The 56,305-nt window shown below is 61.8% G+C and carries 50 protein-coding genes and 1 riboswitch (2 of these 51 cut by a window edge); of the genes, 23 read left to right on the plus strand and 27 right to left on the minus strand.

Annotated features, from left to right (window positions below):
- Window positions 1-864, plus strand: the end of a protein-coding gene (locus ACSQ2W_RS14550; protein ID WP_436086885.1) for a bifunctional diguanylate cyclase/phosphodiesterase. It extends 903 nt beyond the left edge of the window; only the last 864 of its 1,767 coding nucleotides appear in the window; its start codon lies beyond the left edge, outside the window; it ends in the stop codon at window positions 862-864.
- Between the two features lie 183 nt (window positions 865-1,047).
- On the opposite strand, the gene ACSQ2W_RS14555 is transcribed toward ACSQ2W_RS14550, so the two are convergent.
- Window positions 1,048-1,572: a hypothetical protein gene (locus tag ACSQ2W_RS14555; RefSeq protein WP_436086886.1), complete on the minus strand. Its 525-nt coding sequence runs from the start codon at window positions 1,570-1,572 to the stop codon at window positions 1,048-1,050.
- 158 nt (window positions 1,573-1,730) lie between these two features.
- Here ACSQ2W_RS14555 and ACSQ2W_RS14560 point away from each other — a divergent pair, with 158 nt between their 5' ends.
- Window positions 1,731-2,231 carry a ferritin-like domain-containing protein gene (locus tag ACSQ2W_RS14560; protein ID WP_436086887.1) on the plus strand — a complete coding sequence of 167 codons (501 nt, stop codon included), beginning with the start codon at window positions 1,731-1,733 and terminating at the stop codon, window positions 2,229-2,231.
- 189 nt (window positions 2,232-2,420) lie between these two features.
- On the opposite strand, the gene ACSQ2W_RS14565 is transcribed toward ACSQ2W_RS14560, so the two are convergent.
- The 6 genes from ACSQ2W_RS14565 to ACSQ2W_RS14590 form a co-directional block, all read right to left on the minus strand.
- Window positions 2,421-3,848 (minus strand): gamma-aminobutyraldehyde dehydrogenase, encoded by a 1,428-nt coding sequence (locus ACSQ2W_RS14565; protein WP_436086888.1) that lies wholly within the window; start codon window positions 3,846-3,848, stop codon window positions 2,421-2,423.
- Window positions 3,849-3,923: 75 nt separating this feature from the next.
- Window positions 3,924-4,739 (minus strand): ABC transporter permease, encoded by an 816-nt coding sequence (locus tag ACSQ2W_RS14570; RefSeq protein ID WP_436086889.1) that lies wholly within the window; start codon window positions 4,737-4,739, stop codon window positions 3,924-3,926.
- Window positions 4,729-5,679 (minus strand): ABC transporter permease, encoded by a 951-nt coding sequence (locus ACSQ2W_RS14575; protein WP_436086890.1) that lies wholly within the window; start codon window positions 5,677-5,679, stop codon window positions 4,729-4,731. Before ACSQ2W_RS14575 ends, ACSQ2W_RS14570 begins: the two co-directional genes overlap by 11 nt.
- The gene (locus ACSQ2W_RS14580) at window positions 5,676-6,674 is read right to left on the minus strand and encodes an ABC transporter ATP-binding protein (RefSeq protein WP_436086891.1); all 999 of its coding nucleotides are present in this window, start codon (window positions 6,672-6,674) and stop codon (window positions 5,676-5,678) included. The genes ACSQ2W_RS14575 and ACSQ2W_RS14580 overlap by 4 nt, the downstream gene beginning before the upstream one ends.
- A 208-nt stretch (window positions 6,675-6,882) precedes the next feature.
- Window positions 6,883-8,043: an ABC transporter substrate-binding protein gene (locus ACSQ2W_RS14585; RefSeq protein WP_436086892.1), complete on the minus strand. Its 1,161-nt coding sequence runs from the start codon at window positions 8,041-8,043 to the stop codon at window positions 6,883-6,885.
- Window positions 8,044-8,170: 127 nt separating this feature from the next.
- A complete protein-coding gene (locus tag ACSQ2W_RS14590; protein WP_436086893.1) occupies window positions 8,171-9,082 on the minus strand; it encodes a LysR family transcriptional regulator in 912 nt (303 codons plus the stop codon).
- A gap of 170 nt (window positions 9,083-9,252) precedes the next feature.
- On the opposite strand from ACSQ2W_RS14590, the gene ACSQ2W_RS14595 reads away from it, so the two are divergent.
- A complete protein-coding gene (locus ACSQ2W_RS14595) occupies window positions 9,253-10,167 on the plus strand; it encodes an alpha/beta hydrolase (RefSeq protein ID WP_436087791.1) in 915 nt (304 codons plus the stop codon).
- Between the two features lie 59 nt (window positions 10,168-10,226).
- Here the strand turns inward: ACSQ2W_RS14595 and msrA are convergent, their stop codons facing one another.
- Window positions 10,227-10,871: a peptide-methionine (S)-S-oxide reductase MsrA gene (gene msrA, locus ACSQ2W_RS14600; protein WP_436087792.1), complete on the minus strand. Its 645-nt coding sequence runs from the start codon at window positions 10,869-10,871 to the stop codon at window positions 10,227-10,229.
- A 301-nt stretch (window positions 10,872-11,172) separates the two neighbouring features.
- Here msrA and ACSQ2W_RS14605 point away from each other — a divergent pair, with 301 nt between their 5' ends.
- Window positions 11,173-11,574, plus strand: a complete 402-nt coding sequence (locus tag ACSQ2W_RS14605; RefSeq protein WP_436086894.1) for an ACT domain-containing protein — start codon at window positions 11,173-11,175, stop codon at window positions 11,572-11,574.
- A gap of 4 nt (window positions 11,575-11,578) precedes the next feature.
- Here ACSQ2W_RS14605 and ACSQ2W_RS14610 read toward each other — a convergent pair whose 3' ends face one another.
- A complete protein-coding gene (locus tag ACSQ2W_RS14610; RefSeq protein ID WP_436086895.1) occupies window positions 11,579-13,579 on the minus strand; it encodes a CocE/NonD family hydrolase in 2,001 nt (666 codons plus the stop codon).
- A gap of 62 nt (window positions 13,580-13,641) precedes the next feature.
- Between ACSQ2W_RS14610 and ACSQ2W_RS14615 the strand changes: the two genes are divergently transcribed.
- The gene (locus tag ACSQ2W_RS14615) at window positions 13,642-13,977 is read left to right on the plus strand and encodes a hypothetical protein (RefSeq protein WP_436086896.1); all 336 of its coding nucleotides are present in this window, start codon (window positions 13,642-13,644) and stop codon (window positions 13,975-13,977) included.
- A gap of 47 nt (window positions 13,978-14,024) precedes the next feature.
- Here ACSQ2W_RS14615 and ACSQ2W_RS14620 read toward each other — a convergent pair whose 3' ends face one another.
- The 9 genes from ACSQ2W_RS14620 to ACSQ2W_RS14660 all read right to left on the minus strand — a co-directional run bounded on the left by ACSQ2W_RS14620 (window position 14,025) and on the right by ACSQ2W_RS14660 (window position 26,493).
- The gene (locus tag ACSQ2W_RS14620) at window positions 14,025-15,656 is read right to left on the minus strand and encodes an ABC transporter ATP-binding protein (protein WP_436086897.1); all 1,632 of its coding nucleotides are present in this window, start codon (window positions 15,654-15,656) and stop codon (window positions 14,025-14,027) included.
- The gene (locus ACSQ2W_RS14625; protein WP_113005335.1) at window positions 15,649-16,476 is read right to left on the minus strand and encodes an ABC transporter permease; all 828 of its coding nucleotides are present in this window, start codon (window positions 16,474-16,476) and stop codon (window positions 15,649-15,651) included. The genes ACSQ2W_RS14620 and ACSQ2W_RS14625 overlap by 8 nt, the downstream gene beginning before the upstream one ends.
- Window positions 16,473-17,582 carry an ABC transporter permease gene (locus ACSQ2W_RS14630; RefSeq protein WP_436086898.1) on the minus strand — a complete coding sequence of 370 codons (1,110 nt, stop codon included), beginning with the start codon at window positions 17,580-17,582 and terminating at the stop codon, window positions 16,473-16,475. Before ACSQ2W_RS14630 ends, ACSQ2W_RS14625 begins: the two co-directional genes overlap by 4 nt.
- Window positions 17,582-19,171, minus strand: a complete 1,590-nt coding sequence (locus ACSQ2W_RS14635; RefSeq protein ID WP_436086899.1) for an ABC transporter substrate-binding protein — start codon at window positions 19,169-19,171, stop codon at window positions 17,582-17,584. Before ACSQ2W_RS14635 ends, ACSQ2W_RS14630 begins: the two co-directional genes overlap by 1 nt.
- A gap of 309 nt (window positions 19,172-19,480) precedes the next feature.
- Window positions 19,481-20,263 carry a carnitinyl-CoA dehydratase gene (locus tag ACSQ2W_RS14640; RefSeq protein ID WP_436086900.1) on the minus strand — a complete coding sequence of 261 codons (783 nt, stop codon included), beginning with the start codon at window positions 20,261-20,263 and terminating at the stop codon, window positions 19,481-19,483.
- A 4-nt stretch (window positions 20,264-20,267) separates the two neighbouring features.
- On the minus strand, window positions 20,268-22,322 hold the full coding sequence (locus ACSQ2W_RS14645) for an acetate--CoA ligase family protein (RefSeq protein ID WP_436086901.1): 2,055 nt from the start codon (window positions 22,320-22,322) through the stop codon (window positions 20,268-20,270).
- A gap of 223 nt (window positions 22,323-22,545) precedes the next feature.
- On the minus strand, window positions 22,546-23,706 hold the full coding sequence (locus tag ACSQ2W_RS14650) for an acyl-CoA dehydrogenase family protein (RefSeq protein ID WP_436086902.1): 1,161 nt from the start codon (window positions 23,704-23,706) through the stop codon (window positions 22,546-22,548).
- 177 nt (window positions 23,707-23,883) lie between these two features.
- Window positions 23,884-25,374, minus strand: a complete 1,491-nt coding sequence (locus ACSQ2W_RS14655; protein ID WP_436086903.1) for a carnitine 3-dehydrogenase — start codon at window positions 25,372-25,374, stop codon at window positions 23,884-23,886.
- Window positions 25,375-25,590: 216 nt separating this feature from the next.
- Window positions 25,591-26,493 carry a 3-keto-5-aminohexanoate cleavage protein gene (locus tag ACSQ2W_RS14660; RefSeq protein ID WP_436086904.1) on the minus strand — a complete coding sequence of 301 codons (903 nt, stop codon included), beginning with the start codon at window positions 26,491-26,493 and terminating at the stop codon, window positions 25,591-25,593.
- A gap of 110 nt (window positions 26,494-26,603) precedes the next feature.
- On the opposite strand from ACSQ2W_RS14660, the gene ACSQ2W_RS14665 reads away from it, so the two are divergent.
- A complete protein-coding gene (locus ACSQ2W_RS14665) occupies window positions 26,604-27,575 on the plus strand; it encodes a GlxA family transcriptional regulator (protein ID WP_436086905.1) in 972 nt (323 codons plus the stop codon).
- 50 nt (window positions 27,576-27,625) lie between these two features.
- On the opposite strand, the gene ACSQ2W_RS14670 is transcribed toward ACSQ2W_RS14665, so the two are convergent.
- Complete coding sequence (locus ACSQ2W_RS14670) at window positions 27,626-28,834, minus strand: LysR family transcriptional regulator (protein ID WP_436086906.1); 1,209 nt, start codon at window positions 28,832-28,834, stop codon at window positions 27,626-27,628.
- Window positions 28,835-28,974: 140 nt separating this feature from the next.
- On the opposite strand from ACSQ2W_RS14670, the gene ACSQ2W_RS14675 reads away from it, so the two are divergent.
- From ACSQ2W_RS14675 to ACSQ2W_RS14705, 7 genes are all read left to right on the plus strand, one after another.
- Window positions 28,975-30,513 (plus strand): aromatic amino acid lyase, encoded by a 1,539-nt coding sequence (locus tag ACSQ2W_RS14675; protein ID WP_436086907.1) that lies wholly within the window; start codon window positions 28,975-28,977, stop codon window positions 30,511-30,513.
- Window positions 30,514-30,528: 15 nt separating this feature from the next.
- On the plus strand, window positions 30,529-31,908 hold the full coding sequence (locus ACSQ2W_RS14680) for a dihydroorotase (protein ID WP_436086908.1): 1,380 nt from the start codon (window positions 30,529-30,531) through the stop codon (window positions 31,906-31,908).
- An 8-nt stretch (window positions 31,909-31,916) separates the two neighbouring features.
- Window positions 31,917-33,176: a Zn-dependent hydrolase gene (locus ACSQ2W_RS14685; protein WP_436087793.1), complete on the plus strand. Its 1,260-nt coding sequence runs from the start codon at window positions 31,917-31,919 to the stop codon at window positions 33,174-33,176.
- Entirely contained in the window at window positions 33,176-34,273 is a 1,098-nt protein-coding gene (locus ACSQ2W_RS14690; protein WP_436086909.1) for a DUF917 domain-containing protein, read from the plus strand. The genes ACSQ2W_RS14685 and ACSQ2W_RS14690 overlap by 1 nt, the downstream gene beginning before the upstream one ends.
- 12 nt (window positions 34,274-34,285) lie before the next feature.
- Window positions 34,286-34,615: a TfoX/Sxy family protein gene (locus ACSQ2W_RS14695; RefSeq protein WP_436086910.1), complete on the plus strand. Its 330-nt coding sequence runs from the start codon at window positions 34,286-34,288 to the stop codon at window positions 34,613-34,615.
- Between the two features lie 100 nt (window positions 34,616-34,715).
- A complete protein-coding gene (locus ACSQ2W_RS14700; protein ID WP_436086911.1) occupies window positions 34,716-36,377 on the plus strand; it encodes a urocanate hydratase in 1,662 nt (553 codons plus the stop codon).
- A gap of 102 nt (window positions 36,378-36,479) precedes the next feature.
- Window positions 36,480-37,286 carry a class I SAM-dependent methyltransferase gene (locus ACSQ2W_RS14705; protein WP_436086912.1) on the plus strand — a complete coding sequence of 269 codons (807 nt, stop codon included), beginning with the start codon at window positions 36,480-36,482 and terminating at the stop codon, window positions 37,284-37,286.
- An 86-nt stretch (window positions 37,287-37,372) separates the two neighbouring features.
- Here ACSQ2W_RS14705 and ACSQ2W_RS14710 read toward each other — a convergent pair whose 3' ends face one another.
- The 6 genes from ACSQ2W_RS14710 to ACSQ2W_RS14735 form a co-directional block, all read right to left on the minus strand.
- Window positions 37,373-37,846: a 6,7-dimethyl-8-ribityllumazine synthase gene (locus ACSQ2W_RS14710; RefSeq protein ID WP_436086913.1), complete on the minus strand. Its 474-nt coding sequence runs from the start codon at window positions 37,844-37,846 to the stop codon at window positions 37,373-37,375.
- Window positions 37,847-37,941: 95 nt separating this feature from the next.
- A riboswitch (FMN riboswitch) is annotated at window positions 37,942-38,124 on the minus strand.
- A gap of 125 nt (window positions 38,125-38,249) precedes the next feature.
- Entirely contained in the window at window positions 38,250-39,311 is a 1,062-nt protein-coding gene (locus ACSQ2W_RS14715; RefSeq protein ID WP_436086914.1) for an ABC transporter ATP-binding protein, read from the minus strand.
- 14 nt (window positions 39,312-39,325) lie between these two features.
- Window positions 39,326-40,114, minus strand: coding sequence for an ABC transporter permease (locus tag ACSQ2W_RS14720; RefSeq protein WP_436086915.1), 789 nt, complete (start codon window positions 40,112-40,114; stop codon window positions 39,326-39,328).
- Window positions 40,111-40,983, minus strand: coding sequence for an ABC transporter permease (locus ACSQ2W_RS14725; protein WP_436080812.1), 873 nt, complete (start codon window positions 40,981-40,983; stop codon window positions 40,111-40,113). Before ACSQ2W_RS14725 ends, ACSQ2W_RS14720 begins: the two co-directional genes overlap by 4 nt.
- 71 nt (window positions 40,984-41,054) lie before the next feature.
- Entirely contained in the window at window positions 41,055-42,158 is a 1,104-nt protein-coding gene (locus ACSQ2W_RS14730) for an ABC transporter substrate-binding protein (RefSeq protein ID WP_436086916.1), read from the minus strand.
- 241 nt (window positions 42,159-42,399) lie between these two features.
- Window positions 42,400-43,257: a MurR/RpiR family transcriptional regulator gene (locus tag ACSQ2W_RS14735; protein ID WP_436087794.1), complete on the minus strand. Its 858-nt coding sequence runs from the start codon at window positions 43,255-43,257 to the stop codon at window positions 42,400-42,402.
- Window positions 43,258-43,488: 231 nt separating this feature from the next.
- Here ACSQ2W_RS14735 and ACSQ2W_RS14740 point away from each other — a divergent pair, with 231 nt between their 5' ends.
- The 9 genes from ACSQ2W_RS14740 to ACSQ2W_RS14780 all read left to right on the plus strand — a co-directional run bounded on the left by ACSQ2W_RS14740 (window position 43,489) and on the right by ACSQ2W_RS14780 (window position 52,726).
- On the plus strand, window positions 43,489-44,256 hold the full coding sequence (locus tag ACSQ2W_RS14740) for an N-formylglutamate amidohydrolase (protein ID WP_436087795.1): 768 nt from the start codon (window positions 43,489-43,491) through the stop codon (window positions 44,254-44,256).
- Between the two features lie 114 nt (window positions 44,257-44,370).
- A complete protein-coding gene (locus ACSQ2W_RS14745; RefSeq protein ID WP_436086917.1) occupies window positions 44,371-45,936 on the plus strand; it encodes an amino acid permease in 1,566 nt (521 codons plus the stop codon).
- A 90-nt stretch (window positions 45,937-46,026) separates the two neighbouring features.
- Entirely contained in the window at window positions 46,027-47,397 is a 1,371-nt protein-coding gene (locus ACSQ2W_RS14750) for a glutamine synthetase family protein (RefSeq protein ID WP_436086918.1), read from the plus strand.
- 90 nt (window positions 47,398-47,487) lie between these two features.
- A complete protein-coding gene (locus ACSQ2W_RS14755; RefSeq protein ID WP_436086919.1) occupies window positions 47,488-47,925 on the plus strand; it encodes a helix-turn-helix domain-containing protein in 438 nt (145 codons plus the stop codon).
- Window positions 47,918-48,334: a type II toxin-antitoxin system VapC family toxin gene (locus ACSQ2W_RS14760; protein WP_436086920.1), complete on the plus strand. Its 417-nt coding sequence runs from the start codon at window positions 47,918-47,920 to the stop codon at window positions 48,332-48,334. The genes ACSQ2W_RS14755 and ACSQ2W_RS14760 overlap by 8 nt, the downstream gene beginning before the upstream one ends.
- A gap of 17 nt (window positions 48,335-48,351) precedes the next feature.
- Window positions 48,352-49,731, plus strand: coding sequence for an aldehyde dehydrogenase family protein (locus tag ACSQ2W_RS14765; protein ID WP_436086921.1), 1,380 nt, complete (start codon window positions 48,352-48,354; stop codon window positions 49,729-49,731).
- A 3-nt stretch (window positions 49,732-49,734) separates the two neighbouring features.
- Window positions 49,735-50,880, plus strand: coding sequence for an iron-containing alcohol dehydrogenase (locus ACSQ2W_RS14770; protein WP_436086922.1), 1,146 nt, complete (start codon window positions 49,735-49,737; stop codon window positions 50,878-50,880).
- A 205-nt stretch (window positions 50,881-51,085) separates the two neighbouring features.
- A complete protein-coding gene (locus tag ACSQ2W_RS14775; RefSeq protein WP_436086923.1) occupies window positions 51,086-51,925 on the plus strand; it encodes an AAA family ATPase in 840 nt (279 codons plus the stop codon).
- A gap of 108 nt (window positions 51,926-52,033) precedes the next feature.
- Window positions 52,034-52,726, plus strand: a complete 693-nt coding sequence (locus ACSQ2W_RS14780) for an AAA family ATPase (RefSeq protein ID WP_436086924.1) — start codon at window positions 52,034-52,036, stop codon at window positions 52,724-52,726.
- 61 nt (window positions 52,727-52,787) lie between these two features.
- Here the strand turns inward: ACSQ2W_RS14780 and ACSQ2W_RS14785 are convergent, their stop codons facing one another.
- Both ACSQ2W_RS14785 and ACSQ2W_RS14790 read right to left on the minus strand, forming a co-directional pair.
- Window positions 52,788-54,077, minus strand: coding sequence for an NAD(P)/FAD-dependent oxidoreductase (locus tag ACSQ2W_RS14785; RefSeq protein WP_436086925.1), 1,290 nt, complete (start codon window positions 54,075-54,077; stop codon window positions 52,788-52,790).
- A 354-nt stretch (window positions 54,078-54,431) separates the two neighbouring features.
- On the minus strand, window positions 54,432-55,799 hold the full coding sequence (locus tag ACSQ2W_RS14790) for a L,D-transpeptidase family protein (protein ID WP_436086926.1): 1,368 nt from the start codon (window positions 55,797-55,799) through the stop codon (window positions 54,432-54,434).
- 217 nt (window positions 55,800-56,016) lie between these two features.
- Here ACSQ2W_RS14790 and ACSQ2W_RS14795 point away from each other — a divergent pair, with 217 nt between their 5' ends.
- Window positions 56,017-56,305, plus strand: the start of a protein-coding gene (locus ACSQ2W_RS14795) for a DUF4432 family protein (protein WP_436086927.1). 566 nt of this gene lie beyond the right edge of the window; only the first 289 of its 855 coding nucleotides appear in the window; its start codon is at window positions 56,017-56,019; its stop codon lies beyond the right edge, outside the window.

Consider the following 56,305-nt stretch of genomic DNA (forward strand, 5'->3'; position numbering starts at 1 on the left):
ATCGCCCTTCATCGCGCCAAGAAACTTGGCCGGGGCAGGGTGGAGGTGTTCTCGGCGCACCTCAAGGCGCAGCTCAACAACGAGCGCCGCGTTGCCAAGCAATTTGCGCGCGGCCTGGAGAAGGGAGAGTTTGTTCCCTTTTACCAAGCGCAGGTCGATGCGCGGACACGCCGCATCGTCGGCTTAGAGGCTTTGGCGCGGTGGCGCCATCCGAAACGCGGGGTTCTGTTGCCGGGCGAATTCATCGATGTCGCGGGAAATCTCGGCATGCTGGATGATCTGGATGCCGCAATCCTGCAGGCGGCGTTGAAGGATCGCCGTGCCTGGATGCGGCACGGCCTGCGCGTTCCACGGATCGCGGTGAATGTTTCGGCAGCACGGCTGTCCGATCCGCTTTTGATCGACGAGTTGCAGCAACTGGATGTCGAGCCGGATACGCTGTCATTCGAACTGCTCGAGACGATCTTTCTCGACGAAAGCGAGGAAGGCGTACTTTCCAATGTCGCCGCGCTGAAGAATATGGGCATTGACATCGAGATCGATGATTTCGGCTCGGGCCATGCCTCGATCATCGGGCTGATGAAGGTGAAGCCGCGGCGACTGAAGATCGACCGGCGGCTGGTGTTTCCGATCACCACCTCGCGCGAGCAGAAGCGTCTGTTGCGCTCGATCGTCGATATCGCCAAAGCGCTAGACATCGAAGTGGTGGCCGAAGGGGTCGAGACGCCGGAGCATGCCAGGCTTCTGACGCGCCTGGGCTGCGATGTCCTGCAGGGTTATGCGATCGCCTATCCCGTCTCGGGGGCTGAGATACTGGCGCGGCTCATGGAAACACAGAACGCCGCGCTTGCCGTCCAGCTTTGACGGGTTTTCTGCAACGGTATCCAAGAGGCGAGCAGATGCCCTGCGCGCGGCGTCCGTTCGCGCTATTGCGTTCCCGGGCCGATCGCGCCGATGGAGCAGAACGAGTTGCCTCATATCAGAGCTGGTATCTGGATGAGATCAGCGCCGGGCGAGTTGGCGGCAGGGTTCTCATGGCAGCGCGGTTCATGGCAGCCGTCCGCGAACCTCCGTGACCTGGTACGACCATTTGGGCGCGGTTGGTTCCACGCCGTAGCGGTTGGGGAAGGTGAAGAAGGTTTCGAAGCTCTGGCTCTGGCCCGCGGGAATGCGCGCCAGAATGAGGGCGGTGTCCTTACCGAGCGTCCTGCACTGGTTATCCGGGCAATCGTCAAGCGTCACAGACAGCCTGAAATAGTCGAGATTGAAGCTACTTTTGTTGACCGCCGTGCCGGTCGCACGATAGCTCGTGTCCGGCTGGTTGCGCGTGAACGCCAGTCCTTCAACGGAGATATCCTGCGGCGTCGGCGCCGGTTGCGTCTGCTGTCTGTTCGGATTGCTCTCCGTGTTGGGAGAGTTGCCGCCTTCATTGATCCAGATGATGAAGGCGATGATCAACCCGCCCGCAACCATCAAACTCAATACCGGCTCGGCAAATCGCCGGAAGCGCGACGAACGTGTCGCGAAATAGACAATCAAAATGCCTGCAAGCGCAGGAAATATCCAAATCATCAAAGTCCTCCCGCTCTTTATATAGGCGGGGCGTTGACGCGAGGGAAGCGGGGCGCGACGTCGGGCGGCGATTGCAATGCGAGGCGGAACAAAGTGCGCCCCAACCCGTTTTCCGTCTGTCGTTCCGACGCTTCAAATCACGGAAAAGGAGGAAACCAATGGCACAGAAAGCCCTGGAAGACCTGTTCTACGACCTGCTCAAGGACGTCTACTATGCCGAACGCAAGATTCTGAAGGCCTTGCCGAAAATGGCCAAGGGCGCCCAGAACCCCAAGCTGAAGGCAGCGTTTGAAAAACATCGCGACGAAACCGAAGGCCAGATCGAACGTTTGCAGCAGGTGTTCGAAATTTTCGGCAAGCGCGCAGTCAGCAAGAACTGCCCGGCGATCGACGGCTTGATCGAAGAAGGCGAGGAAGTTCTCGAAGACTTCAGGAATTCACCGGCGCTCGATGCCGGCCTGCTGGCGGCGGCACAGGCCGTCGAACATTATGAAATCGCCCGCTATGGGGCGCTGAGGACGTGGGCAACGATGCTCGGTCTCAAGGATGCGGTCAAGCTGCTCGATGAAACGCTGCAACAGGAAGGCAAGACTGATCACGACCTGACGGCATTGGCGGAAGCCTCGATCAATGCGATGGCTCTCAAGAAGGCCGCATAATAACATTCCATCAAAATGGCCGGATTTACACCCGGCCATTTTGCTATTTCAGGCTGATCCAATAGGATCCTCTGAAGGGCACCGCGGCAAACCGGATATAACGCTGGTCAGCGCGCAACTTAAAAGACCGCGTCTTGGAAAGGCGCGGTCTTTGGAAGTGGCGTCGGCCGACCAGTCGGCAGAGCCGTTTTATCCGTGATTGATCATCACGTGGCGGACGGCCGTGTAATCCTCCAGCGCATAGATCGACATGTCCTTGCCATAGCCGGACTGCTTGACGCCGCCATGCGGCATTTCATTGGTCAGCATGAAGTGGGTGTTGATCCAGGTGCAGCCATATTGCAGGCGAGATGCCGCCTTCATGGCCTTGGAGATATCCTTGGTCCAAACGGAGGAGGCGAGGCCATAGTCGCTGTCGTTTGCCCAGGCGACGGCCTGATCGTTGTCGGTGAAGCGGGTGACAGAGACGACAGGGCCGAAGACCTCCCGCCGGACGATCTCGTCTTCCTGGGTAGCACCGGCAACGACGGTCGGCTGGAAGAAGAAGCCGTCCTTGCTGCCGAGGTTGCCACCTGTGGTAATCTCGATGTGCTTCTGGTCGCTCGCGCGCTCGACGAAGCTTGCCACCCGGTCGCGCTGGCGCTTGGAAATCAGCGGGCCGATCTCGTTTTCGGTGTCGTCGGCGCGATTGTAGCGGATGGTCGAGACGGCGGCGGTGAGGTCGGCGACCAGCTTGTCGTAGATGCCGTCCTGGGCGTAGATGCGGCAGGCCGCGGTGCAGTCCTGGCCGGCATTGTAGTAGCCGAAGGTGCGGATGCCACCCACGACGGCCTCGAGGTCGGCGTCGTCATAGACGATGACCGGGGCCTTGCCGCCGAGTTCGAGATGGGTGCGCTTGACGGTCTTGGCAGCCGCCTGCAACACCTTTTTGCCCGTGGCGATATCGCCGGTGATCGACACCATGCCGATCTTCGGATGGTTGATCAGCGTGTTGCCCACCGTTTCGCCGCGCCCGAGGATGACGTTGACGACGCCTTCCGGCAGGATATCGGCGAGCAGCCGCGCCATCTTCAGCGCCGTCAGCGGTGTCTGTTCCGACGGCTTGAAAACCACCGTGTTGCCGCCCGCGATCGCGGGCGCAAGCTTCCAGGCCATCATCATCAACGGATAGTTCCACGGCGCGATGGAGCCGACGACGCCGATCGGATCGCGGCGGATCATCGAGGTGTGGCCGGGCAGGTATTCGCCGGCGACAGTGGCATGCAGCGAACGGATGGCGCCCGCAAAGAAGCGCCAGCAATCGATGATGGCCGGCAGTTCGTCATTGCGCACGGCATTGATCGGCTTGCCGCAGTTCAGCGCCTCGAGGGCGGCAAAGGCGTCGGCATCCTTTTCGATCGCATCGGCGATCTTCAGGAGGTAGGCGGAGCGTTCGGCGGGCGTCGTCATCGACCAGCTGGAAAAGGCCTTTTCGGCCGCGTCGACTGCCCTTTCGATCTGCGACTGCGAGGCTTCGGCGAGGTCGATGATCTTGGCGCCGGTGCGCGGATTGAGGATCAATTCCTCCGCTTCGGTTCCGGCCTCGAATGTCGATCCGATCAGCAATTGTGTATCCATGTCCGTTCTCCCTTGTTTGCTGACGTCTGTTTCTGTCGGAAAACCGGTGTCCGCTTTTCCGAAACGGACGCGTGATTATTTACCGGCGCCGGCGATCTGGTCGCCGTCGCGCGTGAGGTAGTAGGCCGCCAGGATCGGCAGGAACGTCACCAGCATCACCACCATGGCGACGACATTGGTGACAGGCCTCTGGCGCGGGCGGATGAGTTCTTCGAGCATCCAGATCGGCAGCGTCGATTGCTGGCCGCCGGTAAATGTGGTGACGATGACCTCGTCGAAGGACAGCGCGAAGGCGAGCATGCCGCCGGCCAGAAGCGCCGTGCCGATGTTCGGCAGGATGACGTGGCGGAAGGTCTGGAAGCCGTCGGCGCCGAGATCCATCGAGGCTTCGATCAGCGAACCGGAGACGCGGCGGAAGCGGGCGACCGCGTTGTTGTAGACGACCACGATGCAGAAGGTCGCATGGCCGAGCACGATGGTCCAGAAGGAGAACGGGATATCGGCAAACGAGAATGCCGAGCGCAGCGCGATGCCGGTGATGATGCCGGGAAGGGCGATCGGCAGGATGACGAGCAGCGATATGGCTTCCCGGCCGAAGAAGCGCGTCTGGCTGACAGCGGCCGCGCAGAGCGTGCCGAGGACGAGGGCGACCGCCGTCGCAATCGTTGCGACCTTGACCGACAGGGTGAGTGCTGCCCAGACGTCTGGCCGGTCCCAGGTCACGGCGAACCATTGCAGCGTCAGGCCCGGCGGCGGAAACTGATAGCTCTTTTCCTCCGTGGTGAAGGCATAGAGGAAGATCAGGAGGATCGGGATGTGCAGGAAGGCGAGCCCGCCGATAGCGGCAGCCTTCACACCGAGCGGCGCTGCGTTGGAGCGGTCAGAGCGCATCGAAGGCCCCCATGCGTTTGGCCATGAAGAGATAGAGGCCCATGATGACGATCGGCACGACGGTGAACGCGGCGGCGAGCGGTATGTTGCCGGCCGTACCCTGTTGCGCATAGACGGCCTGGCCGATGAACAGCCGCGACGAGCCGATGATCTGCGGAATGATGTAATCGCCGAGCGTCAGCGAAAAGGTGAAGATCGAGCCCGCGACGATGCCCGGCAGCGCAAGCGGGAAGAGCACGTAGCGGAAAGTCTGCTGTGGCGTGCCGCCGAGATCGGAGGAGGCCTCGATCAGGTTGGCAGGCACACGCTCAAGGGCTGCCTGGATCGGCAGGATCATGAAAGGCATCCAGACATAGACGAAGACGAGGAAGGTGCCTGTATAGCTGACCGAAAGCGAATTGCCGCCGATGACGGGAAGCGAAAGCCAGCCGTCGAGCAGCCAGAGCAGGTTGAGCTTGGTGAAGGCCCAGGTGAGGATGCCTTCCTTGGCAAGGATCAGCTTCCAGGCGTAGATCTTGACGAGGTAGCTCGACCACAGCGGCAGCATGACGCCGAGGTAGAAGACGGCCTTCCATTTGCCCCTGGCGTAACGGGCAGCGTAATAGGCGATCGGGAAAGCGATCAGTGCCGAAAACAGCGTCACCGTGGCAGCCATCAGCACCGTGCGGACGATGATGTCGAAGTTCGCATCCGAGAGCAGCTGCTTGTAGGTCGCAAGCGTGAACTCGTAGTTGATCAGCCCGGAGAAATCATCGATCGAGAAGAAGCTCTGCAGCAAGAGTGCAAACAGCGAGCCGAGATAGATGATGCCGAGCCAGAGCAGCGGCGGGCCGAGCAGGATCGTCAGGAGCACATGCGGATGTTTCCAGAGAAAATCCGAGAGGCTTCCCGTCAGGCCGGGCCTGTTCGGCAGGATCGTTTGCGTGGCGACGGCGCTCATGCAGCCTCCATCAGATGAAGGTCGTTGCGCGAGAAGGCGAGCTGAACCTCAGAGCCGATATCAGGCATGGGCATGGCGGCGGGGCTGGCAACGATGATCTTCTCGCCATTGCAATCGACGCTGATGCGATTGACGGCTCCGAGGAAACTGCGCGCCGTCACCCGGCCGGGCAGGGTGAGCTGTTCGGCCCAGGAGGTGCCGATGGCGATGGCTTCCGGCCGCAGGCTGGCCGCCGTTGCCGGCACCCCGAGCCTTGCGCAGGTTGCGCTGGAGAGAATATTCGATGAGCCGACGAAATCGGCGACGAAGCGGGTCTGCGGCCGCTTGTAGATATCTTCGGGCGTGCCGAGCTGCTGGATCCTGCCGTCGTTGAAAACGGCGATGCGGTCGGCCATGGACAGGGCCTCGCCCTGGTCATGGGTGACGAAGACGAAGGTGATGCCGAGCGATTTCTGCAGGCTTTTCAGTTCCTCCTGCATCTGCTCGCGCAGCTTGAGGTCAAGCGCGCCGAGGGGTTCGTCGAGCAACAGCACCTTCGGCTTGTTGACGAGGGCGCGGGCGAGCGCGACGCGCTGGCGCTGGCCGCCGGAGAGCTGGCCCGGCCGGCGCTCGCCGTAGCCCGGCAGCTTGACCATGGCGAGCGCGTCTTCGGCTGCCTTGCGGCGTTCCTGCCTGCCGATGCCCTTGACCATCAGGCCATAGGCGACATTGTCGAGGATGGAGAGGTGCGGAAAGAGCGCATAGTCCTGAAATACGGTATTGACGCTGCGGCGATAGGGCGGCACACCCTCGGCTGTCTCGCCGAAAATCTCTATATGGCCGCCGGTCGGCTGCTCGAAACCGGCCATCAGCCTGAGGCATGTGGTCTTGCCGGAACCGGACGGGCCGAGCATCGCGAAGAATTCGCCCGCCGCGATTTCAAGGTCGACCGCATCGACGGCCTTGACGGTGCCAAAATGGCGGGAGACGTTTTCGAACAGGACGGCGGCGGTCATGGGAGACTCCGAATGTTGTGCATACGACATCGCTTCCGCGCTCCTTGATCGGGTGCGGAGCTCGCGGTGATCTCCCCCCTTGAGGGGGAGATGTCGGCGTCGCCGACAGAGGGGGGTAAGCCCGCTCCGCATATGAGGAGAGTGTACCCCCTCTGTCACTTCGTGACATCTCCCCCTCAAGGGGGGAGATTAATTCCGTGGTTGCCGCTTACCGGCCGCCGATGACGCCGATGTAGTCCGATACCCAGCGATGATAGGGCACGCACTCGCTCTGGCTCTGGCATTTGGAAACCGGCGTCTTCCAGAACTTGATCTTCTCGAAGTCGTTGTAGCCATTGGCGGCGCACCCTTCGTCGGTCAGCAGTTCGTTGCCCTTGCAGGCAGCGGGAACCGAGGGAACGGTGCCGAACCAGGCCGAGACGTCGCCCTGAACCTTGGGTGACAGCGAGTGTTCCATCCACATATAGGCGCAGTTGGGATGTTCGCTATCGGCATGCAGCATGGTCGTATCAGCCCATCCGGTCGTGCCTTCTTCCGGGAAGACCGAAGCGATCGGCTGTTTTTCGGCCTTTAGGAGGTTGACCTGGAAAGGCCAGGAGCCTGAAGCCACGACACCTTCGTTCTTGAAGTCGTCGATCTGGATCATCGCATCGTGCCAGTAGCGGTTCGCCAGCGTGCGCTGGACGCGCAGGAGATCGAGGGCGGCCTTGTACTGGTCTTCATTCAGTTCGTAGGGGTCCTTGATGCCGAGTTCCTTCTTGTGGAACATCAGGTAGTTGGCAGCGTCCGCCACATGGATCGCGCCGTCGTAGGCCTGGACGCGGCCCTTGTTGGACTTGCCGTCCGGCAGGGTCATCTCTTCGAACACGACCTTCCAGCTCTTCGGCGCTTCGCCCTTGAAGGCCTCGGTGTTGTACATCAGCACGTTCGGGCCCCAGACATAGGGTGTGCCGTAGTGGGTGCCGTTGACCGTGTGCCAGGGGGCGTTCTGAAGGCGCTCGTCGATGGTCGACCAGCTCGGGATGAGGGCGGTGTTGATCGGCTGGACGCGCTTGCCGGCAACGAGGCGGAGCGATGCATCGCCCGAGGCGGTGACGAGGTCGAATCCGCCTTCATTCATCAGCGCGACCATTTCGTCCGAGGTCGCGGCCGTCTTGACGCTGACCTTGCAGCCGGTGTCCTTTTCGAAGCCGGTGACCCAATCATAGGCCTTGTCGGTCTCACCGCGCTCGATGTAGCCGGCCCAGGCGACGATCGACAGTTCGCCTTCGCCCTTGCCGAGTTCCTTCAGCGGTTCCTGAGCAACAGCATGGGTGGCGAAAGCGAGCGAAAGGGTGAGCGCGGTGCAGGATTTCAGAATCTGCTTCATCTTCAGTCTCCCGGTTTGGTCCGTGTTTCACGGTTCTGTTCCCAGAAGAAAAGGTGCCTCCATTTTGCCGCTTTCGCAAATTCATTAATCAGAATGTTGCTATCGGTTTTCCCGATATCGATCGACTTTACCGGGACCTGCCACTGCGCAAGGCCTCTGCAACCCCGATGAAGTCCTTTGCCGATTGCGGCAACCCTGAGCCCTTGCGCCAGACCATGCCGACCTGGACGACGGGGAGAGCGCCGGAGACGTCCCGGCTTTCGATCCGGTCGCCTTCCAGAGACCAGGGCCGGTAGACGAGATCGGGCAGGAGCGCGATGCCGGCGCCGGTGGCGACCAGGCTGCGCACGGCCTCGACGGAGCGGGTGCGAAAGGCGACATGCGGGCGAGCGCCAAGCGCGGTCAAAAGCTTGCCGGTGTTCTCCTCGATTTCGTCGACCGTCAGCATGATCAACGGCTCTTTGGCGATATCGGCAACGGAGATGATATCCGCCGAGACCAGCGGATGGCCGAGCGGCAGCCAGAGACGGTAAGCCGAGGTCTCGATGATTTCTGCCTGCAACGCCATGCGGTCGCGCAGGTTGGAGATGACCATGACCGCGACATCAAGCTCGCCGCCGACCAAGAGATGTTCGAGATAGGAGCCATTGTCTTCGATGGCACTCACCTCGACCTCCGGGCAGGCGCGGCGATAGCGGGCGAGAAGATCGGAAAGGACGTAACCGGCCACGAGCGAGGTGACGCCAAGATTGAGCTTGCCGCCGGTGCGCTCAACCCGCTCCTGTGAAAACGAGCGGCGGGCATCCGAGACGCCGGCCAGGATCTTGGTCGCATGGCGCAGGAACTGGTGGCCGTTATGGGTGATATGCAGACCGCGCGGGTGGCGCTCGAACAGTTCGACGCTCAGGTCCGTCTCCAACTCCTTGATGGCTTCGGTGATCGAGGATTGCGAAATCGAAAGGTTCTGCGCCGCCCGGGTGATGGAGCCCTGTTCGGCGACGGCGACGAAATACTGGAGCTGACGGAGTGTGAAGGCCATGGTCTAGCTAACACGGGCGGAGGGGGGAGTGGCAAGGTGGAATTAGGTGCGACAACGGTCTTTGGTGGCAACGTCACTGACACGAGAAGCGATCCAATATGCCGGTTTCCGGATAGCGCGACCAATGTGTTTTGATAGGTTACCGAGAGCAGGAGAAAATGGTGGATACGATGCAGCCAAAGCCTTTCCCCTCTGAACCCGGCATTCTCGCCTTCCACAAACGCTGCGAGGAGTTTTATCCGGCCGATGGCGTCGATGTGCTGATCGAGCAGCAGCGCAGATGGTACGACGCGCTCTGCGCCGAATTCGATGCGCCGTCGCCGGAAGGACTCACGCGGCAAGACGAACTGGTTGGCGGCCGGATTCCCGTGCGCCGCTACAGACCGGTGGAAATCGCCACGCAAACGCGGATTCTCTACATCCATGGCGGCGGTTGCGTGGTCGGGTCGCTCGAAAGCCACGATGCCATCTGCGCGGAGATTGCGCATGCGGCGAAGGCCGAACTGGTATCCGTCGACTACCGGCTTGCGCCGGAACATGTCTGGCCGGCCGCCTTCGACGACTGTTTCGAGGTGCTGACCTGGCTGCTTGCCGATGGCCGGCCGCTGGTCGTCGCGGGCGACAGCGCCGGTGGCAATCTGGCGGCGGGGATTGCACTGAAAGCCAAGGCGGAGGCTGTTGGCGGTATCGTCGGGCAGGTGCTGATCTATCCGGGGCTCGGTGGTGACCTGAAGTCGGGCTCCTATGCAGAAATGGCCGAGGCGCCGGGCCTGTCGACGGCGGATGTCCGCCACTATCGGGACGTGCTGAAGGCGCCACCGGAGAATGCCTTTGCTCATCCGCTAAAAGCCGACGACCTCTCCGGGTTGCCGTCGGCCTATATTACCTCGGCGCATTTTGATCCCTTGCGCGACGACGCCGCGGTCTATGCTGAGCGCCTGTTCGCCGCCGGTGTGAATGTGACCTATCGCGACGAGCCGCAGATGATCCATGCGTGGATGCGCGCCCGTTTTATGAGTGAGGGCGCGCAGGAAGGTTTCCGTCAGATTTGCCTCGGAGTCCGTGGTTTCGTCGGAACGCTTTAGTTCTTGGTTTCATGCCTGTCGTTGCCCCAAAACCGCTACACACTTTTGGGCGACATGCACTAGCCCTTGGCCTTCAGGACCAGAACCGGCTCGGGGCTGAATTTCGCCGGGAACAGCGCCTTCAGGTTCTCGATCTTCGGCATGTCGTTGTAGACGATGTACGGGTAGGTCGGATTGAGCGTCAGGAAATCCTGGTGGTATTCCTCGGCCGGATAGAAGGCGGTCATGTCCGAGACCTTGGTGACGACCGGTTCGCCGAAAACCGCAGCCTCGTCGAGCTGGGCGATATAGCTCAGGGCGATCTTCTTCTGCTCACCATTGGTGGTGAAGATTTCCGAGCGGTACTGCGTACCGTGGTCTGGGCCCTGATAGTTCAACTGTGTCGGATTGTGTGCCACCGAGAAGAATATCTGCAGCAGTTGACCGTAGGTGACCTCTTTCGGATTGTAGGTGATCTCGACTGACTCTGCGTGACCCGTCTTGCCGTTGCTGACTGTTTCATAGACGGCCGTCTCCTTCGTGCCGCCGGAATAACCGGAGACGGCGTTTTTCACGCCCTTCACATGCTGGAAGACACCCTGCACGCCCCAGAAGCAGCCACCGGCGAAGACGGCCTTTTCGGTCATCGCGCTCGCCGTTTCATCGACAGCGGGAGGAGGAATGACGACCGCTTCTTCGGCGGCGTTGCCGAAGGTCGAGGACATCGCGAAGAGTGCGGCAGCGACTGCCGCTGCGCCAAGGCCGAGCGCGAGGGAGCGTCCGGTGTTTCGCGCGGCAGATTGTGTTTTGATGGACGGCATGGCATTCCTCCTGTTCTGTCGCGGACGCAATGTGGCTCCCGGCCTGAACCCGGCGACATTACGCCTTTGCTTCATGAGCAAACTGTGGCCCGGCGCTTGATCATGGGTCAAATCGCAAATGCGTGCGTAACGCCAAAGTGAAAGGTCACCTTTAGTGGTACACGCTTGCGTGATGGGCGAGTGGCCCGGAGGCTAGGAAGCGAAAATGGCGGCTATTACCGATCTCGACGTGCTCCTGCGCGACATGCGCCCGGACTTGCGTCCCGCAGACTATGTGTATTGCACGGTAGCGGGCGAGGAGGCGGGTGACTGGCTGTCGCTGTCGCCGCTTGGTTTCTTCCGCGAGGACGAAGGCCTGACGCTGATCCTCGAGCGCGCAGTGGCGGACAAGGCCGGTCTGCCTTATGGCCCGGTGATGCGCTGCATCACGCTGACGGTGCATTCGGCGCTCGAGGCAGTCGGCCTGACAGCGGCGGTTGCGGCGGCGCTGACGCGGCATCGCATCAGCGCCAATGTCGTTGCAGCCTACTACCACGACCACATCTTCGTGCCGGCGCAGGATGCGGAGCGGGCGCTTGCGGCCTTGGCCGAGTTGGCGCCCGTCTGATCCGTTACATGAAGTCACGCGGCACGCGCTTCTCGAAGGTCTTTTCGAATATCTGCGTTTCGCCTTCGAAGGCCGTGACCGAGGCGGAGGTCAGCCAGTCGGTTGCCGTGCAGGAGATTCGCGAGGTCGAAACGGTTTTGACGGACCAGTTTTCGCGCTTGGCAATGCAGGTCCAGGTGGAGACGCCGGTCATCGACAGCGGATCGGCCGCGACAATCGTCCAAATCTCGTCGCGAATGTCCTGCGTGGCGAAGCCGGTGTCCGGATGCTCGAAAAGGCCGGTGTCCTCGTAAATATGGTAGCGCGTCGTGCCCGCCGTCATGTCGCGCTCGACCCGGCGGCTGGTCTTGCCCGGCGCAAGCTCGGTATATTTCGGCAGCGGATCGGGATTTGCCGGCTCCGGCATGGTGATGACCTGATGGTCACCCAGTTTCGGCAGGGCAAGGCCGAGGGAAGCGAGATCGAATGTCAGGCCCGGATCGGTCGGCGCAGGCAGGACCATCGGCCAGTAGGATGTCGAGAGCGACAGGCGGATGCGGTGGCCGGCGCCGAAGCGATAGCCGCAGGCATCGAGTACCAGTCGGATCTGCGTTCTCTTGCCCTTCTCCATAGGCTTCGGCTCGGCATGACCGTCGCGGTGGGCAAGGTTGAGCACGCCGAAGGTGACACGGGTCGCCGTGCCATCCGGGTGGATATCGACGAGGCGAGCGATGAGGTTTGCCCAATCTCCGTCGCAGCAGAGTTCGACGGTCAGCACCGGCTGGCCGAGATAGTCGACCGCATGGGACAGCGGCGCGGTCTGGAAGGTCAGCGAGCCGGCATCGTCGATCCGCTGGTCGCCCGCCATTTCGGCGTCCGGTTTCAGCGTGAACCATTCGCCGGCGGTGGTGCCCGTATCGAGCGGCGATCTCAGATAGGCGTTGTGGTCGTGGGCGCCGGCGATCGGCATGCCTTCCTGCAGGCTGCCGAACTGGTCGACATAGAAGCACTGCATTTCCGGCGGCTGCCATGTGTCCTTGGCGATCCAGAAACCGGGGTCCACATCGCGCCGCAGCGCCGGCTTCGGGCCATCGAGAATGAAGGCCCGCATCTGCGGCAGGTTTTCGACGCCAGTGTCCTCGTCGCGCAGCCAGCGGTTCCACCAGGCGATGGCCTCGCCATGGAAATCGGCGCGCGGTTTCGGCCATGCGAAATGCGGATATTTGTGTACCCAGGGGCCGATGAGGGTTTTCACCCGATCGCCCATGCCTTCGGCCGCCTTCATCGGCGTGTTGCGGTAGCCGTCGGCCCAGCCGGCGATGACCATGGCGGGTACCGGGAAGCCGTCGAAGTCCTCGCAGATCGAGCCGTGCTTCCAGAAGGCGTCACGGCGCTGGTGCTCCAGCCATTCCTCGATGAAGAAGGGTTCGAGCGCCAGGCGCTCCAGCCACATCTGCCTCCACATGTCGCCGACCAGAGCCGGATCCGGCGAACGGGACTGGTAGGCGAGCATCGTTGCCGCCCAGGAAAGTTGCGCGGAAAGATGCGTACCGTTCTTGTAGTGGATGTCGTCATTGTAACGATCGACGGTCGAGGCGATCGAGATCACGGCCTTCAGCGCCGGCGGTTTCAGCGCCGCCACCTGCAGGCAGTTGAAGCCGCCCCAGGAAATGCCCATCATGCCGACCTTGCCGTTCGACCAGGGCTGTGCGGCGATCCAGGCGATCAACTCGCAGCCGTCGGCCAGTTCGCGGGGCGTATATTCGCCGTCGATGACGCCGTCGGATTCGCCGGAGCCACGGATATCGACGCGAACACCGGCGATGCCGGCAGCGGCGAAAACCGGGTAGGTGGATTCGTCGCGCGGGCTGGTGCCGTCACGCTTGCGATAGGGCAGGTACTCGAAGACCGCGGGAACCGGATTGCTGTCGGCGCCGTCCGGCATCCAGATGCGCGCGGCCATCCGCGTCCCATCCATGAGGACGATCCATTGGTTCTCGATGACGGTGAAATTGCCTGTGGTCATGGGCTGGTCTTTTCTGCATGCTGTCGCAGCCGCATTGTCGGCGGCGTCGCGGGAGGACGAGAATGTTGAAGAGAAATGTTTTGGCGGGCGTTTTGATCCTTGCCTTTGCGGCTTCCGCCTTGGGTGACGACGCGCCACCGCTCCCGGCTTGCGCGCTGTCGGGCGCCACCAGCGTCATGATCGGCGGTCAGCCGGCGCTCAGGTTGTCCGACGTCGCCAACTGCCCTCCAGAACTCTACGAGACCGTGCCGAGCATCTTCATCGAAGGGCAGCCCGTCGTGCATTTCCGTGCCGGCGCCGTCGCGAAGGGGGACTGCTCGGCGAAGGCCGATCCTTCGGTCATGCTGGAAGGCGAGGCCGCGCAGCGCCAGGGCGATGTCGCCTGCACCGCCAAGTAAGATTGCAGCCCGAGATCGGCTTCGGGCTGCCTTTGGATCGCAGATGCTCAATTCCCCGCGCTTTCCATCCTTCGTGTCGTCAGCACCTTCTCCAGCCAGCCGAGTTCCATTTCCGGGACCGATTTCAGAAGCAGGTCGGTGTAGTCGTCGAAGGGCGGTGAGAGCACCTTGGACTTCGGGCCGAACCGGACGAGCTTGCCGCGGTGCATGACGGCGACGCTGTCGGCGATGGCGCGGACGATAGCGATGTCGTGGGTGATGAAGACATAGGAAACAGCGGTTTCCTCCTGAAGCTTCAGAAGCAGATTCAGGATGCCTTCGGCCACAAGCGGATCGAGCGCGGAGGTCGGTTCGTCGCAGAGGATCAGTTCCGGCTTTGCCGCCAGTGCTCGGGCAATGGCGACGCGCTGCTTCTGGCCGCCGGACAGTTCGGCCGGGTAGCGGTCGAGGAACCGGTCGCCCATCTCGATCTGGTCGAGCAGTTGCCTGACCCGCTCCGTTTTCTTCGCCCCGTGCAGGCCATAGTAGAAGGAGATCGGCCGGCCGATGATGTCGCGCACCGTCTGGCGCGGGTTCATCGCCGTATCGGCCATCTGATAGATCATCTGCACGCGGCGAAGCTCATCCTTCGTACGCGAACTCAGAGCCTTCGGAAGCTCCCTGCCGTCGAACGTTATCTTGCCTTCCGATGGTGGCAGGAGGCCGGTGATGACGCGGGCCAGCGTCGATTTGCCGGAGCCGCTCTCGCCGACGATCGCCAGCGTCTGGCCCTTGGGCAGATGCATGGAAACATCGTGGAGCACCTTGAAGCCGTTGGCATAGCCGGCGCTCACATGCTCGATTTTCAAAAGCGTATTGCTCTGGTCGACGGCTTCCTCGCGCTTGGTCTGGCGGACGCTGACCAGCGCCCGGGTATAGTCTTCGCGAGGGGCTTCGATGATCTGCTTGGTGGTTCCGTATTCGATCGTCTTGCCGTGACGCAGCACCATGATGTCGTCGGAGATCTGGGCGACGACGGCAAGGTCATGGGTGATGTAGAGCGCCGCGGTATGCGTCTCCTCGATCGCATGCTTGATGGCGGCCAGGACGTCGATCTGGGTGGTGACGTCGAGCGCCGTCGTCGGTTCGTCGAAGACGATCAACTCCGGGTTCGGGCAGAGCGCCATGGCGGTCATGGCGCGCTGCAGTTGGCCGCCGGAGACTTGATGCGGATAGCGGTCGCCGAAGGTTTCAGGGTTCGGCAGGCCAAGAACCCGGAAGAGGTAGAGCGCCCGTTTTTCCGCCTCAGTGCGGCTCATGATCTTGTGGCGCAATGACGCCTCGATCACCTGTTCGCCGAGCCTGTGAGCCGGGTTGAAGGCGGCCGCCGCCGACTGGGCGACATAGCAGACCTTGCAGCCGCGGATGGTGCGAACGCCGTCACGGCCGAGCGTCAGGATATCCTTGCCGTTGAGCAGCACCTGGCCGCCGGTGATCGATGCCCCGCCACGGCCATAGGCGAGCGCTGAAAGCCCGATGGTCGACTTGCCGGCGCCGCTTTCGCCGATCAATCCAAGCACCTTGCCCTTTTGGACATCGAAGGAGACGTTTTCGACCAGGGTCACCGTCTTCGGCGGTTCGCCGGGAGGATAGCTGGTGGCCTCGATCTTCAGGTTCTTGACGGAAAGTAGATCAGGCATCGCCGCGCCCTCCCTTGAGGCTCGAGGTTCGCTTCATCAGCCAATCGACGACGAGATTGACGCAGATGGCAAGGCCGGCAATCGCGCCGCCCGGAACAAGGGCTGCCGAGATGCCGAAGATGATGCCGTCCTTGTTGTCCTTGACCATGCCGCCCCAGTCGGCAGCCGGCGGCTGGATGCCGAGACCGAGGAAGGAAAGGGTGGAAAGGAACAGGATCGAGAAGGCGAAACGCAGGCCGAATTCGGCCAGAAGCGGCGACAGCGTGTTTGGCAGGATTTCGCGGAAGATGATCCAGCTCGTGCCCTCGCCGCGAAGGCGCGCTGCCTCGACGAATTCCATCACCGCGACATCGAGCGCCACGGCGCGGCCGATGCGGAAGACGCGGGTACTGTCGAGCACAGCCATGACGAGGATCAGGATCCAGAGCTGCTGCGGCAAGACGGCAAGGACGACGAGGGCGAAAATCAAGGTCGGGATCGCCATCATCAGGTCGTTGAAACGCGAGAACAGCTGGTCGATGAGACCGCCGGTGACTGCCGCGGTAAAGGACAGGAGCATGCCCAGCGAGAAGGAAATGAAGGTTGCGGCGAGAGCGACGAAGATCGTTGTTCTCGCCCCGTAGATGAGGCGGGAAAGCAGGTCGCGGCCAAGATTGTCGGTGCCGAGCAGGAAGTCACCGCCCATCGGCAGCCAGATATCGCCGACGACGTCGCGCTCGCCGAACGGGGCAATCCAGGGTGCGAAGATTGCGCAGAACAGGGCCAGCACGATGCCGGCGATGCCGACCCAGGCACTTATGGGAATGGAGCTCAATCTCATCGTGGGTGCCTCAATCTTGGATTGGCGAGGATGGCAAGAATATCCGCGGCCATGTTGAGGAAAATGTAGAAGGCGGCGAAGATCAGGCCGCAGGCCTGCACCACCGGCATGTCGCGCACCGTCACGGCATCGACCATGTACTGGCCCATGCCCGGATAGACGAATACCACTTCCACCACGACGACGCCGACCACGAGATAGGCGAGGTTGAGCGCGATCACGTTGATGACAGGCGCAACGGCGTTGGGAGCAGCATGCCGGGCAATGATGCGGAAGGCGCTGAGGCCCTTCAGTTCCGCCGTCTCGACATACGCCGACGACATGACGTTGAGGATCGCAGCGCGGGTCATGCGCATCATATGGGCGAGAACGACAAGCACAAGCGTTGCGACCGGCAGGGCGATGGCGGACAGGCGTTCGCCAAAACCCATGCTGTCGTAGACGGTAGCCGGGAAGGTGGCGACGCCCAGCTGAACGGCGAAAAACAGGATCAGCAGGTAACCGACGAAGAACTCGGGCAGCGAGATCGCCGCGAGCGATATGACGTTGATGATCTTGTCCGGCAGCCGGTTTCGATATTGCACGGCGAGCATGCCGAGCGCGACGGCAAGCGGCACGGACACCAATGCTGCGAAGAAGGCGAGGAACAGCGAGTTTCCGAGCCGCTTGCCGATCTGTTCGCTGACCGAATTCTTGCTGGCCCAGGACGTGCCGAAATCACCCTTGACGGCGCCGCCGAGCCAGTTGAGGTAGCGTTCGGTCAGTGGCTTGTCGAGGCCGAGATCCTTGCGGATGTTTTCGACCGCCTGCGGAGTCGCCGACTGGCCGAGATAGGTGGTGGCGAAATCGCCGGGCAGGGCTTCCACGCCGCCGAAGATCATCAGCGACACGGCAAAAAGGAGACCAACGCTTAAACCCAGGCGCTGGATGATAAGGGCCGCCAGGGGGCGACGCAGGGTGAAACGGCGCCAGAACGTGCCGGTCACGACACCCGTCGGGGGTGTGACCAGGGCTCCGGGGATCGGTGCGGGCTGCGAGAGGCCTTCGCCCCCCGAAGCCGGACCCGTCGATAGCGCCGGCCCCGTGATTGGTCCGCCGCCCGCCATCAGGCGTCGAGCCAAACGCGGGTTGCGACGTAGCCGTTCGACATGTCGTTGCCGATGTCGTGGACATAGCCCTTCACCTGCTTGGTCGAGGCGTTCACGAAATCGTTGAACATCGGCAGGATCAGGCCGCCTTCATCGCGCACCATCATCGCCATGGTGCGGTACATTTCCTTGCGCTTGGCTTCGTCCAGTTCGGAGCGGGCTTCGAGCAGGATCTTGTCGAAATCCGGACGCAGGAAGCGCGTGTCGTTCCAGTCGGCAGTCGACAGATAGGCTGTCGAATACATCTGATCCTGGGTCGGGCGGCCACCCCAGTAGGAGGTCGAGAAGGGCTGGACGTTCCAGACGTTCGACCAGTAGCCGTCTCCGGGCTCGCGCTTCACTTCGATCTCGATGCCGGCCTTCTTGGCGCTTTCCTGGTAGAGCACTGCCGCGTCGACGGCGCCCGGGAAGGCGACGTCGGACGTGCGCAGCAGAACCGGGCCACTGTGGCCGGACTTCTTGTAGTGGAAGGCGGCCTTGTCCGGATCGTAGGCGCGTTGCTCGATGCCTTCCGGGAAGAGGGCATAGGTGGAGTTGATCGGGAAGTCGTTGCCGACCTTGCCGTAGCCGCCAAGAATGGTCTGGACCATGTTTTCGCGGTCCATCGCGTATTTCAGCGCCATGCGCAGGTCGTTGTTGTCGAACGGTGCTGTGTTGCAGTGCATGATGAAGACATAGTGGCCGCGGCCGGCGGTCGAGAGGATTTCGACTGTCGGCGCGCGCTTGAGGAGCGCAACGGTCTTCGGATCGATACGGTTGATGTAGTGAACCTGGCCGGAGGAAAGTGCTGCGATACGCGCGGTCGCGTCGTTCATGTTGATGATTTCAACGCTGTCGACATAGCCGCGGTTCGGGTTCCAGTCGTTCGGATTCTTTTCGAAAGTGGCGCGCACGCCAGCCTCGAAGCTGGTCAGCTTGTAGGGACCCGTGCCGATGGCGGCGTTGGGATTGTCGTAGCCGCCGCCCGGCTGGATGATCAGGTGATAGTCGGACAGAAGCAGCGGCAGGTCTGCATTGCCTTCCGTCAGCGTCAGGACGAGATCGCCGCCCTTGTTCTCGATCGTCTTGATCGACTTCATCACGCCAAGCGCGCCCGATTCCGACTTCTCGTCGGTGTGGCGTTGCAGGGTCTTCACGACGTCTTCGATCGTCAGTTCCTTGCCGTCGTGGAACTGCACGCCCTTGCGGATCTTGAAGGTCCATACGGCAGCATCCGGCGAAGGCTGCCAGGATTCGGCCAGGGCCGGAACGGCAGCACCCGTCAGCGGATCGGATTCGACCAAGAGGTCGCCCCAGTTGCGGCCGACGCAGAAAAGCACTTGAGAGAGGGCCTTGGCCGGATCGAGCGCGTCGGTGGCCGAGCCGCCTTCGAGACCGAGCTTCAGATGTCCGCCGCGCTTCGGTTCCTGCGCGGCCGCGCTTGCCGCAAACAGTGTGCTGGCGCTCGACAGGGCGATGCCGGCTGCGAGTGCCCGGCCCATGAATTCGCGCCGGTTCATCTTGCCCATCTTGACCTGATTGGCGAGGTAGTTCTTGTAATCGCTCATTCCCCTGTTCCCTTGTTTGATGGCTTTTGCCGTTATGATTATTGTTCGATCATTGGTTGATCGGGTTGCTGCTAGAATGCCTGCCCGAAGGCAGGGAGGCCAGTCATTTTTGCGGATTTATCTCCCGCCGCTACACCTTTCCCGAAGTTGGCCTGCCGATGCCGGAAAGCCTTGTTAAAATTGATGGTATCGTTCAAAGGTTGAACCGTATTCACGTAAAAATTCTGCAGTTTTCATAAATATGGCTTATGGTATTGCGCTTGCGAGATGCACTGCTCGGCTGGTCTGCTGCCATCATTTCGCAGCCCGCTATTTTCCTTTCCAGACCGGTTCGCGTTTCTCCGAAAATGCCCGCGCGCCTTCCAACTGGTCTTCGCTCGAATAGAGAATGTCGACCGCCTTGAACTGGCGCCTGGTGATCTTGTTCATCGTTGTCTGGAAGTCTTCGCCTTCGGCGGCGCGGACCACTTCCTTGATCGCGGCATAGACCAGTGGCGGGCCGCTTTCGAGCAGGCGGGCGAGTTCCCAGGCTCGGTCGGTCAGCTTGCCGGCGGGCAGGATCTCGTTGACGAAGCCCCAGCGGTGCGCCTCGGCGGCATCGAGCCAGCGACCGGTCAAAAGCATGTCCATGGCGATGTGATAGGGGATGCGCTTCGGCAGCTTGATCGAGGCGGCGTCAGCGACCGTTCCCGAGCGGATTTCCGGCAGCGCGAAGGTCGCGTGCTCTGCGGCGAGGATGAGATCGGTCGAAAGCGCGATCTCCAGCCCGCCGCCGCAGCAGATGCCGTTGATGGCGGCAATGATCGGCTTGTTGAGGTCGCGCAGTTCCTGCATGCCGCCGAAACCGCCGACGCCGTAGTCGCCGTCAACCGCATCACCGGCAGCCGCCGCCTTCAGGTCCCACCCCGGGCAGAAGAATTTTTCGCCGGCGCCGGTGATGATCGCCACGCGCAATTGCGGGTCGTCGCGGAAGTCGCGGAAGATTTCGCCCATGATCCGGCTGGTCGCCAGATCGATCGCATTGGCTTTCGGCCGGTCGATGGTGACTTCGAGAATACCACCTTCGCGGCGGGTTCTGATTGGTCCGGTCATAGGGTCATTTCCTTCGACGGATCAAGGCGTCGGCGGCAACGGTCCCAGACCCTTGCGGCAGTACCATGATAGGATTGATATCCAGTTCTTCGAGCTTGGAAGCGTTTGCTGCGACATAGGATGCCACGGCAGCGACAGCCGCCGCCAGCGCCTCGACGTCGCCTCTCGGGCCGCCACGATAGCCATCGAGCAGCTTTTTGATCTTCAGGCCGGAGATAGCGTCACCGATCGCCTCCGGTGTCGTCGGCAGCGTCAAAATCGCGGAATCGTCCAGCAATTCCACGAGGATTCCACCGGCACCGACGGTGAGCACGAGGCCCGCGACGGGATCGCGCAGTGCACCGACGATGATTTCAGCGACGGGTTTGCCGATCATTTTTTCGACGAGATAGCCGGATGCGACGCCCTTCATGGCATTGGCCGCGTCAAGCACGGATTGGCGGTCGCCAAGATTGAGCTTGACGGCTCCTGCTTCCGTCTTGTGGGCAACGCCAAGTCCCTTGAGGACAACGGGGAAGCCGAGCGCCTCTGCCGCTTCGGCGGCCTCGTCAGCGGTCATCGCCACCGTGCCCATGGGGACGACGAGGCCGAACGCTGTCAGTTCCGCCTTGGCTTCACTCTCGCTGATCGTGACGATCTCTCCATCGGACGGTGTCGCGGACAGGAGCGGGCCGGAAGCGGGCTTCGCCCAGGCCGCCCCTATGCCGGCCGAGATTTCGGCCGCGGCCAGCGCTTCGTCGATGCCGCAGAAGGGGACGACGCCGGCTGCCATAAGCGACAGCGCCGTTTCCTCCGGCATGTTCTCGCCAAGGCTGGCGACGATGCCGGCGGCTGCGCCGGTCGCCCTGGCCGAGGCGATGACGGCCTTGCAGGTGGTGTTCCAGTCAGCCGCGTCGCAGCGGTCCTGGCGCGGGAAGTCGAGGACGACGAGGTTGAGGGCATAGTCGCCCTTCATCATCGAGGTAAAGGCGGTCGTCTGCTTCTCCAGATTGCCCCAGACGAAGGTGTGGTAGTCGAGCGGGTTGGCGATCGTGACCATTTCGCCGAGGCTTTCGCGCAGCGGCTGGCGCTGTTCGTCTTTCAGGGCGCGAAATACAGTCCTGCGCTTCACGCCGGCATCGGCGATCAGCGATGCCTCGCCGCCGGAGCAACTCATCGACGAGATGTCGAGGCTTTTGAGCGGCGGGTGAAGGTGCAGCAGCTTCAGCGTTTCCAGCAGCTCCGGCAAGGTATCGACTCGGCCGATGCCGAGGCGCTCCAGCAGGGCGCCTGAGACGGCGTCGTTGCCGGCAAGCGAAGCCGTATGCGACACGGTCGCAAGTTGGGCGGCTTCGGATTTGCCGACCTTCAGCGTGACCACCGGCTTCTTCAGTTCCCGCGCCCGCGCGGCTAGCCGCTGCAGGGCCTCGATGCTGTCGAAACCCTCGATGTGCAGGCCAACGGCGGTGACGCGGGGGTCTTCCAACGCTGCGATCGCGAGCTCGGAAAGACCTGTCTGTGCCTGGTTTCCGGCCGTCATGATATAGGCGAGCGGCAGGCCGCGCCTCTGCATGGAGATGTTGCAGGCGATGTTCGAGGACTGGGTCAAAACGGCGACGCCCCGGTCGACGCGCTGCATGCCGTGCTGGTCGGGCCAGAGCAGGGCGCCATCGAGCGCGTTGATGAAGCCGTAGCAGTTCGGCCCGACGATCGGCATGCCGCCGGCAGCCGCCACCAGCGCGTCCTGCAGGTCGTTGCCGTCGGCAAGCTCGCTGATCGCCTCGCGAAATCCGGACGCATAGCATATTGCGCCGCCCGCGCCGCGGGCGGAAAGGTCGCGGATGATGTCGATGGTGAGCTGGCGGTTGACGCCGACGAAGGAGGCATCCGGCGCGGCCGGAAGTTCTGCCACGGAGCGGTAGCACCGGCGGCCGAAGATCTCGTCTTCTCTGGGGTGGACCGGCCAGATATCGCCAGTGAACCCCATCTTGTCGCATTGCTCGATGACCCGGTGCGCCTCCTTGCCACCGAAGACGGCGATGGACTGGGGGCGAATTAATCGGTCGAGTGAGCGCGTCATTCGGTGGCTCCTTCGTTTGACGCGGATGCCCCTCCCCAACCCCTTCCCACAAGGGGGAGGGGCATAACCTGCCGCAGCGCCATTGCGTCAATTGCCCGCCCAACGAAGGCGGGAACTCCCGCACATGACAATCGGGAGAATTGCGCAAGGGAGCGGCGAATTAAGTGCCTCCCCCTTGTGGGGAGGGGTTGGGGAGGGGTGTCTTGCCAGATCGAAATCATCCTCACGCCCCCAGCGGCCGCAGCAGGTCGCGGCTGATAATGTGCCGCTGGATTTCAGACGTGCCGTCCCAGATGCGCTCGACGCGGGCGTCGCGCCAGAAGCGGGCAAGCGGAAGGTCGTCCATCAGCCCCATTCCGCCAAAGATCTGGATTGCCTCATCGGTGACGCGGGCGAGCATTTCCGTTGCAAAGACTTTCGCCGAGGCAATTTCGCGGTTCGACGGAAGGCCCTGGTCAAGACGCCAGGCGGCCGACAGCGTGAGCAGATCGGCCGCATCGATATCGGTGATCATGTCTGCGAGCTTGAAGGAGACGCCCTGGTTGGCGCCGATCGGCTTGCCGAACTGCTTGCGTTCGGCTGCATAGGACAGCGCATAGTCAAAGGCCCGCCGGGCTCGGCCGACCGAGGTCGCAGCCACCGTCAGACGCGTGGCGTAGAGCCAATCATTGGCGATGTCGAAGCCCTTGTGGACCTCGCCGAGAATCTGCGACGAGGGCAGGCGGCAATCGTCGAAGGTCAGGATGCAATTCTTGTAGCCACGATGTGACACTGAATTGTAGCCGTCGCGGATCTCGAAGCCGGGGGTGCCGCGATCAACGAGGAAGCAGGTGATCTTCTTCTTCGGGCCGCGCGGCGTGTCTTCTTCGCCCGTGGCGATGAAGACGATGACGAAATCAGCGATGTCGGCGTGGCTGATGAAGTGCTTGGTGCCGTTGACGATCCAGTCGTCGCCGTCCTGCCTGGCAAAACATTTCATGCCGCGGACGTCGGAGCCGGCATCCGGTTCGGTCATGGCGAGCGCATCGAATTTGTCGCCGGTGACGGCGGGGATCAGGTATTTCTGGCGCTGCTCCGCGTTGCAGGCCATCAGGATGCCGGAGGGGCGGCCGAAGAAGACGGTGAGTGCCATCGAGCCGCGGCCGAGTTCGCGCTCGACCAGCGTGAAAGTCTGGTGATCGAGACCGGCGCCGCCGACTTCCTCGGGCATGTTGCAGGCGAAGAAGCCGAGCGCCTTGCACTTGGCCGCGATCTCCTGGCCGAGTTCGCGCGGCACGAAACCGGTGCGCTCCACCTCGTTCTCGTGCGGATAGATTTCGGTTTCAACAAAACCGCGCACAGTATCGACGATCATCTGCTGTTCTTCGGTCAGTGCGAAATTCATGATGTTCCCTCGTATTTATTATTTCTGCTTCGGCCTCTCCCCAGGCCTGCCCCTCACCCTAGCCCTCTCCCCGCAGGCGGGGAGAGGGGACGACGGAGGATGCCGCTTGTCCTTCTCCCCGTCTCGACGGGGAGAAGGTGCCCGATAGGGCGGATGAGGGGCAACCTTGCCGTCCCTTTAACGCTTCTGTCCCACTGATCGTCCGACGCCCTCCGGCTTCGGCAAACCGGCATGCGCCTCCGCAATCGCCTTCACCCTGGCAATGACCTGAGGGAGCGCAGGAACGGCCTTGCTCGCCTTCGAATCCACATGCAGCAGCATCTGCTCGGCGGTCGCGACGGGCTCATTGTTTGCCGCGTTGTAGATGGTCGAGAAGATGTGCAGGCGCTTTTCGTCGTGCGACAGGATCTGGCAGGTCGAGTACAGCGCGTCGCCGAGCTTGGCTTCGCCGAGGTTCCGGATATGCGTTTCGACGGTGTAGTAGCTGTGGCCGTTTTTGACATATTCGAGATCGACACCGATCAGGCGCAGCAGGCCGTCGGATGTGTCGCCGAAGACCTGCAGATAGCGGTGTTCGGTCATGTGGCCGTTGTAGTCGACCCAGGCGGCATTGACCTTGGTGTCGAGGATGCGGATCGGCCGGGAGGCACCGAGATCGGTCTGCGGCCTTTCCGCATTCGCCCAGAGGCGCTGTTCGAATTCTGCGAGCAGCTTGCCGGCACCCCAGCCCTTGCCGCCGTCGCCACTCTTCAGCGCATGCATGATGCCGACGAGGTTTTCGTCGCGGATGCGTTCCAGTTCGCGGATCGAGCGTCCAGCCGCCTGCGCATCCGATTGGGCGCCGATCTTTTCGACCAGCGCATCGTCGAGGTTGACGACATCCGTGAATTTCGTCCAGGGCCATTTCAGGCAGGGGCCGAACTGGGCGAGAAAATGGCGCATGCCGGCTTCGCCGCCCGCAATGCGGTAGGTCTCGAACAGCCCCATCTGCGCCCAGCGCATGCCGAAGGAATAGCGCATGACGTTGTCGAGTGTCTCGGTGTCGCAGATATCGTCCTTAATCAGCCAGAGGGCTTCGCGCCACAGCGCTTCAAGCAGGCGATCGCCGACGAAGGCTTCGATTTCCTTGGCGATGACGACGCCTTTCATGCCGATCTGTTCGACGGCGACGCCGGCGCGGGCGATGGTTTCCTTCGAGGTCTTCCTGCCGCCGACGAGTTCGACCAGCGGCAAGAGGTAAACGGGATTGTAGGGATGCGCCACGAACATGCGCTCAGGATGCTTCATCTCGGTCTGCAGGTCGGACGGCATCAGGCCGGAGGTGGAGGAGCCGATCAGCGCGTCCGGGGAGGCGGCCGCGTCGATCTCAGTGATGACGCCACGCTTCAGCGCCAACCGCTCGGGCACGCTTTCCTGAATCCATTCAGCGCCTTGAACGGCCTTTTCAATACTCTCGCAGAAGGTGAGCGTGCCCTTCTTCGGCAGTGGCGCCATGGTGAGCATGGCATAGGCCTTTTCGGCATTGGCCATGACTTCGCCGATGATGCGCTTTGCTTCCGGATGCGGATCGTACATGTTGACGTCGACGCCGGCCAGGATGAAGCGCGCCGCCCAGGCCCCGCCGATAACGCCGCCGCCGATACAGGCCGCCTTGGTGATTTTGGTCATGAGTTTCCGCGTTCCCTCTAGAATTCTGTAGTCGGGTTCCCCCTCATCCGGCCCGTTGGGCCACCTTCTCCCCGCTGGGGAGAAGAGGGAAATTGCCGGCTCGCCTTGTCTTCAAACCAACAGCTTGTGAAGCGGTTCTGTACTCACCCTCTTCTCCCCAGCGGGGAGAAGGTGGCCCGAAGGGCCGGATGAGGGGCCTTCGCTTCATACCCGCATTCAGCGCTTCACCAGCTTCAGCTTTTCACGCACTTCGGCCGGGCCGATCACCCGCGCGCCCATGCCCTCGATGACGCTCACGGCCTTTTCGACAAGCTGGCCGTTGGTCGCGAGCTGGCCCTTGCCAATATAAAGATTGTCTTCGAGGCCGACGCGGACATTGCCGCCGGCGAGCACCGCAGCCGCCGGATAGGCGAGCGCATTGCGGCCGATCGAGAAGGCGGAGAAGGTCCAGTTGTTCGGCACATTGTTGACCATCGCCATGTAGGTATTGATGTCGTCCGGCGCGCCCCACGGAATGCCCATGCAGAGCTGGATAAGCACCGGATCCTCGATCAGGCCTTCCTCGACGAGCTGCTTGGCAAACCACAGGTGGCCTGTGTCGAAGGCCTCGATTTCCGGACGGACGCCGAGCGCTGTCATCTGGCGAGCCATTTCGCGCAGCATGGACGGTGTGTTGGTCATGACGTAATCGCCGAGCGAGAAGTTCATGGTGCCGCAGTCGAGGGTGCAGATTTCGGGGCGGCATTCGGCTACATGGGCGACGCGCTCGGTGGCGCCGGCCATGTCGGTGCCCTGCGGATTGAGCGGCAGCGGCTGTTCGACATTGCCGAAAATCAGGTCACCGCCCATGCCGGCGGTGAGGTTCAAGACCACATCGACATCGGCGGAACGGATACGGTCGGTCACTTCCTTGTAGAGATCGAGGCGGCGGGCGGCAGCGCCGGTTTCCGGGTCGCGCACATGGCAATGGGCAATGGCAGCACCGGCTTTCGCCGCCTCGATCGCGGCATCGGCGATCTGCTTGGGTGTGATCGGCACATGCGACGATTTGGAAACGGTGTCGCCTGAACCGGTTACGGCACAGGTGATGAAAACCTCACGGTTCATGCTCAGCGGCATAAAAATCTCCCCTTGTTCCTGTCGCCCATTACGAGCCAAGAACGAGCGCTCTGCTTTCCATTTTCAGACACGTATTATACATTTCCGGAATTCGCGTACGGGAGAGACGGATGCTTGCGCCGAAGGACGAGACCCAGCACATCGACCTGCTCGTGCTGCCGGAGACCAATCTGATCCTGGTTGCATCGGTGATCGAACCCTTGCGCGCCGCAAACCGCATCGCCGGAAAAGTCCTCTATGACTGGGAAATCTTCAGTCCGGACGGCAAGGCGATCGAGACCAAGAGCGGCATCCCGATCCCGGTGGCCGGTTCCTTTCGGCCACAGAAGGAGACCGCGCCACTATTTGTTCTCTCGAGCTACAACTGGCAGGCCTACACGACCGCGCATCTGCGCATGCTGCTTTCGCAGACGGCGCGTTATCGCGAGGTGATGGCCGGCATCGAATCGGGGTCCTGGATGCTGGCCGAAACCAGCCTGCTCGACAATTTTTCGGCCACGACCCACTGGGAGGATTTCGAGGATTTCACCGCAGCCTATCCGCAGATCACCATGGTCCGCGAGCGCTTCGTCATCGACGGCAAACGCATCACCACCGGCGGCTCGTTGCCGACACTCGACCTGATGCTGGAACTGATCCGCCGGCAACACAGTTATTCGCTGGCGCTGGAGGTGTCACGGTTGTTCATCTACGAGCAGGAGCGCACGCGCGGCGACCTCCTCCAGGTGCCGGCGATCGGCAATATGCGAATATTGGACGCGCGCGTTGGCGCGGCCGTCAAGCTGATGGAGGAGACGGTGGATGCGCCGCTGACGCTCACCCGTCTCGCCAAGCGGGCCGGGATCAGTGCGCGTCATCTGCAGGACCTTTTCCAGGAGACTATGGGCGTCGCGCCGCATGCCCATTATCTGGCGCTGAGGCTGAATGCGGCGCGGCGCAAGGTCATCGAGACGCGGGCCGATTTCGCCGATATCGCAGCTGCTACGGGCTTCAATTCCTCCTCGGCCTTTTCCCGCAGCTACCGCGCCCATTACCGCGAAAGTCCGAGCGAGACGCGCAGGCGCCTGAAGCTCAAGAAGTGATTCAATCCCTTCACGCGCCGATTCAAGTGGCGATCGATTTCGGAGTCGATTCAAGGGATTGCGGCGTGGTCCGGAGATTTCATTTCAATCGAGGTGGCCAGCATCATTGCCAGCATCGCTTCCCCGACCTGGCGCGACAGGGCGTTCTTCTGCCAGACAAGGCAAAGGTTTTGCATATAGCCAGGCCCCAGCCGGCGCATGGCAGGGGCGTTTCGCACGCGCGCCGTGGAGCTTTCCGGAAGGATCGAGAGGTATCCGTGGTTCATCACCAGATTGAGGATAACGGGAATGGAGTCGACCTCGGCCACAGTCAGCCGGTTGCGGTCCTGTTCCCCGACAGTCTCGCTGAGGAATTGCTCCGCCTGCTGGCGCAGGCCGCTCTTCAGGCTCGGAACGGCGATCGGCTTGGCCTGAAGCAATCCGCGGATGTCCTCGCCATGGGCCGCAAACAGCGATGCATGCCCGGTCAGCGCCAGCGGCGCGCGCGAGATCAACCGTCCTTCGAATTCTGCCGGAAAGGTTTCAAGATCGAGCAGCACCACGTCGAAGCGGCGGCTCTTTAATCCGGCGATCAACTCGTCTGCGGTGGTGCTGGAGATGAAGAGCGGCTGGCGCGGGCGGGCGCGGTGCCATTCGGCGGTCAGAGCCGCCAGCATGCGGGCGATCTCGCTCTCCGGCCCGAGCGGCATGACCGAGCCGAGCCGCCATGTCGCGGCCGCCCGCCGGAACCGGTCGCCGGACGCGCGCGACAGTCGCTGCCAGATATCGAGCAGGCTTTCAGCGATTGGAATCGCGGCCAGGCCCTCTGGCGTACAGGCGATGCCGGACGGGGAGCGGATCAACAAACTATAGCCGAGGTCTCGTTCGAGATCGGCCATCTGCCGGGTGAGTTGCGGCTGGCCGGTGCCCGCTGTCCTTGCGGCGCCGCGAATGCTGCCGCTGCGCGCAACGGTGACGAAACGGTCGAGCGCAGTCAGGTTGATCGAGGGCACGGTGTACAATTGTCTGGCCGGCCCCGGTGAAAGCAGCAACTGGATTGCCCGGTTCGCCGCCGAAAGGTCCGGCATCCGGCTTTGCGCCTCGAGCGTCGGCACGAAATTGCCGCCTTCGCGCCTGACGAGCGGTACCGCGATGGCAGCTTCGAAGCGCTTCAACGCGGCGCTGACGCTTGCGACCGGCCGGTTTCCGGCTTTGGCGGCCCGGCGAATTCCGCGCTCTTCAAGGATCGCATGAACAAGAGAAAGCGTGGCGATATCCATGGCCGGTTTGTCTCAGCAAGAGGTACATGCGGGATGAAAGCCGGATGTTCCGTTCTTCATATCTCATGTTCCGTTTTTGGGATATATCACAATCGGGAAGATTGGGCATAGCATGTGCGGCATCAAACGTGAGTCAAAGCATGCACGCATCGGTAAAAACCATTGTCCTGACGGGCAATCCGCTCGACTTCGCCGTGCTGGAGAAGATCGGTTCGGGCGTCTATGTGCCGACGGTGGCCGAGCAGTCTTTCGCGCGGGTGGAAGCGGCGCATGCCGTCATTGCCGATCGTATCGCCATCGGCTTGCCGGTCTATGGCGCCAACACCGGCGTCGGCTCGATGAAGGACCGTCTGTGGACCGTCGATGACGTCACGGAATTCAACGCCGCGCTTGTCAAGGCGCATCACTTTGGCACCGGCGAGCTCTTTTCGCAGGCGATCGTGCGCAAGGCCATCGCCATCCGCGTCAATACCGCGCTTGGTGGCCATACCGGCTGCAGCGTCGATCTCGTCCAGGCGTTTCTCGGTCTTCTGGAGCGTGGCGTCGTGCCCGCCGTCCATCGCCATGGTTCGATCGGTTGCGCCGATATCGGCCTGATGGGGCAGGTGGCTTCCGTCTTGACTGGCTCCGGCGAGGCATTTTTCCGTGGCGAGTTGCTGCCCGCCGCCGAAGCCCTGCTTCGTGCCGGGCTCAAGCCCTTCGTCATGCAGCCGCGCGACGCGCTGGCAGCGCTAAGCGTCAACGCGACGGCCTTTGCCGCCGCGGCCGATGTCCTGCGCGAGGCAGCCTCCGCCGTCCGGGTTTCAATGGCGACCGGCCTGATGTCATCCTTGTCATTGGGAGCCTCCGCCGATCCGTGGCGGGTCGCGGCGGCGCTCGCGACCCGCGGCGAAGCATTGGTCGGCTCCTGGCTTTACGGCCAGTCGAATGTCGTCGATTGGCCGTTGCCGACCGCGATCCATGATCCTTTGAGCCTGCGGATGACCGCGCAGGTATTCGGCGCTGTCGTGGATACGCTTCTCGTTGCGGCCGAACGGCTGGTCGATGCGACCTACATGTCGGACGACAATCCGGTGGTGCTCGGCGGCCAGGTCCACGCGTCGGGCGCCTCGCTGCCACTGACGACCACGCTTTATATCGAGACGGCGCAGATCGCCTTTTCCCATGTGGCGCGCAATATGTTGAACCGCTGCATTCTCCTCTCGAACGGGGTGCGGCGAAACCTGCCGATCAATCTGGTCGCTCCCGGCGAGGTGGCGAGCGGGCTTGGGCCGCTGATGAAACTGGTCGTCGAGCTCTATATGCGCGTCCAGTCGATGGCTGTGCCGCTTTCGGCGCAGTCGATCGTCGTCGCCGGTGGTCTCGAAGAGGAGGCAACCTTCCTGCCACTGATCGTCGAACGCATGGAGACGCAGGTGCGCGATCTGCGCCAGATGGCGGCGATCGAGGCGCTTCTGTCGGCGCAAGCCATCGATCTGCTCGGCGACAAGCCGCAAGGCGTGACGCAGATCGCCTATGATTGTGTCCGTGCGCTGAGCCCGATCTACCTGAAGGACCGGCCGCTCTCAAAGGAGATCGAGGCTCTTCACGAGGTGTTTGCGTCCGAGGATTTGCTGTTCGCCCTGGTCGCTGCGGCTCCGATGCCTGAATTCGACGACTTCTTCGCGCTGGGTAAATGACGAAGGGAGGCGCAGATGTCTGATTTCGACCTGGTTCTCAAAGGCACGGTGGTTCTTGCCGACCGTATCGTCGAGGGCGGACATGTGGCGGTGCGTGACGGCAAGATCGCCTTTGTCGGGCAGGGCGCAATGCCCGCCGCGCGCGAGCGCCATGATCTGGGACGGGCACTCATCCTGCCGGGCGCCATCGATGCGCAGGTGCATTCCCTGAGCCAGAAGGATCAGGAGGATTTCATCTGGTCGACGCGCTCGGCCGCCGCCGGCGGCGTGACGACAATCGTCGACATGCCCTATGACGAGGGCAATCTCGTCTGCTCGGCCGATGCAGTAAAGCGCAAGATCGCCCACGCCGGAGCGCAAGCACGCGTGGACTTTGCGCTCTACGGTACGATCGACCCCGAAGAGGGGCCGGCGCGGATTGCCGAGATGGTCGCGGCGGGTGTTGCCGCCTTCAAGTTCTCCACCTTCGGCACCGATCCAAAGCGTTTTCCGCGCATTCCGGCCGGTCTTCTGGAAGACTGTTTTCGCGCCATTGCGCCGACTGGACTGGCGGCAGGCGTCCATAATGAAGATGACGAAGCCGTGCGGGCGGCGATCGACAAGGTCAAGGCGTCCGGGATCACCGGCTACCGGGCACACGCCCTGTCGCGGCCGCCGCTGACGGAGCTGCTTGCCACAAACCAGATCTACGAGACGGGGGCCGCGACCGGCTGCCCGGCCCATGTGGTGCATTGCTCCGTCGGCCGCGGCTACGAGATCGCCGCCGCCTACCGGGCGCAAGGGTACCGCGCCACCATCGAATGCTGCATCCACTACCTCGTTCTCGACGAGGAGAATGATGTGAAGCGCCTCGGTGGCAAGGCGAAGATCAATCCGCCGATCCGCCCTCGCGCCGAGGTGGAAAAGCTCTGGCGGCATGTGGCTGCCGGTAATGTGACGCTCGTCTCGACCGATCACGTCAGCTGGTCGGAAAACCGCAAGACCAATCCGGACATGCTGGCCAATGCCTCCGGCGTGCCGGGATTGGAAGTGATGCTCCCGCTCTTCGTCAAGGGTGCGCTGGAGCGCGGCATTCCACTGACCCGTGCGGCCGAACTGATGGCGCGCAATCCCGCGCGGCATTTCCGTCTCGATGACCGCAAGGGCGCGCTCGAAATCGGGAAAGACGCAGATATCGCCGTTCTCACTGCTGAGCCTTACACCTATGACGCCGCTGAAAGTGGCAACAACGTCGTCGGCTGGTCGCCCTACAATGGCATTCGGCTCCCATGGCGCGTGGCTGCGGCCTATAATCGCGGCAGGCTCGTCTTCGACGTCAAGACCGTGCTGGCCGCGCCTGGCGGCGGCGAGTTCATCCGGCCGCTGGCGAGCCTGCCGCTGCGCGAGGCTGTGTGATGACTGCGATCGAAACCAATCTGCCGGTCGATGCCCGGCGCATCGCCGACCTCATCAAGGGGCTGGCCCGCATCACCGAGCCGGACCGGCCCTATACGCGGCGCGCCTTCACGCCGCTGTTTCTGGAGGGGCGCAGCTTTCTCGAGCAGCGCTTCAAGGCCGCCGGTCTCGAAACCCGGATCGATGCGTCGGGAAACCTGATCGGCCGCCGCAAGGGCCGGAAGTCCGGCCTCGGCACGATCATGCTCGGCTCGCATTCGGATACGGTGCCGGAAGGCGGGCGGTTCGACGGCATCGCCGGCGTGGCGGCGGCGCTGGAGGTCGCGCAGGCATTGCATGATGCCGGCATCCGGCTCGATCACGATCTTGAGGTCGTCGATTTCCTTGCCGAGGAAGTGTCGGTCTTCGGTGTCTCCTGCATCGGCAGCCGCGGCATGGCGGGGCTGATCCCCGACGGATGGCTGAGCCGGACTCATGGGGAATTGACGCTGCGCCAGGGCATGGTCGATGCTGGCGGCGACCCCTCGCGATTGGCCCAGCAGAAACGATCGGACATCAAGGCCTTTCTGGAGTTGCATATCGAACAGGGGCCGGTGCTCGAAACTGAGCGCTACGATGTGGGTATCGTCACGGCCATCGCCGGCACTACCCGCATCGAAATCCTGTTCGAGGGGCAGGCCGATCATGCGGGCACGACGCCGATGGGCCGCAGGCGCGACGCGCTGACGGCGGCGGCCCGGCTGGTCGGTGAAGTCGAGCGCCTCGGGACTGAATTTTCCAAGGGTGAGGGGCACTTCACCGCGACGGTCGGCGAATTTTCGATCGAGCCGAACGCGGCCAATGTCGTGCCGTCGCGGGCGCGGCTGCTGATCGATGCACGGGCGGAGCAGCGGACCGATATGGAGCGCTTCATTGCCAAGATCGACCAGATGGCTGTCGATATCCAGCGCGATACCGGCGTGTTGATCGCCTCGCCGAAACTGATCTCCGACAATTTTCCGACGCCCGCCGACCCGCTGGCGCTGCGCAATCTGGAAGCGGCCTGCGACCGTGTCGGCGCAAAACATCGGCGCATGGCCTCCGGAGCCGGTCACGACACTGCCTGGATGGCACGGATTTCGAAAGCGGCGATGATCTTCATCGCCTGCAGGGACGGCCGGTCGCACACGCCTGACGAATGGGCCGACAATGACGACATCACGCTCGGTGCGGCGGTCCTGTTCGAGGCCGTCAGGAAACTCGACGCGGATTTGCAGGGAGGGTGTTGATGGGGCGGATACTGACGGAAAAGGACGTCGAGGCGGCGGTCAAGGGCGGCTCGGTCTATGCCGCCGGCGGCGGTGGATGGGCTGATCACGGACGCATGCTCGGCTATGCCGCGGTCTCGATCGGCAAGCCGGAGCTCGTGTCCATCGATGAGCTCGATGCGAATGACTGGGTGGCGACGGCAGCCGCGATCGGTGCGCCGGCCTCGACCACGCCCTGGGAAATGCGCGGCGTCGACTACGTCAAGGCGGTGCAACTGCTGCAGGAGGCGCTCGGCGAAAAGATCGCCGGGCTGATCGTCGGCCAGAACGGCAAGTCGTCGACGCTGAACGGCTGGCTGCCGTCGGCCATTCTCGGCACGAAGGTGGTCGATGCTGTCGGTGACATCCGCGCCCATCCGACCGGCGACATGGGTTCGATCGGCCTTGCCGGATCACCCGACCCGATGATCCAGACGGCCGCCGGCGGCAACCGCGCGGAAAACCGCTATATCGAGCTTGTCGTTCGCGGTGCAACGGCAAAAGTATCGCCGATCCTGCGCACGGCCTCCGACATGTCCGGCGGCTTCATCGCGTCGGCCCGAAATCCGGTGCGCGCTTCCTACGTCAAGGCCAATGCGGCGCTCGGAGGCATCTCTCTCGCCTTGACTCTGGGTGAAGCGATCATCGCAGCGGAAGGCAAGGGCGGCACTGCCATTATCGACGCGATCGTCAAGACGACGAACGGTGCGATTCTCGCGGAGGGGACGATCACCGACAAGTCGGTCGTCTATACCAAGGAAGCCTTCGATATCGGCACGGTGACTCTAGGGAAGGGCGATGACTCTACGGTACTCCACGTCATGAACGAATACATGGCGGTGGAGAATGCTGGAGCTGTGCGGCTCGCGACCTTCCCGGATGTCATCACGACGCTGTCGCCCGAAGGCGACCCGTTGAGTGTCGGCCAGTTGCAGGTGGGCATGAAGATCTTCGTGCTGCATGTGTCGAAGACGGTGATCCCGCTGGCGTCGAGCGTGCTCGATCCGTCGGTCTATCCGCCGGTCGAAAAGGCCATGGGGATTGAACTGGCGCGCTATGCTTTGTCCGGCCGGATATGAGGAGAACGAGTCATGTCGCGCGACCACGGTCTTGAGGAACTGATCAGGCAGGAGCTTGGTGAAAGGCCGGGGCTTTCCGAAAAGCCGATGTTCGGTGGCCTTGCCTTTCTCCTCGACGGCAATCTTCTTTGCGGCGCGCGCAACGACGGCATGCTGGTGCGCCTCGGCAAGGGCAATGATGGCTGGGCACTAGCGCTTGCCGGCATCGAGCTCATGGTGATGGGTGATCGTCAGATGAACGGTTGGGTGCGCGCTGGCCCGGCAGCTTTCGGCGACGATGCCCTGCGCAAGCGCCTGCTCGATGCGGCACGCGCCTATGTTCTCTCCCTGCCGCCGAAGTGAACGACAAACGATGCGTACCTCCTCTTTGCGCTAGTTCTTCCGCGGGAGCGGTGAGAGAGGCAGGGGTACGATTCGCAGATAAGAAGAAGGAAGAACCGCGATGCCGAAACCCAATCCACGCCACCCCAATTTCCCGATCCCCGGCGGCACGGAGTTGCGTGCCAAGGGCTGGCGGCAGGAGGCGCTGCTGCGGCTTCTGGAAAACGTGCTTTCGGTCGGCGAGGACCCGGACAATCTGGTCGTCTATGCGGCGCTCGGCAAGGCGGCGCGCAACTGGGCGTCCCACAAGGCGATCGTCAAGACGCTTTTGGAAATGGACGAGGACCAGACACTGGTGATCCAGTCCGGCAAGCCGGTGGGGCTCTTGAAGACCCATGCGAAGGCGCCGCTCGTCATCATGGCCAATTGCAACATCGTCGGCCAATGGGCGAAGGCCGAGGTGTTCTATGAACTGGAGAGGCAGGGGCTGATCTGCTGGGGCGGCCTGACGGCCGGTGCATGGCAGTATATCGGCAGCCAGGGCGTCATCCAGGGCACCTATGAAATCTTCATGCGGATCGCCGAAAACCGCTTTGGCGGCGATCTCGCCGGACGCTTCATCCTGACCGCCGGTCTCGGCGGCATGGGTGGCGCGCAGCCGCTCGCCGGTCGCATGGCGGGGGCTGCGATCCTCTGCATCGACATCGATCCCGTGCGCGCCGAAAAGCGAAAAGACATCGGCTATCTCGAACATGTGGCACCGGACCTCGACACGGCGCTCGCCATGATCGACCAAGCCGTAAAAGAAAAGCGCGCCACCTCCATCGGTCTCGTCGGCAATGCTGCGACGCTCTATCCGGAAATCGCCAGACGTGGCATCGTGCCCGATATCGTCACCGACCAGACCTCGGCGCATGACCTGGTCTACGGCTATGTACCGAAGGGCATGAGTATCGAGGAGGTGAAACGGCTGCGGGTCGAGGGGCAGGGCCAATTGATGGCTGCCAGCCGCGCCTCGATCGCCGATCATGTCAAGGCGATGCTGGAGTTTCAGGCGAAGGGCGCAGAAGTCTTCGACAACGGCAACCTGATCCGCACCCAGGCGCGCGAGGGCGGCGTATCGAACGCTTTCGACATCCGCATCTTCACCGAGGCGTATCTCAGACCGCTGTTTGCCCGCGCCATCGGGCCTTTCCGCTGGATGGCGTTGTCCGGCGAGGAGAGCGACATCGCGCGCATCGATGATCTGCTCTTGGAGATGTTCCCCGACAACAAGATCGTCACCAACTGGATCAGGCTGGCACGGGAAAACGTGCCCTTCGAGGGCCTGCCCGCCCGCATCGCCTGGCTCGGCCACGGCGAACGCACGGAACTCGCGCTCGCCGTCAACGCGCTGGTTGCGTCCGGCGAGCTCAAGGCCCCGATCGCCTTTTCCCGCGACCATCTCGACGCCGGCGCCATGGCGCATCCCAATATCATGACCGAGCGGATGAAGGACGGCTCCGATGCCATCGCCGACTGGCCGCTGCTTGATGCCATGCTGCTCTGCTCCTCCATGGCGGATCTCGTCGTCGTCCACTCCGGCGGCGGCGGCTATGCCGGCTACATGACCAGCTGTGGCGTGACTGTCGTTGCCGATGGCACGGAGAGCGGGGCGGAACGGCTGAGGCATGCGCTGACGAACGATACGTCGCTGGGTGTCATCCGCTATGCGGATGCTGGGTACGAGGAGTCGATGGACGAGATCGGCAAGAAGGGGATCGGGTATATCGGCTTGAGTTGACGCGAGGACTGCGTCTCGCTCGCGGAGCCTTCGGAGGTCGATGGCTGACGCCTTGGCAATGATCATGGCGCGCGGTAGCATGTCCGTTTGGAGGAGGCTTCCATGACGTCGAACTTCAATGTCCGCAGCGCGTCTGGTTATGAGCAACTCATGGGGCGCTGGAGCCGGCAGCTCGCACCTCGTCTGATCGACTTCGCAGGTCTGGCGGATGGCGAACGTGTCCTCGACGTGGGGTGCGGGACTGGCAGCCTGACATTTGCGCTTCCGAAAGCTGCCAATGTCAGCGAGATTGCCGCGATCGACTATTCGCCTGTCTTTGTCGAGGAAGCGACACGGCGCAACGCCGATCCGCGGATCACCATCCAGGAAGCAGATGCGTGCGCCCTTCCGTTTAAGGACGGGTACTTCGATCGAGCGCTGTCGCTTCTGGTTCTCCACTTCGTACCCGAGGCGGGAAAGGCGATCTCCGAAATGCGGCGCGTCGTGCGTCCGGGTGGTGTGGTCGCCGCCGCGGTCTGGGACCACCTCGGCGGCATGCCGGGCATGCGAATGATGGTGGATACCGTGGCCATGCTGGACGAAAATGCGCGCCAACTGCGGAGCCACTATTGTTTCCAGCCGATGATGCGGCCGGACGAAATGAAGCAGAGCTTCATCGAGCATGGGCTCACGGAGGTGGAGCAGGCCTCGCTCCTGATCCGAATGGACTACCAGTCGTTCGAAGATTACTGGGAGCCCATTGCCGCGGGCGAGGGGCCGCTGGGCAAGTATGTGGCTGCGCTTGCCCCTACACAACGGAAAGTTACTGACGCTGCGGTGAAGGCCGCCTATGAGGCGGGTCAGCCCGACGGACCAAGGTCGTTTGCAGCGGTGGCCTGGGCTTGTCGGGGCGTCGTTCCCTTCGCCTGATGGCCGGCTTTCGGAGCCGCCCTACTTCGCGGATGATCGCGATGGCTGCGGCGCGGCACCACTTTCAGGATACCGCGCCGTCCTGATCAGGCGTCGACGAGCGCCAACTGGGCCCGCGCCTGCAGGATCTGCGAGCAGGCGTTGGCGGCTTCCACACCCTTGACGACGAAATGGTCGCGGAAGAAGCGGATATGGGCTTCCGATTCCTGGAAATTGTGCGGTGTGAGTACGGTGGACAGGACGGGCACGCCGGTGTCGAGCTGCACCCGCATCATGCCGTCAAGCACGGTGCCAGCGACGAAATCGTGGCGGTAGATGCCGCCGTCGACGACGAATGCCGAGCCGATGATGGCCGAGAAGCGGCCGGTTTTCGCGAGCGTCTGCGCATGCAGCGGAATTTCAAGCGCGCCGGGTACGTCGAAGATTTCGACCTCCGATGCCTTGCCGCCGAGCTTTTCCCATTGGGCGACGAAGGCGTTGACGCATTGATCGACGATATCGGCGTGCCAACGCGCGCGGATGATGGCGATTTTCTGGGTGGGGTGGGAAGCGATTGTCATGTCAGTCTGGCCTTTCAAGGGTTGAGCCATTTTTCAATGATCCCTTGGGCGAACACGCAGGCGCAGTGACCCCTTGGATGGAGGTCGCCTGGTCTGCTTGCTCTCTTTCATCCGGACTTTAACCGTCGGCTCCGGAATTCAACCGGATCTGCTGACCTTCATACAGATATGCGGGCATACAGGTATGCGGGCATACGGGCATATGAAGCGCTCGCGGGCTCCGGAAATTTCTTCCCGTTACCGCCGGTGGGGAGTTTCACCCCGCCCTGAGAACGTGCAAGGCTGACTATAAGGATCGGCGTGCGGGCGTCAAACGCGGGGTGCGACGCGCGCAGCGAAAAAGGCGACAGATTTTTCCAATCAATCTGTCGCCCGGAACATATTTTTGCGGGATCGCGGATCGTTATTCGCGAATGATCAGCAGATCGCTCGCCGTAAATCGCAGGGTGACGACGTCGCCGACGGCCGGCGGGTTGAGGCCCGGTGCGTTGAACATGTCGAAGGAAATCACCTCCTCGCCGACCTTCATGCGGGTGCGGATGACGGAGCCGAGGAAGTTGCTGGAAACAACTTCACCGGTCAGTGCGGTGTCACCCTTTGCGCCCTCGGCGATCGAGCCCGCTTCGGGCCGCAGCGCCAGCGAAACCGTGTCGCCGGCCTTGACCGGGCCGAGAGGCTCGCGCAGCGTGATGCTCTGATCGCCGATCGCGATGCGATTTGCCGCGGGATCGACGACCTTCGCCTCAATCAGATTCAGCGTGCCGACGAAGGAAGCAACGAAGCGCGTCGCCGGCTTGTTGTAGATGTCGAACGGCGTGCCGATCTGGTCGGCGCGGCCAGCGTTCATCACGACGATGCGGTCGGAGATCGACAGCGCCTCTTCCTGGTCGTGCGTGACGAAAACGGTGGTGATGCCGAGCTGCTGCTGGATCATCCGGATTTCCTCGCGCAGGGAGACGCGGATCTTGGCGTCGAGGGCCGACAGCGGCTCGTCGAGCAGAAGCACCTGCGGTTTCGGCGCAAGGGCCCGGGCGAGGGCCACGCGCTGCTGCTGGCCGCCGGACATCTGATAGGGAAAGCGGTCGGCGAGGTGGCCGAGATGGATGAGCCCCAGCATTTCCTTGACGCGCGCTTCGACGGCCGCCTTGTCCATGCCGGCGACCTTCAGGCCGAAGGCGACGTTGTCGTGTACCGTCATGTTCGGGAACAGCGCATAGGCCTGGAAGACCATGCCGATATTGCGCTGGTTCGGCTTCAGTTCGTTCTGGTTGCGGTCGTTGATGACGACCGTTCCGGCCGATGGCGCTTCGAAGCCGGCGATCATTCTCAGAATTGTCGTCTTGCCGCAGCCCGACGGGCCGAGAAAGGAGACGAATTCTCCCTTTTCGATGGCCATGTCGAAATCCTTGACGACCTGGACGGGGCCGAAGCTCTTCTGAATGCCGGTGAGTTTGAGAAAGGACATGGACGATCAATACCTCAGGGCTTGGGAGGAGCCGATTTGTTGAAACGGGAGGCGAGCTGCAAAAGCGCCATCGAGAGCCAGGTGATCGCGAAAGCGATGATCGCAAGCGCCGGCGGCTCATAGGCGCGGTTGGCGCCGATGAGCTGCAGATAGGGACCAAAGGCCGGGCGGTTGAGCAGCGACGGCATGGTGAATTCGCCGATGACGATGGCAAAGGTGATGAAGGCGCCGGAGAGAACGCCGCTCATGACGTTCGGAAAAATGCATTTGAACATGATGGTCGGCCAGGATGCGCCCAGGCTCTGCGCCGCTTCCGTCAGGGTGCCGACGTCGATGGTGCGCATCGCGGTATCGACCGAGCGGTACATATAGGGCAGCGACAGTGTCATGAACGAGAACATCAGAAGCGTATCGGTGCCGCGTGCCGAGCCCGTGAAGGGGATATAGGACGACGAGTTGTAGAGGCGCAGGTAGCCGAACACGATGACGATCGCCGGGATGACCAGCGGCATCAGCGTGACGAATTCGACCACCGGCCGCATCTGCGGCAGGCGCAGGCGAACCCAGTAGGCGGTCGGCACTACCAGCAGGATGCCGAAGATGATGGTGAGGATCGCCATGACGATCGAGTAGCTGAAGGATTCCCGGAACTGGACGTCGGAGAACACCGAGCGATAGGCGTCGAAGGAATATTCGCCACGGCGCATGCGCAAGGAGAATTCGAACGTCGCGATCAAGGGGATGATGAAATAGGACGCGCCGAAAAGGATAGCGATCCAGGCGCCAATCTTCTGTGTCTTCATTTCTGCCACCGTTCGGCGCGCATGCGGAGCCAGATGTAGATGAGGTTGGAAATGCCGGTGATGACGATCATGCCGAGCGCCAGTGCATAGCCGAGGTTCGGATTGTGCAGCACGTCACCGCGGATCTGCGCATAGAGCTGGATCGGCACGATGTTGAAGGTCGAGCCGGTCAGCGAGTAAGCCGTGGCGATGGCGCCGAAGGCATTGGCGAAGAGAAGCAGCGTCGTGCCGAGGATGCTCGGGAACAGGATCGGCAGCGCCACTTTCATCCAGTATTGTGTATTGGTCGCGCCGAGGATTTCCGCCGCTTCCCGCCATTCCTTCTTCATGCCATCGAGCGCCGGCGTGATGATCAGCACCATCAGCGGGATCTGGAAATACATGTAGGTTAGCGTCAGGCCGATGAAGCTCAACAGGTTGAAGCCGGTGGCGTAGAGATTGATGCCGAACCAGTCGCGCAGCAAAAGCGTCACGAGGCCGGTGCGGCCAAGCGTGGCAAGAAAGGCGAAGGCCAGCGGCACGCCGGCGAAATTGGATGCGACGCCGGAAAAGGTCAGGAGCGAGGAGCGGATCCAGGAGGGCAGGCCACCGAGCACGACGGCCCAGGCGAGAAAGAAGCCGATGAAAGCACCGCCCAGCGACGACGCGAGGCTGACCTTTATTGAAATCCAGTAGGAGGCCAGAATCTTGTCGGTGAAGAGACCGGAAATGTTGTCGAAGGTGAACTCGCCGGCTGGGTTCAGGAACGCGCCAGTCACCAGATAGAGTGTCGGAGCGACCAGGAACATCAAGGCAAATATCATGAATGGCAAAATGCCGAGCCAATCAATCGCCGTCTTCTTTAAATCAATGGCCTGTCGAGCACTCATCCAAAAACCGATTTGCTAAATTGAGAAATGGCCTCCCCGCGCGGTCGCGGGAAGGCCTTGATGCGATAGCCTTACTGTACGTTCGCGCCGACGACGGTATCCCAGCCCTTGGTGATGACTTCCTTGTAGGCTTCCTGTTCTTCGAGTGTCGGGAACACGGCCTTTTCATAGGACGCGGCCGGCGGCAGCTTGGCGAGCAGATCCTGCGGGATCTTGCCGTTCTTGGCGAGATCGTTGAAGCGGATCGGGTGGCAATAGCCCTTCAGCCAGCCGAGTTGACCTTCGTCGGAATAAAGGTATTCCATCCACAGCTTGGCAGCATTCGGGTGGGGGGCGTAGGCCGAGATTGCCTGGACGTAGACACCGGCGACAACGCCCGTCTCCGGCACGACGACGTCGACCGGCGGGTTGCCGGCAAGCGTGTCACGGTCGGCGAGCGCGTTGTAGTCCCAGCGCAGGATGATCGGCGTCGTGCCCTGAGCGAGCGGAGCGGACTTGCCGATGACCGGGACGAAGTTACCCTTCGAGTTCAGTTCCTTGAAGAAGGCGAGGCCCGCTTCGCCGGCCTTGGCGACGTCGCCGCCAGCAGCCGAAAGACCGGCTGCGAACACGCCGGAGATGGCCTGGTTTGCGGTGCGCGGATCACCGGCAAGGGCGACCATGTTGGCGAATTCCGGCTTCAGGAGGTCGGCCCAGTCCTTCGGGCTTTCCTTGACGAGGTCCTTGTTCACTTCGAAGGCCATGACGCCGTAATAGTCGCCATACCAGTAGCCTTCAGCGTCCTTGGCCGAATCCGGGATCGTGTCCCAGGTTTCGACCTTGTAGGGCTGGATCAGCTTGTCCGCCTTTGCGGACGGGCCGAAGGAGAGGCCGACGTCGATAACGTCGGGAGCCTGGTCGCCCTTGTTGTCCTTGTTGGCCTTGATGGCTTCGATTTCATCGCCCGAACCGGCGTCCGGGTTGAGTTCGTTAACGGTCAGGCCGTACTTGGCCTTGAAGCCTTCGATGACGCCGCCGTAGCCGCACCAGTCGTGGGGCAGGGCGATGGTGGTCAGCGTGCCTTCTGCCTTGGCGGCGGCAATAAGTTCGGCGCTCGGCTCGGCGGCGGCAATGGCGGTCGATGCCATGACCATGGCGGTTGAAAGCGAAAGCAAGCGGCGCATATGTGAAATCACGGGTCTTCTCCTCTTGTGGTTATATCAGGCAGCTTCGGTGGAAGCTGATACTGGGGTCCGATGAAGCTTATGTGACGGGCAGTGTTCCCTTTGCGACGAGACATGCGCAGCCAGAACACCTTCATTTCATTTTCAAAATTTGAATCCGCCTGGATGCAGGCGGCAATTATACCACTGTTGAATTGCGGTTCGCGACATCCTTCGCCGGAATCCGGCGTCACGTCGCTGTTTCGTGCTCCTTTTAAAGCGGCTTGCGAAAAAGCCGTGTTGAATCGAACAGGCCCTCGAGCGTTTTCATCCGGTCGCGCGTCTCGTTCCAGATGGAACTCTGCACGGCCTCGATCAGCGCCTCGACGGCAAAAAGAATGACGACCGAGCTGTCCCATGCGGACGGTGCTTCGATCTGGATGCGGAAAACACGTCGTGCTGACTTGGCAATCGGAGAGCTCCACTGGTCGGTGAAGAGAATGATTTCGACGCCGCGCTCGCGGGCGATGCGGGCCAGCGTCTCCATCTCCTGCTCATAGCGGCGGATATCGAACATGATCAGGACGTCGCCCTTCTTCATGTCGAGCACGTAGTGCGGCCAGGAACTGGAATTGGTGGCGATCTGGGTCACGCCGGAGCGAATGACCTGCAGGTGCGTGAAGAAATAATCGGCCAGCGCACCGGTGATACGGCCGCCAACCAGATAGATATTGCGCTTGCGGTCGGCAATCATCGCGGCCGCGCCGTCGAACTCAGCCGTTTCGAGTTGGGCGAGAGTGGCGCGCATGTTGTTCATCATTGCGTCGGCGAAACGATTGAGGATATGCGTGCCCGGCGCATTGGCCGCCCAGCGGTCGTGCTTGCTGATCGGATTGGAGATTGTCGCCTCCAGCTCCTGATGAAGGCGGGACTGGAAATCGGGAAAACCGCGGAAACCGATCTTCTGCACCATGCGGGCAACGGTCGGTGTCGACACGCCTGCATTCTCGGCAACAGTCGTGATGCTGCCGAGTCCGGAAACCGGGTAATTGTCGAGAAGCGTCGCCGCCAACTGCTTCTCCGCGCGCGTCAGCACGGAGAAATGGGCGTTGATCACATCCGACACCGTCATAGTGCCTTCAGAGCTTGTCAATATCGATCCCCTGAGCCGGTCTTTGCCAGCTTTGTGACAGAGTAAACATCGCTGTCACAATTGGAGTCAATGGGTTTTTTGAAGAGATCGTTTCAGATTTCGGTTGACATGGGGAGGACTGTGAAGAATTCTTTTCATTAACGAATGCTGCGGCCCCTTTTTGCCGGGCCTGCTTTCAGTTCTGAGGGGCAACTGAAAAGGAAATCGCATCTGATGAAGCTTTTGACAGAGGCGGAGGGGTCGCCCGTCGCGGTGGAAAATCCGGAGGCATTGAGCCCGTTTCTGCTGGTATGCGAGCACGCATCGCGCCGTCTTCCCGAGAAAATGGGGACGCTCGGTCTTTCGCCCGACGCCCTGTCCAGCCACATCGCCTGGGATCCGGGGGCGCTTGCCGTGTCCCAGCTCCTGGTGAAAAGCCTCGATGCTGCGCTGATCTATCAGCGCTTTTCACGCCTGGTCTACGATTGCAATCGCCCTCCGGAGGCGGAAGCTGCCATGCCGCCCGTTAGCGAAGTGTTCGAGATACCGGGCAATGCTGCGATTTCAGCGTCAGAGCGCCAGGCGCGCACGGATGCGCTCTACGTGCCGTTCCGGGATGAACTCGCGGATTTCATCGCGGCGCGCAAGGCGAGCGGACGGCTACCGGTGCTGGTGACGATGCACAGTTTCACGCCCGTCTATCACGGCAGGCAGCGCGGCGTCGAAGTCGGCATTCTGCATGACACGGACAAAAGGCTGGCCGCCTCCATGCTGGCGGTGGCCGAGAGGACGAAGCGCTACGACGTTCGCCGCAACGAGCCCTATGGGCCAGCCGATGGCGTGACGCATACACTGATCGAGCACGGCGTGAAGAACGGTCTGCTCAACGTAATGATCGAGATCCGCAACGATCTCATACAGGATGAAGCCGGTCAAAAGGTCATGGCCGGCTATCTGACGGGCCTGCTGGGCGAAAGCCTTCAGGCACTGTCGTTATAAAAATAGACCTGGGGAGCGGCATGTCCGCGGAGACTGGTCCATGGGCATCCATGGACACTGGCACTGCAGCCGGCCGGCAATACCGCCGGAGGCTGGTCGATATAGGGGAAAAAGATGTCAGACTATACAGATACAGACAAGACGCAGGACATCCACGTCCTGCATTCGATGGGCTACGCTCAAGAACTCGAACGGAGCATGAGTTCGTTCTCGAACTTCGCCATTTCATTTTCGATCATCTGCATTCTGTCGGGTGGCATCAACTCACTGGCGCAGGCAACATCCGGCGTCGGTGGTGCTGCAATCGGAATCGGCTGGCCGGTCGGGTGCATTATCTCCGGCTTCTTTGCGTTGGGCATGGCCCAGATCGCTTCGGCCTATCCGACAGCCGGCGGTCTCTATCATTGGTCGTCCATTCTGGGGAACCGCTTCACCGGCTGGCTGACGGCATGGCTCAATCTGCTCGGGCTGATCACCGTTCTGGGCGCTATCAACATCGGTACGGCTCTATTCCTTGGCGGTACGTTCGGCGCGCAACTCGGTCTTCTCGGGGAAGACGGCCTCGTGTCGCCTGCAACCCAGGTCCTGCTTGTCGCAGGCTTTACACTCGTGCAGGTCATGATCAACCATTTTGGCATCAGCCTCACGGCCAAGCTCACCGATTTTTCAGGTTCCTTGATCCTGGTAACAGCGGCCGTTCTGACCATCGCCTGCCTGTATTTTGCACCCACCTGGGATTTCAGCCGCCTTTGGACGTTCACCAACAATTCGGGTGAGATCGGCGGTAACGTCTGGCCGCGATCCGAAAGCATGTGGTATATTTTCGGGCTTGGCCTTCTGCTCCCAATCTACACCATCACGGGGTATGACGCGTCCGCGCACACTTCCGAGGAAACCAAGAAAGCGGCTCATTCGGTGCCGCGCTCGATGGTATCTTCTGTGGTCTGGTCGTCGCTGGCGGGCTGGATCATGCTGAGCGCCTTTGTCATCGCCATTCCGGATATGGCGGAAGGTGCAAAGCAGGGCTGGAACGTGTTCTTCTATACGGTCAACACGATCATGCCTGCATGGCTGGTCACGATCCTGTTCATCGCGATCTTCATCGCGCAGTTCCTCTGCGGCCTTGCCACGGTCACGTCGGCATCACGCATGATCTTCGCTTTTTCGCGTGACAAGGGTCTGCCGGTTGGTTCCAAGGCGCTGTCCTCGGTCAGCCCGAAGTACCGCACGCCGGTCACGGCGATCTGGACGGCCGGTATTCTCGAGGTGCTTTTCGTCTGGGGTGCGCTGTTCATCTCGGTCGGTGAGGCCAGCCTCTACGTCACGGTCGTCAACGCCACCCTGATCTTCCTGTTCCTGTCCTTCGTGTTCCCGATCGTGCTCGGCATCTTTGCTTACGGTACGTCGAAATGGCCGGCTGCAGGCCCATGGGATCTCGGCGCCGGTCTCTACAAGCTGATCGCCACGCTTGCCGCCATCGGCATGGTTGTCATCATCTACATCGCCATCCAGCCGCCGAATGACAAGGTATTTGCCGTCACGCTGGGCTTGATCGTGCTGGCGGTGATCATCTGGTTCGCCTTTGAAGCCAAGCGCTTCCAGGGGCCGCCGATCGGCGACATGATCGAAAAGCGCAAGGCCGTTATCCTGGCTGCCGAAAAGGCCGTGGGCGAAGCCTGATCGTGACGGATCAAGATCTGGGCCGGCGGCTTGTCCGCCGGTCTGTTGTGCCAACCAGACGGCGCCGGGCGCCCAACACTGGATATTGATATGAGCGCGAGCTATTCGTTTGAGGAATTAAAACAAGATGTCGCCGAAGGCCGCATCGATACGGTTCTGGCCTGCCAGGTCGACATGCAGGGACGCCTGATGGGCAAGCGTTTCCATGCGCAGTTCTTTGTTGATAGCGCCTGGGAAGAGACCCATAGCTGCAACTACCTGCTGGCGACCGACATGGAGATGGAAACCGTTTCCGGCTACAAGTCGACCAGTTGGGAAGCGGGCTACGGCGACTATACGATGAAGCCGGACCTTTCGACGCTTCGCCGCATTCCATGGCTTGAAGGCACCGCGCTGGTTCTCTGCGACATGCTCGACCATCACACCCACAAGGAAGTGCCGCATTCGCCGCGCGCCATCCTCAAGCGCCAAATCGCTCGCCTGGAGGCCATGGGCCTTAAAGCCTACATGGCGACCGAACTCGAATTCTTCCTGTTTGACCAGAGCTATGACGACGCGCGCGAAAGTGGCTACCGCGACCTGAAGCTCGTCAGCGGCTATAATGAGGACTACCACATCTTCCAGACGACCAAGGAAGAAGATGTGATGCGGGCGATCCGCAACGGCCTGCAGGGTGCCGGCATTCCGGTTGAAAATTCCAAGGGCGAAGCGTCCGCCGGCCAGGAGGAAATCAACGTCCGCTATGCCGATGCGCTGACCATGGCCGACCGCCACGTGATCATCAAGAACGGCTGCAAGGAAATCGCCTGGTCGCGCGGCAAGGCGATCACCTTTCTCGCCAAGTGGAACTACCATGCCGCCGGCTCGTCGTCGCATATCCATCAGTCGCTCTGGAGCCTTGACGGCAAGACGTCGCAATTCTTCGACAAGGAAGCGAAATACGGCATGTCGGACACGATGCGCCATTACGTCGCCGGCCTTCTGACGCATGCGAGCGAGATCACCTATTTCCTCGCGCCGTACATCAACTCCTACAAGCGCTTCATGGCCGGAACCTTCGCACCGACCAAGGCCGTCTGGAGCAAGGACAACCGCACCGCCGGCTACCGGCTCTGCGGCGAGGGCACCAAGGCAATTCGCATCGAATGCCGCGTCGGCGGCTCCGATCTCAACCCCTACCTCGCGATGGCAGCCCTGATCGCCGCCGGCATTGCCGGCATCGAGGGCAAGCTGGAACTGGAAGCCCCGTTCGTCGGCGACGCTTATGGCGGCAAGAATATCCGCGAAATCCCGGGCACGCTGCGCGATGCGACGCGGGCCATGAACTCCTCGAAGATGTTACTTGACGCCTTCGGCGAGGACGTCATCGAGCATTACACCCGCGCCGCCGAATGGGAGCAGGAGGAATATGATCGCCGCGTGACCGATTGGGAGGTTGCCCGCGGGTTCGAGCGGGCGTGATTTTATCGCAACAATTGTGAAGGTTGTTGCTTTTTTTCTGCGTCCTTGCGATTATTGCTGCAGTCTTGTTGTGGTATTCGAAGGGTGCAGATGATCGACAGCGCATGGTTCAATCAGAAGCTCATCGAGAAAGGCGCGTCAGCTAGTGACCTGGCCCGTTTTCTCGGCGTTGACCGGAGCGCTGTATCGCGAATGCTGAAGGGACAACGAAAGATGAGCGCGGAAGAGCAGGACCTGATCGCTGACTATCTTGGCGCCAGCCTCTTGGAGGTCGCGGCCCGCAGGCGTGGCGAGTTGACGGGTTTTGCTGAGAGCAAGCAGGAAGGGTATGTCCATGACACGGCAAGAACAAATGGAAGGGGTGCTTTAGCCAAGGCCGCGCGGCGTGATACGGCCAGTGGGGACGCTCACTCATTGCCCGTGCATCCTGCTTTCGGCTGCATGGCGGGAACAATGACCATACCGGACGATCTGGATTTGACGGCGCCGATCGACGTTGAGTGGAGCGACAAACTTTATAATGAGTGAGGGACTTCTGCTCGATACCTGCGCGATTATCTGGATGGCAAATAAGAAATGGATGTCGCAGGCATCAATGGATGCATTTAGGGCGTTGTCGATCAACGGCGGTACGCTCTGTGTGTCAGCCATGTCCGCCTGGGAAATTGGAATGCTGATATCGCGCGGCAGGCTATCGGCCACGAAAGATGCGCTGCCATGGTTTGAGGATTTCGTGACGGCCGGCGATATAGTGGTCCATGCTGCGACACCCGCTGTCTTGATCGGCGCCGCTTACCTTCCCGAGCCACTGCACCGGGATCCTATGGATCGGATACTCATCGCCACCGCGCGTGAGCACGATCTCACCATAATCACACGCGACCGGGCCGTTCTTGAATACGGCGCGGCCGGACACGTTAGAACGCTCGCTTGCTGAGCCTTTGGAGTCGAACTATGAGTATGATCCAATGTATTTCCCCGGTGAACGGGGAGGTTTACGCGGAACGCCCGGCTGTCGACACGGCCACCGCTGCGGCTGCGGTCGCCCGCGCGCGGGCGGCTCAGAAGAGCTGGGCGAAACGGCCGGTCGAAGATCGGGTCAAGCTCGTGCTTGCCGGTGTCGCACGGCTCAACGAGATGGTTGACGAGGTCGTGCCTGAACTCGCCTGGCAGATGGGGCGGCCGGTGCGCTACGGCGGTGAGTTCCGCGGATTCAACGAGCGTTCGAACTACGTGGCGGCCATCGCAGCCGATGCGCTCGCGCCGATCATCGTCGAGGACAGCGCCAGCTTCGAGCGCCGCATCGAGCGTGTCGCCCATGGCGTCGTTTTCGTCATCGCTCCCTGGAACTATCCCTACATGACGGCGATCAATACGGTCGCGCCGGCGCTGATGGCGGGCAATGCCGTCATCCTCAAGCATGCGAGCCAGACGATTCTCGTCGGCGAGCGCATGGTGCGTGCTTTTGTCGAGGCCGGTGTTCCGGAGGATGCATTCCAGAACATCTTCCTCGACCACCAGACGACCTCTGCGCTGATTGCCGCCAAGAGCTTCGATTTCGTCAATTTCACCGGCTCCGTCGAGGGCGGCCGTTCGATCGAGCGGGCAGCGGCCGGTACCTTCACGGGTCTCGGCCTCGAACTCGGCGGCAAGGATCCGGGCTATGTGATGGAAGACGCCGATCTCGATGCGGCCGTCGACACGCTCATGGATGGCGCGATGTTCAATTCCGGGCAGTGCTGCTGCGGCATCGAGCGCATTTATGTGAATGAGAACCTCTACGACGCCTTCGTCGAAAAGGCCGTAGCCTTCGCCTCCGCCTACACGCTCGGCAATCCGCTCGAGCAGGAAACCACGCTCGGCCCGATGGCGCATAAGCGCTTTGCCGCAGAAGTCCGCGCACAGACGGCCGAAGCGATTGCCAAGGGCGCCAGGGCGCTGGTCGATCCGAAGCTGTTTCCGCAGGACGATGGCGGTGCCTATCTTGCGCCGCAGGTGCTTGTCGATGTCGATCACTCCATGAAGGTGATGACGGAAGAAAGCTTCGGCCCGGTCGTCGGCATCATGAAGGTGAAGACCGACGAAGAAGCACTGGCTTTGATGAATGACTGCAAGTACGGGCTTACCGTGTCGCTGTGGACGAAGGATGCCGAACGCGCGGCCCGGATCGGCAACGACCTCGAAACCGGCACCGTCTTCATGAACCGCGCCGATTATCTCGATCCGGCGCTCTGCTGGACCGGCGTCAAGGAAACGGGCCGCGGCGGCTCGCTTTCCGTCATCGGTTTCCAGAACCTGACCCGCCCGAAATCCTATCATCTGAAGAAAGCCTAAGCGATGACCATCACAGCCAACTGGAGCTATCCGACCGCCATCAAGTTCGGGGCGGGGCGGATCAAGGAACTTGCCGATCATTGCAAGGCACTCGGTATCAAGAAGCCTTTGTTGATCACCGATCGCGGCCTCGCGCCGATGCCGATCACCCAGAACGCACTCGATATCCTCGATGCCGCCGGTCTCGGCCGGGCTCTTTTCAGCGATGTCGATTCCAACCCGACCGACGTCAACCTCGCGGCCGGCGTCAAGGCCTTCAAGGACGGCGGCCATGACGGCGTGATCGCCTTCGGCGGCGGCTCCGGCCTCGATCTCGGCAAGTGCGTCGCCTTCATGGCCGGGCAGAAGCGGCCGGTCTGGGATTTCGAGGATATCGGCGACTGGTGGACGCGCGCCAGCGTCGAGGGCATCGCCCCGATCATCGCCGTGCCGACGACGGCCGGTACCGGCTCCGAAGTCGGCCGCGCTTCCGTCATCACCAATTCAGAGACGCATACGAAGAAGGTCATCTTCCATCCGAAGTTCCTGCCGGCAGTGACGATCTGCGACCCGGAACTGACGGTCGGCATGCCGAAGGTCATCACCGCCGGCACCGGCATGGATGCGTTTGCCCATTGCCTTGAAGCCTATTCCTCGCCGTTCTATCATCCGATGTCGGCCGGTATCGCGCTTGAAGGCCTGCGGCTGGTCAAGGAATATTTGCCGCGCGCCTATAAGGACGGGACGGATATCGAGGCCCGCGCCCATATGATGAGCGCAGCAGCCATGGGCGCCGTCGCCTTCCAGAAGGGGCTCGGCGCGATCCATTCGCTGTCGCATCCGGTTGGCGCGATCTACAACACCCACCACGGCATGACCAATGCTGTCGTCATGCCGCCGGTGCTGCGCTTCAACCGCCCGGCCATCGAGGACAAGATCGGCATGGCTGCCGCCTATCTCGGTATTTCCGGCGGCTTCGACGGCTTCTATGACTACGTCCTGAAGCTGCGCGAAGAACTGGGCGTGCCGGACCAGCTGTCGGCGCTTGGCGTCGGCACGGATCGGATCGACGAAATGGCTGCAATGGCGATCGTCGATCCGACAGCAGGCGGCAACCCGGTCGAGCTCACCCTTGAGGCTGCCAAGCAGCTCTTCAAAGAGTGCATCTGACCGGAGACGTGTCGCCTTTTTTCAAAGGGCGTCCTGATCTGCAATCATCATTTGAACGGAGCGATCCCGGCGGTCGCTCCGTTTTTTGTTTTCCGGCTAATGATTGTTTGCCGTTCGTTAACCCTGATTTGCAAGGCTGTAAGGCAATGAACGCCCTTCCATGAAGGGCGTGGCGATGGCAGTTGAGCGTGCCGGTGGAAGTGAGATGGCAGTAATTTCAATCGCGAATGCCAAGGGGGGAGCCGGCAAGACGACGGTGGCATTGCTTCTGGCCATGGAGTTTGCGCAAGCGGGCGGCAAGGTTGTCATTTTCGATTGCGACCCTCTGGCGTTCGCAGCCAAGTGGCACGGGTTGTCCGGTGTGGTCGACGGAATAGCCGCCGTGACCGGTGTGACCTTCGCCAATCTCGGTGCCAATCTGCGAGCCCAAAGCGGCCAGGCAAGCCATGTCATCATCGACCTGTCTGGAGCGCGCGACGCGCTGATCGCCTTGGCTGCCGGTCTTTCCGACTTGGTGCTCATTCCTGTGCAGGGCTGCGCCATGGATGCACAGGGCGCCGCGCACGTGCTCGATATCATCGGACAGGTGGCAAACAATGCGCATAGCCGCATCAATCATGCCGTGGTCCTGACCCGCGTCAGCTCGTTCGTCACCACGCGCGCCATCCGAAGCGTCAAGGCGTTGCTCGCCGAGCGCAACGTGGTATTGCTCGACACCCCCATCATCGAGCGTAGCGTTTATCGCGACATGTTTGAACATGGCGGCACGCTCTATACGATCGACGAAACAAAGGTCAGCAATCTCGCCAAGGCTTGGCGAAACATGCAAGGGCTGGCGACGGAGGTCCTGCACCTGATCAGCGGAGGGCCGCATCTGCAATCGAGCGGTTCCCTTGCGCGTATCCACTACAACGCGCCGGACCGCATCCCTCAATCAGAAGGCCTTGCCGATCATTCGCCGGTGGCGCGCGCGGCTCTGTCCTTCGAGCGCGACGCGATGCCTCCTTCGGCCGGCATCGTCAATTCTAACGAGGGGCGTGTTTAGATTTTCTTAACCACGATCTGAAAGGTTTGATTAACCGGAGCGCGATCGATCTTGCGCTTTACGGAGAGCCATGCCGGGGCTCGGACGCTTTTTCAGACAGGGACAGCAATGCCAGTCATCACATTTGCAAATACCAAGGGCGGCGCGGGCAAGACGACTGCCGCGCTTATCCTCGCGACGGAACTCGCACGCAACGGCGCACGCGTCACCATTCTCGATGCCGATCCCCAGCACTGGATCTCCCACTGGCATGAGATTTCGGGAAAGGTCGCGAACATCGAGGTCATTTCGAATGTGACGATGGCGTCGCTCCAGACGCATATTCGCGAAAACAGGGCCAGGACCGACTATTTCGTCATCGACCTCGCCGGCGCCCGCAACACGCTGATGGCCACCGCGATCGGTCTGTCCGACCATGTGATGATCCCGATCCAGGGCTGTGCGATGGATGCCAAAGGCGGCGCCCAGGTGCTTGAATTGCTCTGTCAGCTGCAAGAAAAGGCTGGCATCCGGATCAATCATTCCGTCGTCCTGACGCGCGTCAACTCGCTGGTAACGACACGGGCCCTGCAGGTGGTGAAGCAGCTGCTGGCCGAGCGTTCCGTTCCGGTGCTCAATACGCCGATCATCGAACGCGCCGCCTTCCGCGACATCTTCGACTGTGGCGGCACGCTGCAAGCGATGGACCCGGGTAAGGTCAGCAATCTCGACAAGGCCTGCGAAAACGCCCGCGCCTTCGGCGAGGAAGTGCGCAAGCTCGTTCCGCTTCGGTCGTTCAACCCGGTCCGCCGGGCGGCCTGATTGTACGACTGCAAATGAAAAAGCCGTGCGGAGCGACCCACGCGCCTTTCACGTTCAGATTTCAAAAGCGGCGGTCGATGAAGTGCTTGGCCTGTGCGCCGGCGTGATAGAACGCCGATTTGATGCCGCGCCATGGATCGGGCGTCAGCGGCGTTTCGGCAATCGGCAGGGCGTTCGGCTCCCCAGTCACGTGATTGGCTAGCGCCCGGCCGAAGACCGTGCCCGGCGCGATGCCGCGACCGTTATAACCGCTGATCGAAAAGACGTTCGGCGCCATCACATGCATCTGCGGCAGGTGGTTGGTGGTCATGCCGATGCGGCCGTCCCACCAGTATTCGAGCCGGACATCGTCGATCATCGGGAAAAGTTTGCGCAGCGACCGCTTGACGAAAGCCCGGTGCGTTCCCTTCGCAACGGCGTCCAGCCGGCCGATGCTGCCGAAGATCATCCGGTTCTGCTGGTCCATGCGGAACGACGTCATGACCAGGCCGGTGTCCCAGCAGCCCTGGCGCTCCGGCAGGATGCTGCGGGCGATGTTGTCGCTGAGCGGCTGGGTCGCGAACTGGAAAAAGGGCAGGATGGTCAGTTCTTCCGTATGCGCCGACCAGGGCGCGCGCTCGATGAGCTTGCCATAGGCATTGGTGGCAAGGATCACGCTTTTCGCCGTGATCGAGCCACCCGGCACGGCCAACTTCCAGACATCGCCCTTGCGTTCGGCGGACAGAAGCGGCGTTTCCGTGTAGATTTCAGCACCGGCTGCGAGGGCTGCGCGGGCAAGGCCGCGGGCATAGGCGAGCGGCTGGATCGTACCGGCGCGCCGGTCGAGCAGGGCGCCGGCGAACCCTTCAGCGCCGGTCAGCGCTTTGGCGCGCTCGGCGGACAACACCTCGACGGGAGCGCCCAATTTCTTCCATTGTGCTTCCCGATCCCTGAGTTCCGTCAGGCCCTCGGCGCCAACGGCCATGTGCAGCGTGCCGTTACGCACGGCCTCGCATTGGATATCGTGCTTGGCGACCAGGTCGTAGACGACGGACGGTCCGTCACCGAGTTCGGTCAGCAGACGCTTGCCGGCATCAACGCCAAGCGTCGCGATGAGATCATCGGGCTTCGTCCACATGCCGGCATTGACGAGGCCGACATTGCGGCCGGAACCGCCGAAGCCAATCATCTTCGCCTCTGCGACGGCGACCTTCACGCCCCTTTCGGCGAGGTGCAGGGCCGCCGAAAGACCGGTGAAGCCGCCGCCGATCACCGCGACATCGACGGTGATATCGCTTGCAAGCGGCTGGGTTTCCGGAGCCGCGGGCGCCGTGGCATGCCAGAGGTTGGGAAGGGAGCGTTCGGCGGCCATTACGGCATTCCTCGTCTGTCGGAATTGAATTTACTTTCTTCCGACAGATAGAGCATTGCTGCAATGTTTTTTAATGACAAAACATGATGAGGTCATGAAGCGAAGGGCTGTGGGGAGAAGCCCTGAGACAGTTGGGGCCGCGGTGCTTCCAAGCTATGCACCGCGGCCCCGATTTCCATCTTCCGAATGTGTGCCCAATACTGCCCTGGCCGGGCGCACGGCTACTCCCGGTGAATGTCTTGGTGCTGAAAGCGCCAAGCGCGCTGCGGTATGACCCTCAGCCCTCGGCACCCCTCATTTTTAACAGTTTTTTTGCGTCCTCACTCCCCCAAATGGGGGATGTCGCGCATTTTTTTAGTCGAGGAATTCGACGGTGGTTCCGACACTGACGATCTTGGCGAGTTCGGTTGCGTCCCAGTTGGTCAGGCGCACGCAGCCATGGCTCTGGGTCTTGCCGATCTTTGACGGTTCCGGTGTGCCGTGAATGCCATAGGTCGGTTTCGACAGGGCGATCCAGACCGTGCCGACGGGGCCGTTCGGGCCGGGCTGCAAGGTCAATATCTTGTCGTTCTCACCCTGCTTGAAGTTAATCTTCGGATTGTAGGTATAGCCCGGATTGAATGCGATACGATCGACCTGAACCGTGCCGGAGGGCGATGGCGTATCGGACGAACCGATCGTCGCTGGATATGCGGCGATCAGCGTGCCGGCCTCATCATAGGCGAAGACCTGCTTGCGGTATTTGTCGGCGACGATGCGGGAAACCTTGCCCTTCTTCATGTCACCGGGGTTGATCACCTTGATGATCGTGCCGGGGATAGTGAAATCGGCGCCGGGATTCAGCTCCCGCAGATAGGCTTCGTCCATATGGAACTTTTCGCCGAGCATTTCCGTCGTCGAGGTGAAGGACAGATGCGGCAGGGCAGCCTTGTGGGCGTAGTCTTCCGGAATGGAGGCGACATAGGGGCCGGCGGCATCCGCAGCCGTGATCGTATAGCTAGTGATTGGCAGCCCGCCGGAGAAGCGCAGCCGTTCCATGATGTCATCGGTGTTGTTCGGGTCGAGCGTCTCGCCGGTCGCCTGCTGCCAGGCCTCGATCGCCTTGGTTACGTTCGAGCCGCTCCTGCCGTCGATTACGCCCGGAGAAAATCCTTCGCGATCGAGAAACACTTGCAGGGCGGTGATTTCGGCGCTGGATTTCTTGGTGATCTGCGCGGCGGGAGGCAGGGTCTGGCGTTCCTCCCGCGGTAGGGCTTCCATGTCGTTTTCGTCCGGGAGCGCCGAATACTCGTCCGGCAGTTCCTGGCGCTCGACACTTGGCGGCGTCGCATCGCGGTAATCTGGGACGGAGCCGGTCACGGCGCCAGGCTCTGAGAAGCCTTGTTCGGGATATCCCTCTCCGAAAAACCCGAAGCCCTGATCGGCGTAGTCGTCATGGCTCGTCTCGCGGCGGCGTATTTCGTTACGCTGTCTGCCACTGCCCATCACGGTCGCCACCACATTGCCCCAGGAATCGACCAGAACGGTGCGGCCGCGGCGGTCACGCATCATCTGCACGTCGCCCGATTCGGGCAGGTAATCGAGAATTTCGCCCTGGGGCGTAACCAGAACCGCATCGGCCGGCAAACGGCCGAAGCTGTCCTGCGCCATTGCCCCAGAGGCAAGCGCGAGCACGTTGGCGGCAGCGAGGAGGGCTATTCCGGCTCTGGAAACGAACGTCACGATGAAACCTTTAATCTGGCGGTTGTGTTCGGGGCCTACAAATCAAATGGGACGGTAATATGAATAAACTGAATTCATCGTGAACAGTTCCCTAAAATCCATTTAATTCGGTGGGTTGCGCGTTGCAAGCGGCAGATTTGGCGCTTTCTTTGATTTAGATTTCTCGGGCTGATTGTCGGCGGTTCTCACCGACTCACGCTCAGGGGGGAGATGTTTGATGCCGCGCACGATGTTCGGCCGGGACGGGGAAGGCGAATTCCAGATCCTGCTCGACCGCCGGTCGGCGCTGGATATCGGCGCCTTCGTCGTCGACGGCGTCGATATTTCGCCGGGCACGGCGATCCCCTCGGACGGCGACCAGCGCATCGACCATGCGCTGCGGGGCTTCCTTTTCACCTGCGGCCCGGACCATATCCGCCATCCGGAACCGGTGGAGGGTTTTAAGGACGGGCGGAGGTTTCCGTTGCATGGTTCGCTTTGCGGCACGCCGGTGCGGCGGACCGAGA

The sequence above is a fragment of the Pararhizobium sp. LjRoot255 genome (assembly GCF_964252905.1).
In the GTDB taxonomy this organism is placed as follows: domain Bacteria; phylum Pseudomonadota; class Alphaproteobacteria; order Rhizobiales; family Rhizobiaceae; genus Pararhizobium.

Excerpts from the sequence above, each read along its gene's own strand:
- ACSQ2W_RS14565 (WP_436086888.1), bottom strand. The coding sequence starts at position 3,848 with ATGGATACACAATTGCTGATCGGATCGACATTCGAGGCCGGAACCGAA.
- ACSQ2W_RS14735 (WP_436087794.1), bottom strand. The coding sequence starts at position 43,257 with ATGACGGTGTCGGATGTGATCAACGCCCATTTCTCCGTGCTGACGCGC.
- ACSQ2W_RS14695 (WP_436086910.1), top strand. The coding sequence starts at position 34,286 with ATGTCGCGCGACCACGGTCTTGAGGAACTGATCAGGCAGGAGCTTGGT.
- ACSQ2W_RS14595 (WP_436087791.1), top strand. The coding sequence starts at position 9,253 with ATGCAGCCAAAGCCTTTCCCCTCTGAACCCGGCATTCTCGCCTTCCAC.
- ACSQ2W_RS14625 (WP_113005335.1), bottom strand. The coding sequence starts at position 16,476 with ATGAGATTGAGCTCCATTCCCATAAGTGCCTGGGTCGGCATCGCCGGC.
- ACSQ2W_RS14655 (WP_436086903.1), bottom strand. The coding sequence starts at position 25,374 with ATGACCAAAATCACCAAGGCGGCCTGTATCGGCGGCGGCGTTATCGGC.
- ACSQ2W_RS14615 (WP_436086896.1), top strand. The coding sequence starts at position 13,642 with ATGTTGAAGAGAAATGTTTTGGCGGGCGTTTTGATCCTTGCCTTTGCG.
- ACSQ2W_RS14690 (WP_436086909.1), top strand. The coding sequence starts at position 33,176 with ATGGGGCGGATACTGACGGAAAAGGACGTCGAGGCGGCGGTCAAGGGC.
- ACSQ2W_RS14745 (WP_436086917.1), top strand. The coding sequence starts at position 44,371 with ATGTCAGACTATACAGATACAGACAAGACGCAGGACATCCACGTCCTG.
- ACSQ2W_RS14780 (WP_436086924.1), top strand. The coding sequence starts at position 52,034 with ATGCCAGTCATCACATTTGCAAATACCAAGGGCGGCGCGGGCAAGACG.
- ACSQ2W_RS14620 (WP_436086897.1), bottom strand. The coding sequence starts at position 15,656 with ATGCCTGATCTACTTTCCGTCAAGAACCTGAAGATCGAGGCCACCAGC.
- ACSQ2W_RS14590 (WP_436086893.1), bottom strand. The coding sequence starts at position 9,082 with ATGGCCTTCACACTCCGTCAGCTCCAGTATTTCGTCGCCGTCGCCGAA.
- ACSQ2W_RS14720 (WP_436086915.1), bottom strand. The coding sequence starts at position 40,114 with ATGAAGACACAGAAGATTGGCGCCTGGATCGCTATCCTTTTCGGCGCG.
- ACSQ2W_RS14765 (WP_436086921.1), top strand. The coding sequence starts at position 48,352 with ATGAGTATGATCCAATGTATTTCCCCGGTGAACGGGGAGGTTTACGCG.
- ACSQ2W_RS14610 (WP_436086895.1), bottom strand. The coding sequence starts at position 13,579 with ATGACCACAGGCAATTTCACCGTCATCGAGAACCAATGGATCGTCCTC.
- ACSQ2W_RS14755 (WP_436086919.1), top strand. The coding sequence starts at position 47,488 with ATGATCGACAGCGCATGGTTCAATCAGAAGCTCATCGAGAAAGGCGCG.
- ACSQ2W_RS14770 (WP_436086922.1), top strand. The coding sequence starts at position 49,735 with ATGACCATCACAGCCAACTGGAGCTATCCGACCGCCATCAAGTTCGGG.
- ACSQ2W_RS14665 (WP_436086905.1), top strand. The coding sequence starts at position 26,604 with ATGCTTGCGCCGAAGGACGAGACCCAGCACATCGACCTGCTCGTGCTG.
- ACSQ2W_RS14670 (WP_436086906.1), bottom strand. The coding sequence starts at position 28,834 with ATGGATATCGCCACGCTTTCTCTTGTTCATGCGATCCTTGAAGAGCGC.
- ACSQ2W_RS14580 (WP_436086891.1), bottom strand. The coding sequence starts at position 6,674 with ATGACCGCCGCCGTCCTGTTCGAAAACGTCTCCCGCCATTTTGGCACC.
- ACSQ2W_RS14630 (WP_436086898.1), bottom strand. The coding sequence starts at position 17,582 with ATGGCGGGCGGCGGACCAATCACGGGGCCGGCGCTATCGACGGGTCCG.
- ACSQ2W_RS14715 (WP_436086914.1), bottom strand. The coding sequence starts at position 39,311 with ATGTCCTTTCTCAAACTCACCGGCATTCAGAAGAGCTTCGGCCCCGTC.
- ACSQ2W_RS14645 (WP_436086901.1), bottom strand. The coding sequence starts at position 22,322 with ATGACGCGCTCACTCGACCGATTAATTCGCCCCCAGTCCATCGCCGTC.
- ACSQ2W_RS14705 (WP_436086912.1), top strand. The coding sequence starts at position 36,480 with ATGACGTCGAACTTCAATGTCCGCAGCGCGTCTGGTTATGAGCAACTC.
- ACSQ2W_RS14560 (WP_436086887.1), top strand. The coding sequence starts at position 1,731 with ATGGCACAGAAAGCCCTGGAAGACCTGTTCTACGACCTGCTCAAGGAC.
- ACSQ2W_RS14555 (WP_436086886.1), bottom strand. The coding sequence starts at position 1,572 with ATGATTTGGATATTTCCTGCGCTTGCAGGCATTTTGATTGTCTATTTC.
- ACSQ2W_RS14680 (WP_436086908.1), top strand. The coding sequence starts at position 30,529 with ATGTCTGATTTCGACCTGGTTCTCAAAGGCACGGTGGTTCTTGCCGAC.
- ACSQ2W_RS14710 (WP_436086913.1), bottom strand. The coding sequence starts at position 37,846 with ATGACAATCGCTTCCCACCCCACCCAGAAAATCGCCATCATCCGCGCG.
- ACSQ2W_RS14650 (WP_436086902.1), bottom strand. The coding sequence starts at position 23,706 with ATGAATTTCGCACTGACCGAAGAACAGCAGATGATCGTCGATACTGTG.
- ACSQ2W_RS14575 (WP_436086890.1), bottom strand. The coding sequence starts at position 5,679 with ATGAGCGCCGTCGCCACGCAAACGATCCTGCCGAACAGGCCCGGCCTG.
- ACSQ2W_RS14775 (WP_436086923.1), top strand. The coding sequence starts at position 51,086 with ATGGCAGTAATTTCAATCGCGAATGCCAAGGGGGGAGCCGGCAAGACG.
- ACSQ2W_RS14750 (WP_436086918.1), top strand. The coding sequence starts at position 46,027 with ATGAGCGCGAGCTATTCGTTTGAGGAATTAAAACAAGATGTCGCCGAA.
- msrA (WP_436087792.1), bottom strand. The coding sequence starts at position 10,871 with ATGTCCTCGACCTTCGGCAACGCCGCCGAAGAAGCGGTCGTCATTCCT.
- ACSQ2W_RS14635 (WP_436086899.1), bottom strand. The coding sequence starts at position 19,171 with ATGAGCGATTACAAGAACTACCTCGCCAATCAGGTCAAGATGGGCAAG.
- ACSQ2W_RS14660 (WP_436086904.1), bottom strand. The coding sequence starts at position 26,493 with ATGCCGCTGAGCATGAACCGTGAGGTTTTCATCACCTGTGCCGTAACC.
- ACSQ2W_RS14570 (WP_436086889.1), bottom strand. The coding sequence starts at position 4,739 with ATGCGCTCTGACCGCTCCAACGCAGCGCCGCTCGGTGTGAAGGCTGCC.
- ACSQ2W_RS14760 (WP_436086920.1), top strand. The coding sequence starts at position 47,918 with ATGAGTGAGGGACTTCTGCTCGATACCTGCGCGATTATCTGGATGGCA.
- ACSQ2W_RS14675 (WP_436086907.1), top strand. The coding sequence starts at position 28,975 with ATGCACGCATCGGTAAAAACCATTGTCCTGACGGGCAATCCGCTCGAC.
- ACSQ2W_RS14785 (WP_436086925.1), bottom strand. The coding sequence starts at position 54,077 with ATGGCCGCCGAACGCTCCCTTCCCAACCTCTGGCATGCCACGGCGCCC.
- ACSQ2W_RS14605 (WP_436086894.1), top strand. The coding sequence starts at position 11,173 with ATGGCGGCTATTACCGATCTCGACGTGCTCCTGCGCGACATGCGCCCG.
- ACSQ2W_RS14700 (WP_436086911.1), top strand. The coding sequence starts at position 34,716 with ATGCCGAAACCCAATCCACGCCACCCCAATTTCCCGATCCCCGGCGGC.
- ACSQ2W_RS14585 (WP_436086892.1), bottom strand. The coding sequence starts at position 8,043 with ATGAAGCAGATTCTGAAATCCTGCACCGCGCTCACCCTTTCGCTCGCT.
- ACSQ2W_RS14725 (WP_436080812.1), bottom strand. The coding sequence starts at position 40,983 with ATGAGTGCTCGACAGGCCATTGATTTAAAGAAGACGGCGATTGATTGG.
- ACSQ2W_RS14640 (WP_436086900.1), bottom strand. The coding sequence starts at position 20,263 with ATGACCGGACCAATCAGAACCCGCCGCGAAGGTGGTATTCTCGAAGTC.